Source organism: Pantoea sp. SORGH_AS_0659, assembly GCF_031453915.1.
Taxonomy (GTDB): Bacteria; Pseudomonadota; Gammaproteobacteria; order Enterobacterales; family Enterobacteriaceae; genus Pantoea; species Pantoea leporis.
This window is the reverse complement of the sequence record NZ_JAVJAK010000001.1, coordinates 4,243,025-4,299,711: the sequence shown is the minus strand read 5'-3', so window position 1 is coordinate 4,299,711 and position 56,687 is coordinate 4,243,025. Positions and strand designations below refer to the sequence as shown.

54 protein-coding genes, 1 tRNA gene and 1 pseudogene (2 of these 56 running past the window's edge) are annotated in these 56,687 nt (G+C 55.9%); 24 read left to right on the top strand and 32 right to left on the bottom strand.

Annotated elements, in window-relative coordinates:
* From Q3H59_RS20170 to rpmH, 6 genes and pseudogenes are all read right to left on the bottom strand, one after another.
* Positions 1-520, bottom strand: the 5' portion of a protein-coding gene (locus tag Q3H59_RS20170; protein ID WP_137386827.1) for a malonic semialdehyde reductase. The gene continues 71 nt to the left of window position 1, outside the view; only the first 520 of its 591 coding nucleotides appear in the window; it begins with the start codon at positions 518-520; the stop codon falls past the left edge of the window.
* Positions 521-712: 192 nt separating this feature from the next.
* Positions 713-2,077, bottom strand: coding sequence for a tRNA uridine-5-carboxymethylaminomethyl(34) synthesis GTPase MnmE (gene mnmE, locus Q3H59_RS20165; RefSeq protein ID WP_309836560.1), 1,365 nt, complete (start codon positions 2,075-2,077; stop codon positions 713-715).
* A gap of 96 nt (positions 2,078-2,173) precedes the next feature.
* Positions 2,174-3,820 carry a membrane protein insertase YidC gene (yidC, locus tag Q3H59_RS20160; protein WP_101763898.1) on the bottom strand — a complete coding sequence of 549 codons (1,647 nt, stop codon included), beginning with the start codon at positions 3,818-3,820 and terminating at the stop codon, positions 2,174-2,176.
* A 2-nt stretch (positions 3,821-3,822) separates the two neighbouring features.
* Positions 3,823-4,080 carry a membrane protein insertion efficiency factor YidD gene (yidD, locus tag Q3H59_RS20155; protein ID WP_007893564.1) on the bottom strand — a complete coding sequence of 86 codons (258 nt, stop codon included), beginning with the start codon at positions 4,078-4,080 and terminating at the stop codon, positions 3,823-3,825.
* Positions 4,044-4,404, bottom strand: a pseudogene (rnpA, locus tag Q3H59_RS20150) (ribonuclease P protein component). The gene yidD and the pseudogene rnpA overlap by 37 nt, the downstream one beginning before the upstream one ends.
* A 14-nt stretch (positions 4,405-4,418) precedes the next feature.
* Entirely contained in the window at positions 4,419-4,559 is a 141-nt protein-coding gene (rpmH, locus tag Q3H59_RS20145; protein ID WP_003849659.1) for a 50S ribosomal protein L34, read from the bottom strand.
* A gap of 602 nt (positions 4,560-5,161) precedes the next feature.
* On the opposite strand from rpmH, the gene dnaA reads away from it, so the two are divergent.
* The 11 genes from dnaA (at position 5,162) to Q3H59_RS20090 (ending at position 18,886) form a co-directional block, all read left to right on the top strand.
* Positions 5,162-6,562, top strand: coding sequence for a chromosomal replication initiator protein DnaA (gene dnaA / locus Q3H59_RS20140; protein WP_101763897.1), 1,401 nt, complete (start codon positions 5,162-5,164; stop codon positions 6,560-6,562).
* A gap of 5 nt (positions 6,563-6,567) precedes the next feature.
* A complete protein-coding gene (gene dnaN / locus Q3H59_RS20135) occupies positions 6,568-7,668 on the top strand; it encodes a DNA polymerase III subunit beta (protein WP_008105300.1) in 1,101 nt (366 codons plus the stop codon).
* Positions 7,669-7,806: 138 nt separating this feature from the next.
* On the top strand, positions 7,807-8,892 hold the full coding sequence (gene recF / locus Q3H59_RS20130; protein WP_101763896.1) for a DNA replication/repair protein RecF: 1,086 nt from the start codon (positions 7,807-7,809) through the stop codon (positions 8,890-8,892).
* Between the two features lie 17 nt (positions 8,893-8,909).
* The gene (gyrB, locus tag Q3H59_RS20125; RefSeq protein ID WP_101763895.1) at positions 8,910-11,315 is read left to right on the top strand and encodes a DNA topoisomerase (ATP-hydrolyzing) subunit B; all 2,406 of its coding nucleotides are present in this window, start codon (positions 8,910-8,912) and stop codon (positions 11,313-11,315) included.
* A 170-nt stretch (positions 11,316-11,485) separates the two neighbouring features.
* Positions 11,486-12,295 (top strand): sugar-phosphatase, encoded by an 810-nt coding sequence (gene yidA / locus Q3H59_RS20120; RefSeq protein WP_110868242.1) that lies wholly within the window; start codon positions 11,486-11,488, stop codon positions 12,293-12,295.
* 260 nt (positions 12,296-12,555) lie between these two features.
* On the top strand, positions 12,556-13,254 hold the full coding sequence (locus Q3H59_RS20115; protein WP_101763893.1) for a FadR/GntR family transcriptional regulator: 699 nt from the start codon (positions 12,556-12,558) through the stop codon (positions 13,252-13,254).
* Positions 13,251-14,129 (top strand): 2-dehydro-3-deoxygalactonokinase, encoded by an 879-nt coding sequence (locus tag Q3H59_RS20110; protein ID WP_222235014.1) that lies wholly within the window; start codon positions 13,251-13,253, stop codon positions 14,127-14,129. Before Q3H59_RS20115 ends, Q3H59_RS20110 begins: the two co-directional genes overlap by 4 nt.
* Positions 14,113-14,730, top strand: coding sequence for a 2-dehydro-3-deoxy-6-phosphogalactonate aldolase (locus Q3H59_RS20105; RefSeq protein ID WP_061719996.1), 618 nt, complete (start codon positions 14,113-14,115; stop codon positions 14,728-14,730). The genes Q3H59_RS20110 and Q3H59_RS20105 overlap by 17 nt, the downstream gene beginning before the upstream one ends.
* On the top strand, positions 14,727-15,875 hold the full coding sequence (gene dgoD / locus Q3H59_RS20100; protein WP_007893527.1) for a galactonate dehydratase: 1,149 nt from the start codon (positions 14,727-14,729) through the stop codon (positions 15,873-15,875). Before Q3H59_RS20105 ends, dgoD begins: the two co-directional genes overlap by 4 nt.
* Positions 15,876-16,182: 307 nt before the next feature.
* Positions 16,183-17,478 carry an MFS transporter gene (locus Q3H59_RS20095; RefSeq protein ID WP_101763891.1) on the top strand — a complete coding sequence of 432 codons (1,296 nt, stop codon included), beginning with the start codon at positions 16,183-16,185 and terminating at the stop codon, positions 17,476-17,478.
* A gap of 145 nt (positions 17,479-17,623) precedes the next feature.
* Positions 17,624-18,886, top strand: a complete 1,263-nt coding sequence (locus Q3H59_RS20090) for a DUF3748 domain-containing protein (protein WP_309836546.1) — start codon at positions 17,624-17,626, stop codon at positions 18,884-18,886.
* Here Q3H59_RS20090 and Q3H59_RS20085 read toward each other — a convergent pair.
* The gene (locus Q3H59_RS20085) at positions 18,864-19,223 is read right to left on the bottom strand and encodes a YceK/YidQ family lipoprotein (RefSeq protein ID WP_309836757.1); all 360 of its coding nucleotides are present in this window, start codon (positions 19,221-19,223) and stop codon (positions 18,864-18,866) included. The genes Q3H59_RS20090 and Q3H59_RS20085 overlap by 23 nt on opposite strands.
* 286 nt (positions 19,224-19,509) lie before the next feature.
* On the opposite strand from Q3H59_RS20085, the gene ibpA reads away from it, so the two are divergent.
* Entirely contained in the window at positions 19,510-19,923 is a 414-nt protein-coding gene (ibpA, locus tag Q3H59_RS20080) for a small heat shock chaperone IbpA (protein WP_101763888.1), read from the top strand.
* A gap of 46 nt (positions 19,924-19,969) precedes the next feature.
* Here the strand turns inward: ibpA and Q3H59_RS20075 are convergent, their stop codons facing one another.
* The 6 genes from Q3H59_RS20075 to Q3H59_RS20050 are packed head-to-tail and all read right to left on the bottom strand — an operon-like array spanning position 19,970 to position 25,687.
* Positions 19,970-20,875 (bottom strand): EamA family transporter, encoded by a 906-nt coding sequence (locus Q3H59_RS20075; protein ID WP_110868246.1) that lies wholly within the window; start codon positions 20,873-20,875, stop codon positions 19,970-19,972.
* A 21-nt stretch (positions 20,876-20,896) separates the two neighbouring features.
* The gene (locus tag Q3H59_RS20070; protein ID WP_101763886.1) at positions 20,897-21,397 is read right to left on the bottom strand and encodes a YbaK/EbsC family protein; all 501 of its coding nucleotides are present in this window, start codon (positions 21,395-21,397) and stop codon (positions 20,897-20,899) included.
* A 27-nt stretch (positions 21,398-21,424) separates the two neighbouring features.
* Positions 21,425-22,225 (bottom strand): hypothetical protein, encoded by an 801-nt coding sequence (locus tag Q3H59_RS20065; protein WP_101763936.1) that lies wholly within the window; start codon positions 22,223-22,225, stop codon positions 21,425-21,427.
* Between the two features lie 5 nt (positions 22,226-22,230).
* Complete coding sequence (locus Q3H59_RS20060) at positions 22,231-22,938, bottom strand: class II glutamine amidotransferase (protein WP_110868247.1); 708 nt, start codon at positions 22,936-22,938, stop codon at positions 22,231-22,233.
* A complete protein-coding gene (locus Q3H59_RS20055) occupies positions 22,926-24,203 on the bottom strand; it encodes an acetyl-CoA carboxylase biotin carboxylase subunit family protein (protein ID WP_280172269.1) in 1,278 nt (425 codons plus the stop codon). Before Q3H59_RS20055 ends, Q3H59_RS20060 begins: the two co-directional genes overlap by 13 nt.
* Positions 24,204-24,220: 17 nt before the next feature.
* Positions 24,221-25,687: a hypothetical protein gene (locus Q3H59_RS20050; protein ID WP_192414291.1), complete on the bottom strand. Its 1,467-nt coding sequence runs from the start codon at positions 25,685-25,687 to the stop codon at positions 24,221-24,223.
* Positions 25,688-25,882: 195 nt separating this feature from the next.
* Here Q3H59_RS20050 and Q3H59_RS20045 point away from each other — a divergent pair, with 195 nt between their 5' ends.
* Positions 25,883-27,316, top strand: coding sequence for a PLP-dependent aminotransferase family protein (locus Q3H59_RS20045; protein ID WP_101763882.1), 1,434 nt, complete (start codon positions 25,883-25,885; stop codon positions 27,314-27,316).
* Positions 27,317-27,388: 72 nt separating this feature from the next.
* On the opposite strand, the gene Q3H59_RS20040 is transcribed toward Q3H59_RS20045, so the two are convergent.
* The 9 genes from Q3H59_RS20040 to Q3H59_RS20000 form a co-directional block, all read right to left on the bottom strand.
* Positions 27,389-28,636: a valine--pyruvate transaminase gene (locus Q3H59_RS20040; protein ID WP_309836540.1), complete on the bottom strand. Its 1,248-nt coding sequence runs from the start codon at positions 28,634-28,636 to the stop codon at positions 27,389-27,391.
* An 81-nt stretch (positions 28,637-28,717) separates the two neighbouring features.
* Positions 28,718-29,692: a glyoxylate/hydroxypyruvate reductase GhrB gene (gene ghrB / locus Q3H59_RS20035; protein WP_192236811.1), complete on the bottom strand. Its 975-nt coding sequence runs from the start codon at positions 29,690-29,692 to the stop codon at positions 28,718-28,720.
* Positions 29,693-29,742: 50 nt separating this feature from the next.
* Positions 29,743-31,026: an MFS transporter gene (locus tag Q3H59_RS20030; RefSeq protein WP_101763879.1), complete on the bottom strand. Its 1,284-nt coding sequence runs from the start codon at positions 31,024-31,026 to the stop codon at positions 29,743-29,745.
* A 179-nt stretch (positions 31,027-31,205) separates the two neighbouring features.
* Positions 31,206-32,150: a sugar kinase gene (locus tag Q3H59_RS20025; protein ID WP_008105274.1), complete on the bottom strand. Its 945-nt coding sequence runs from the start codon at positions 32,148-32,150 to the stop codon at positions 31,206-31,208.
* 10 nt (positions 32,151-32,160) lie between these two features.
* Entirely contained in the window at positions 32,161-32,907 is a 747-nt protein-coding gene (locus tag Q3H59_RS20020) for a sugar phosphate isomerase/epimerase (RefSeq protein WP_192236812.1), read from the bottom strand.
* Positions 32,908-33,032: 125 nt separating this feature from the next.
* Positions 33,033-34,058 (bottom strand): LacI family DNA-binding transcriptional regulator, encoded by a 1,026-nt coding sequence (locus tag Q3H59_RS20015; protein WP_137384837.1) that lies wholly within the window; start codon positions 34,056-34,058, stop codon positions 33,033-33,035.
* 58 nt (positions 34,059-34,116) lie between these two features.
* The gene (locus Q3H59_RS20010) at positions 34,117-35,121 is read right to left on the bottom strand and encodes a LacI family DNA-binding transcriptional regulator (RefSeq protein WP_277974318.1); all 1,005 of its coding nucleotides are present in this window, start codon (positions 35,119-35,121) and stop codon (positions 34,117-34,119) included.
* 159 nt (positions 35,122-35,280) lie between these two features.
* A complete protein-coding gene (locus tag Q3H59_RS20005) occupies positions 35,281-35,943 on the bottom strand; it encodes an OmpA family lipoprotein (protein ID WP_101763875.1) in 663 nt (220 codons plus the stop codon).
* Between the two features lie 109 nt (positions 35,944-36,052).
* Complete coding sequence (locus Q3H59_RS20000; protein WP_101763874.1) at positions 36,053-36,613, bottom strand: DNA-3-methyladenine glycosylase I; 561 nt, start codon at positions 36,611-36,613, stop codon at positions 36,053-36,055.
* Between the two features lie 140 nt (positions 36,614-36,753).
* On the opposite strand from Q3H59_RS20000, the gene Q3H59_RS19995 reads away from it, so the two are divergent.
* The 5 genes from Q3H59_RS19995 to Q3H59_RS19975 all read left to right on the top strand — a co-directional run bounded on the left by Q3H59_RS19995 (position 36,754) and on the right by Q3H59_RS19975 (position 40,727).
* Positions 36,754-37,449: an autotransporter gene (locus tag Q3H59_RS19995; RefSeq protein ID WP_137384840.1), complete on the top strand. Its 696-nt coding sequence runs from the start codon at positions 36,754-36,756 to the stop codon at positions 37,447-37,449.
* Between the two features lie 73 nt (positions 37,450-37,522).
* A complete protein-coding gene (locus Q3H59_RS19990) occupies positions 37,523-38,200 on the top strand; it encodes a hypothetical protein (RefSeq protein WP_192236815.1) in 678 nt (225 codons plus the stop codon).
* A gap of 111 nt (positions 38,201-38,311) precedes the next feature.
* Complete coding sequence (gene dnaT / locus Q3H59_RS19985; protein WP_101763871.1) at positions 38,312-38,848, top strand: primosomal protein DnaT; 537 nt, start codon at positions 38,312-38,314, stop codon at positions 38,846-38,848.
* A complete protein-coding gene (gene dnaC / locus Q3H59_RS19980; protein WP_110868257.1) occupies positions 38,848-39,588 on the top strand; it encodes a DNA replication protein DnaC in 741 nt (246 codons plus the stop codon). Before dnaT ends, dnaC begins: the two co-directional genes overlap by 1 nt.
* 8 nt (positions 39,589-39,596) lie before the next feature.
* Positions 39,597-40,727, top strand: coding sequence for an ROK family protein (locus tag Q3H59_RS19975; protein ID WP_210081061.1), 1,131 nt, complete (start codon positions 39,597-39,599; stop codon positions 40,725-40,727).
* Positions 40,728-40,772: 45 nt separating this feature from the next.
* Here the strand turns inward: Q3H59_RS19975 and Q3H59_RS19970 are convergent, their stop codons facing one another.
* Positions 40,773-42,236, bottom strand: coding sequence for a sugar porter family MFS transporter (locus Q3H59_RS19970; RefSeq protein ID WP_309836532.1), 1,464 nt, complete (start codon positions 42,234-42,236; stop codon positions 40,773-40,775).
* Positions 42,237-42,637: 401 nt separating this feature from the next.
* Here Q3H59_RS19970 and Q3H59_RS19965 point away from each other — a divergent pair, with 401 nt between their 5' ends.
* Entirely contained in the window at positions 42,638-43,630 is a 993-nt protein-coding gene (locus tag Q3H59_RS19965) for a LacI family DNA-binding transcriptional regulator (RefSeq protein WP_309836530.1), read from the top strand.
* Between the two features lies 1 nt (position 43,631).
* Here Q3H59_RS19965 and Q3H59_RS19960 read toward each other — a convergent pair whose 3' ends face one another.
* Complete coding sequence (locus Q3H59_RS19960; protein ID WP_101763866.1) at positions 43,632-44,072, bottom strand: acetyltransferase; 441 nt, start codon at positions 44,070-44,072, stop codon at positions 43,632-43,634.
* 132 nt (positions 44,073-44,204) lie between these two features.
* On the opposite strand from Q3H59_RS19960, the gene Q3H59_RS19955 reads away from it, so the two are divergent.
* Positions 44,205-44,669 (top strand): Rrf2 family transcriptional regulator, encoded by a 465-nt coding sequence (locus Q3H59_RS19955; protein WP_101763865.1) that lies wholly within the window; start codon positions 44,205-44,207, stop codon positions 44,667-44,669.
* A 30-nt stretch (positions 44,670-44,699) separates the two neighbouring features.
* Here the strand turns inward: Q3H59_RS19955 and Q3H59_RS19950 are convergent, their stop codons facing one another.
* Positions 44,700-45,077, bottom strand: a complete 378-nt coding sequence (locus tag Q3H59_RS19950; protein ID WP_192414310.1) for a DUF1360 domain-containing protein — start codon at positions 45,075-45,077, stop codon at positions 44,700-44,702.
* A gap of 314 nt (positions 45,078-45,391) precedes the next feature.
* Between Q3H59_RS19950 and Q3H59_RS19945 the strand changes: the two genes are divergently transcribed.
* Positions 45,392-45,790, top strand: a complete 399-nt coding sequence (locus Q3H59_RS19945) for a helix-turn-helix domain-containing protein (RefSeq protein WP_210081058.1) — start codon at positions 45,392-45,394, stop codon at positions 45,788-45,790.
* Here the strand turns inward: Q3H59_RS19945 and Q3H59_RS19940 are convergent.
* Both Q3H59_RS19940 and Q3H59_RS19935 read right to left on the bottom strand, forming a co-directional pair.
* Complete coding sequence (locus tag Q3H59_RS19940; RefSeq protein WP_110868262.1) at positions 45,747-46,595, bottom strand: AraC family transcriptional regulator; 849 nt, start codon at positions 46,593-46,595, stop codon at positions 45,747-45,749. The genes Q3H59_RS19945 and Q3H59_RS19940 overlap by 44 nt on opposite strands.
* A gap of 111 nt (positions 46,596-46,706) precedes the next feature.
* The gene (locus tag Q3H59_RS19935; protein WP_309836526.1) at positions 46,707-47,741 is read right to left on the bottom strand and encodes a RhuM family protein; all 1,035 of its coding nucleotides are present in this window, start codon (positions 47,739-47,741) and stop codon (positions 46,707-46,709) included.
* A gap of 195 nt (positions 47,742-47,936) precedes the next feature.
* On the opposite strand from Q3H59_RS19935, the gene Q3H59_RS19930 reads away from it, so the two are divergent.
* Entirely contained in the window at positions 47,937-48,596 is a 660-nt protein-coding gene (locus tag Q3H59_RS19930) for a DUF1345 domain-containing protein (protein ID WP_101763861.1), read from the top strand.
* A gap of 18 nt (positions 48,597-48,614) precedes the next feature.
* Here the strand turns inward: Q3H59_RS19930 and Q3H59_RS19925 are convergent.
* The 5 genes from Q3H59_RS19925 to xylF form a co-directional block, all read right to left on the bottom strand.
* A tRNA-Sec gene (locus Q3H59_RS19925) sits at positions 48,615-48,709 on the bottom strand.
* Between the two features lie 61 nt (positions 48,710-48,770).
* Positions 48,771-49,949, bottom strand: coding sequence for a D-xylose utilization transcriptional activator XylR (xylR, locus tag Q3H59_RS19920; RefSeq protein ID WP_061719296.1), 1,179 nt, complete (start codon positions 49,947-49,949; stop codon positions 48,771-48,773).
* Between the two features lie 93 nt (positions 49,950-50,042).
* Entirely contained in the window at positions 50,043-51,224 is a 1,182-nt protein-coding gene (xylH, locus tag Q3H59_RS19915; RefSeq protein ID WP_277974323.1) for a xylose ABC transporter permease XylH, read from the bottom strand.
* The gene (locus Q3H59_RS19910) at positions 51,217-52,737 is read right to left on the bottom strand and encodes a xylose ABC transporter ATP-binding protein (RefSeq protein WP_192236833.1); all 1,521 of its coding nucleotides are present in this window, start codon (positions 52,735-52,737) and stop codon (positions 51,217-51,219) included. Before Q3H59_RS19910 ends, xylH begins: the two co-directional genes overlap by 8 nt.
* A 28-nt stretch (positions 52,738-52,765) precedes the next feature.
* The gene (xylF, locus tag Q3H59_RS19905; protein ID WP_008105256.1) at positions 52,766-53,758 is read right to left on the bottom strand and encodes a D-xylose ABC transporter substrate-binding protein; all 993 of its coding nucleotides are present in this window, start codon (positions 53,756-53,758) and stop codon (positions 52,766-52,768) included.
* 345 nt (positions 53,759-54,103) lie between these two features.
* Here xylF and xylA point away from each other — a divergent pair, with 345 nt between their 5' ends.
* Positions 54,104-55,426, top strand: a complete 1,323-nt coding sequence (xylA, locus tag Q3H59_RS19900; protein WP_061719300.1) for a xylose isomerase — start codon at positions 54,104-54,106, stop codon at positions 55,424-55,426.
* 17 nt (positions 55,427-55,443) lie between these two features.
* Positions 55,444-56,687 carry the 5' portion of a xylulokinase gene (gene xylB / locus Q3H59_RS19895; RefSeq protein ID WP_309836521.1) on the top strand. The gene runs 199 nt beyond the window's last position, so only the first 1,244 of its 1,443 coding nucleotides appear in the window; its start codon is at positions 55,444-55,446; the stop codon falls past the right edge of the window.

The window sequence follows — 56,687 nt, the reverse complement described above, 5'->3', positions numbered from 1 at the left end:
AGCCGAGATTGATCAGTAAGTTCACCTGCCATTTGCTCTCGCTAAAGAAGGCGTCGTTCACTTTTGACGGATCGAAACCGGACATCGGGCCGGCATCCAGGCCCAGCGAACGCGCAGCCAGAATCAAATAACCTGCCTGCAAGCTGCTGTTACGGAACGCGGTCTCTTTCGCCAGATCCGGGCTGCTGGTAAACCAGCTGCGCGCATCACCATGCGGGAACAGCTTCGGCAGCGCTTCATAGAACTCAGGATCCCACGCCACGATCACCGTTACCGGAGCGGACATGGTTTTGTCGACGTTGCCGGAGGAGAGCGCGGGTTTCAGCTTCTCTTTGCCTTCCTGCGAGGTCACAAACACAAAACGGCCCGGCGAGCAGTTAGCCGAGGTTGGACCCAGCGCGGTCAGGTGATAGAGCTGCTCCAGCACCTCCCGAGAAACCGGTTTGTCCTGCCAATAGCTGTGGGTGCGGGCTTCGATGAACAGCGTGTTCAGCGCCACGCTGTCGAGCGTTGTACTCATGTTTCTCTCCTGTTCAGGCAGCAACTTGCGCCCAATATTTAGCATGAATAATGAATGTACCCAGCAGGACCTGTTCGCCGGGCAATGATCGTTATACTGCAAAGGCGTGGGAGAGCCAAATAACAAAGACGCATGTCAACCGGGCGCCAGATGCGCGTGAATGCGCACCCGACATGAGAACGCCGCAGGCCATTACTTACCAATACAGAAACTGGAGAAGATTCTGCCCAGCAAATCGTCTGAGGTGAATTCACCGGTGATTTCGCTCAGCGCTTGCTGCGCTAACCGTAACTCTTCTGCCAGTAATTCGCCGGCCCACGCGCCTAACAGCTGATGCTTGCCCTGCTGCAAGTGGGTTGCGGCTAACTCCAGTGCTTGCAGATGGCGGCGACGGGCGAGGAATCCACCTTCCATATTGCCGGCAAATCCCATGCTCTGTTTCAGGTGATCGCGCAGCGCTTCCACACCTTCCCCGGTGCGCGCCGAGAGACGAATCAGTGAGTGACCGTTCACTTCAGTGAGGCCCAGCTCTTCGCCGGTCATATCCGCTTTGTTACGCACCACGGTAATTGGCAGCGCTTCCGGCAAACGGGCAACAAAATCTGGCCAGATGGCGGCGGCTTCAGTCGCGTCGGTGGTGGTGCCATCGACCATAAACAGCACGCGGTTGGCCTGCTCGATCTCCTGCCACGCGCGTTCAATACCAATGCGCTCGACCTCGTCGCTGGCTTCACGTAAACCGGCAGTATCGATGATGTGCAGCGGCATGCCGTCAATATGGATGTGCTCGCGCAGGACGTCGCGCGTGGTGCCAGCGATATCAGTCACAATCGCCGCTTCGCGTCCGGCTAAGGCATTCAGCAGGCTCGATTTTCCGGCATTGGGACGACCGGCAATCACCACTTTCATCCCTTCACGTAGCAGGCTGCCCTGACGCGCTTCGGCACGCACGCCGTTGAGGTCGCCGATCACCACATTGAGCTGTGCTTCAATTTTGCCGTCGGAAAGGAAATCGATCTCCTCATCCGGGAAGTCGATGGCCGCTTCCACATAGATGCGCAGGTGAGTAAGTGCTTCCACAAGTGCGTTGATGCGCAGGGAAAACGCGCCCTGCAGCGAGTTTACCGCCGAGCGGGCGGCTTGCTCTGAGCTGGCATCGATCAGATCGGCAATCGCTTCGGCTTGCGCCAAATCGAGCTTGTCGTTAAGGAAGGCGCGTTCGGAGAATTCACCAGGTTGTGCAATGCGTAAGCCGGGCAGCGCCACGATGCGCTTGAGCAGCAGGTCGAGAATCACCGGGCCGCCGTGGCCTTGCAGCTCCAGCACATCTTCACCGGTGAAGGAGTTCGGGCCAGGAAACCACAGCGCAATGCCCTGATCCAGCACGCTGCCATCGGCGTCGGTAAAGGGCAGATAGTCGGCATAGCGCGGCTTTGGCAGCTTGCCGAGCACGGCTTGCGCTACCTCAGCGGCTTTGGCGCCGGAGATACGCAGAATGCCAACGCCGCCACGGCCGGGAGGCGTCGCCTGGGCAACGATAGTGTCGCTGTGGCTCATGATTCCACCTTAAACTTTTAGGGTATTAATAAATAAAAATAGGGCGACATAAATGTCGCCCTTTGATTATACGCTGCTGCTGGTCGCAGTCAGGCGTTACGCTTTCTTCTTGTCGCGGCTATGCAGACCACGTTTTTCCAGGCCGCGATAAATTAGCTGCTGCTGGAGAATGGTCACCAGGTTGCTGACGATGTAGTACAGCACCAGACCTGATGGGAACCACAGGAAGAACACGGTGAAGATTACCGGCATGTAGGTCATGATCTTCTGCTGCATCGGATCGGTCACGGTGGTCGGTGACATCTTCTGAATGAAGAACATGGTGATACCCATGATGATCGGCAGAATGTAGTACGGATCCTGCGCTGACAGGTCATGAATCCACAGAATAAACGGCGCATGACGCAGTTCAACCGAGCCTGACAGCATGTAGTACAAGGCCAGGAAGATTGGCATCTGGATAACCAGTGGCAGACAGCCGCCCAGCGGGTTCACTTTCTCCGCCTTATACAGCGCCATCATTTCCTGGCTCTGCTTCTGCTTATCATCGCCCAGACGTTCACGCATCGCCTGAATCTTCGGCTGCAGCATACGCATCTTCGCCATCGAGGTGTACTGCGCTTTAGTCAGCGGGTACATGATGCCACGTACGATGAAGGTGATAACGATAATGGAGAAGCCCCAGTTACCGATAAAGCTGTGGATGAACTTCAGCAGTTTAAACAGCGGCTGCGAGATGAACCACAACCAGCCGTAATCCACGGTCAGATCCAGGTGAGGCGCGATGGCTGCCATCTGGTCCTGAATTTCCGGGCCTACCCACAGCGTTGCGCCGAGATCTTGCTGTGCGCCTGCGCCAACGGTCACAGGAGCAGATTTGTAGCCAATTGCCGCTACGCCATTGCCGAGGTTAGTGGTGTACAGCGTGTTATTACCCTGCGTGCGCGGCACCCAGGCGGTAGCAAAGTACTGCTGCAGCATCGCCACCCAACCATTGCTGGTGGTGGTGTTCAGGTTCTCGTTATCCGCGATGGTGTCGAATTTATATTTTTCGTATTTCGCATCGCTGGTTGAGTACGCTGCGCCACGGAAGGTGTGCAGAGCAAAGTTGTTGCTGCCGGTATCGCGGTGCTTAGGCACCTCGATGGTCTGCTTCAGCTGACCAAACATCGATACTTCCAGCGGCTGCTGAGTGGTGTTGTTGATGTTGTAGTCAACGTTTACCGCATACTCACCGCGCTTGAAGACGAACGTCTTGGTGTAAACCACGCCGTTTTCACCGGTCCAGGTCAACGGTACGCGCAGTTCGCTCTGGCCATCTGCCATCACGAAGCTATCTTGCGAAGTGGTATACAGCGGACGTGCGCCATTGTTCGGGTTATCCGGGCCGTTGCGGCCAGTTAAGCCACTCTGCGCCTGATAAACGAAGGCCGGTGTAGTTTCAAGCAGCTGGAACGGTGCATCTGAACCCAGTTTGTCCGGGTAAGTCAGCAGCTGAGCCTGCTCAATATCGCCACCACGCGTATTGATGTTGAGTGACAGGACATCTGTCTTAACGGTGATCGTTTTGCCCTGTCCGCTAGCCGGCACGCCGGAAGTGGCGGCATCACCCGCTGCGCTGTTTGTGTTTTGCGTGGTCTGGGTTTGCTGTGGCTGCGGAGCGTGGTCCGTCTGCCAGGCTTGCCAGATCATAAAAGACACGAACAGAAAAGCGATGAGAAAGAGATTGCGTTGCGAATCCATCGTTAATGTTCTCTGGTATCAAAGGTTTTTGGCGGCACAGGATCGTCACCACCCGGGTTCAAAGGGTGGCATTTTAATACGCGTTTTATCGTCAACCAACTGCCTTTTACAACGCCAAAGCGGCGCAAGGCCTCAATCCCATACTGCGAACAGGTGGGATGGAACCGGCAATGAGGTCCCAGCAGTGGGCTGATGGCGCGTTGATAAACGCGTATCAGGGCAATCAGGAGCCGCGAGCCAGGCGACAGTGACGACGCCATAGTTTCTCCAACGCTTCCGTCAGCGCACGGTTATCCAGGTCAGCAATCCCTTTTTTTAGCCACGATCACAAAATCCATTGCAGGGAGCTCATGTTGACGCAGACGAAAGCTTTCGCGGGTCAATCGCTTGATCCGGTTGCGTTCATGGGCGCGTTTTACATGTTTTTTTGCGACGGTGAGACCGATGCGGGGATGCCCCAGCGCGTTAAGTCGGCCGAGTATGGTGATTTGCGGCGTACCGGCTCGTTGTGGCTGCTGGAAGACGAAAGTGAAATGAGTGGGAGTTAACAAACGTAACTCCCTGGGAAATGCGAGCTTAACCACGAGGGTTAGCTTTATTACTTAGAAACGGTCAGACGAGAACGGCCTTTAGCACGACGACGTGCCAGAACCTGACGACCATTTTTTGTTGCCATACGAGCACGGAAACCGTGTGAACGGTTGCGCTTCAGTACGGACGGTTGAAAAGTGCGTTTCATGGCGATTTCTACCTAAACTTGAAAATTTTCACTGGGTGACGCGTTTTCGGGCCAGTAAATCGACCAACGCCTCAATGTGTCTTTAATAAAGAGGCGGGATTGTAATAATTGTACAGTCCAGAGTCAATTCACTTCGCTGGTCGCGGCACCTGGAAACCCAGATACAGCCCGCTGATTCCGGGCATCAAGGCTTCACGCAATAATGCCGGGTGGGGAATTATACGGGCTGTGGGTTAAAGCGCAAGGATCGCGCAGGATCTTCTTGCGATCAGTTTGCAGATTTGCTGCACGGAAACGAGAGCTTGCCAGAAAAATTAACGCTTTCAGCCACATTAACGCTGGCTTTTTTCGCAGAAAGCGTAAACTCATTATCACTTCAGTAGCCTGTGGATAAATTGGATCAAAACTGTGTAGAAAGGGAAGATCTCTGTGCAGCTTTACGTTATGATCCGCCCTTCCGCTGACGATCCTCGCTGCGATCGCCGGGGAAGACTACCGCGAATAGCGGTCGCAGGCGCTTTCCAACCGTCTGTGTCTAAAAATTACGTTTCTATTTATTAGCGCCTAAAATTCTTATCGATTTTGTACGAGTGGAGTCCGCCGTGTCACTTACGCTTTGGCAACAGTGTCTTGCCCGTTTGCAGGATGAGCTTCCTGCCACCGAATTCAGCATGTGGATTCGTCCGCTGCAAGCTGAATTGAACGACAATACGCTGACCTTGTATGCACCAAATCGGTTTGTACTCGACTGGGTTAGAGATAAATATCTCAATAGTATCAATGGGCTGCTGAATGAATTCTGCGGTGCAAATGTGCCGTTACTGCGTTTCGAAGTCGGTACGCGCCCTGCAGCGCAGGTCACCACTAACCAACCGGCGATGGCCAGTTACAATGCGCCCGCGCCGATCGAAAATCGTCCGGCACCCGCGCAAATTTTGCGTCCAAGTTGGGATTCCGTTCCCGCACCGGCCGATGTGACTTACCGCTCCAATGTGAATAACCGTCATAACTTCGACAACTTCGTTGAAGGTAAATCGAACCAGCTGGCGCGCGCGGCGGCACGTCAGGTGGCGGATAATCCTGGCGGCGCTTATAATCCATTGTTCCTTTATGGCGGCACCGGCTTGGGTAAAACTCACCTGTTGCACGCGGTGGGTAACGGCATTATTGCGCGCAAGCCCAATGCCAAAGTGGTGTACATGCACTCTGAGCGTTTTGTGCAGGACATGGTTAAAGCCTTGCAGAACAACGCCATTGAAGAGTTTAAGCGTTACTACCGCTCGGTTGATGCGCTGCTAATTGATGACATTCAATTCTTTGCCAATAAAGAGCGTTCGCAGGAAGAGTTCTTCCATACCTTCAACGCGCTGCTGGAAGGCAATCAACAGATCATCCTGACCTCGGATCGCTATCCAAAAGAGATCAACGGCGTCGAAGATCGCCTGAAATCACGTTTTGGTTGGGGATTAACCGTGGCGATCGAGCCGCCTGAACTGGAAACGCGCGTCGCGATTCTGATGAAGAAAGCCGATGAAAACGATATTCGCCTGCCGGGTGAAGTCGCCTTCTTTATTGCTAAGCGTTTGCGTTCCAATGTCCGCGAGCTGGAAGGCGCGCTGAACCGCGTGATTGCCAACGCGAACTTTACCGGTCGCGCGATTACCATCGATTTCGTGCGCGAAGCGCTGCGCGATCTGCTGGCGCTGCAGGAAAAGCTGGTCACCATCGATAATATTCAGAAAACGGTGGCCGAGTATTACAAAATTAAAGTGGCGGATTTGCTGTCGAAACGCCGTTCGCGTTCGGTAGCGCGTCCGCGCCAGATGGCGATGGCGATGGCGAAAGAGCTCACCAACCACAGCTTGCCGGAGATTGGCGATGCGTTTGGTGGCCGCGACCATACCACCGTGCTTCACGCTTGCCGTAAAATCGAGCAACTGCGTGAAGAGAGCCACGACATCAAAGAAGATTTCTCTAACCTCATTCGAACACTATCTTCCTGACGCATATGAAATTTATTGTAGAACGTGAGCAGTTACTGAAGCCACTGCAACAGGTTAGCGGTCCACTTGGCGGACGCCCGACGCTGCCGATCCTCGGAAATTTACTGCTGCAGGTTAGCGAAGGCTCGCTGCGCTTGACCGGCACCGATCTGGAAATGGAAATGGTAGCCCGTGTTGCGCTGACGCAGCCGCACGAGCCGGGCGCCACCACGGTTCCTGCGCGTAAATTCCTCGATATTTGCCGCGGTTTGCCGGAAGGCGCTGAAATCAGCCTGACGCTGGAAGGCGACAGAATGCTGGTGCGTTCTGGCCGCAGCCGTTTCTCGCTGTCAACGCTGCCCGCCAGCGACTTCCCGAATCTGGATGACTGGCAGAGCGAGGTGGAATTCACCTTGCCGCAGGCGACGCTAAAACGCCTGATTGAAGCCACGCAGTTCTCAATGGCGCATCAGGATGTGCGTTATTACCTCAACGGTATGCTGTTCGAAACCGAAGGCGAAGAGTTGCGTACCGTCGCCACCGATGGTCACCGCCTTGCAGTGTGCTCCATGCCGATTGGTCAGGCGCTGCCGAACCATTCGGTGATCGTGCCGCGTAAAGGGGTGATTGAGTTGATGCGTTTGCTCGACGGTGGCGAAACGCCGCTGCAGGTGCAAATCGGCAGCAGCAACATCCGCGCACACGTTGGCGACTTTATCTTTACGTCGAAGCTGGTTGACGGCCGTTTCCCGGATTATCGCCGCGTATTGCCGAAGAATCCCGACAAAGCGCTGGAAGCCGGCTGTGATATTTTAAAACAGGCGTTTGCGCGTGCGGCTATTCTCTCGAATGAGAAATTCCGCGGTGTTCGCATCTACATCACCGAAAATCAGCTCAAGATCACGGCGAATAACCCAGAGCAGGAAGAAGCGGAAGAGATGCTGGATGTCTCTTACAACGGCACCGATCTGGAGATTGGCTTCAACGTCAGTTACGTGCTGGATGTGTTGAATGCGCTCAAGTGCGAGAACGTGCGTTTGCTGCTGACCGATGGCGTATCGAGCGTGCAGATTGAGGATGTGGCCAGTCCGGCTGCAGCCTACGTCGTGATGCCAATGCGCTTGTGATCACGCAATTCCCCCTCCCACTTGTGGGAGGGGGCTAGGGGGAGGGACAGCGAGCAGATAACCTATTTCGCTGTCTTTCCCCCACCCAGCCTCCCCCGCAAGCGGGGGAGGTGAAAACCACTTCGACCCGGACTTTTCATGGCTTTAACCCGCCTCCTGATTAAAGATTTTCGCAATATCGAGCAGGCCGATCTGGCTTTGGCGCCGGGGTTTAATTTCCTTGTCGGTGCCAACGGCAGCGGTAAAACCAGCGTGCTGGAGGCGATTTACACGCTGGGGCACGGTCGCGCATTTCGCAGTTTGCAAGCGGGCCGCGTGATTCGTCACGATCAGGACGCCTTTGTGTTGCACGGCCGCATTGAAGGCAGCGAACGTGAAATGTCGGTCGGTCTGACCAAGAATCGCGCTGGCGACAGCAAAGTGCGTATTGATGGCAGCGATGGTCACAAAGTCGCCGAGTTGGCGCAGCTGCTACCGATGCAGCTGATTACGCCGGAAGGATTTACCCTGCTCAATGGCGGTCCAAAATATCGTCGAGCCTACATCGATTGGGGCTGCTTTCACGCCTCGCCTGGTTTTTTCCATGCCTGGAGCAATTTGCGTCGCCTGCTGAAACAGCGCAATGCGGCGCTGCGTCAGGTTTCGCGCTACAGCCAGATTCGTCCTTGGGATCAGGAACTGGTGCCGCTGGCCGAACAGATCAGCGCCTGGCGCGCCGAATACAGCGCGGCGATTTCCCGCGAGATCATCGCCACCTGCGGTCAGTTTTTACCGGAGTTTGCGTTAACGTTCTCTTTCCAGCGCGGCTGGGATAAAGAGAGCGACTACGCCGAACTGCTGGAACGCAATTTCGAGCGCGACCGCGCGCTCACGTATACCGCCAGCGGCCCGCATAAAGCCGATTTTCGCATTCGTGCTGAGGGCACGCCGGTGGAAGATTTACTCTCACGCGGCCAGTTAAAACTGCTGATGTGCGCGCTGCGCTTAGCGCAGGGCGAATACCTTACGCGCAGCAGCGGACAACGCTGTTTGTATTTGATTGATGACTTTGCCTCAGAGCTGGATGACACCCGTCGTCGGCTGTTAGCTGAACGCCTAAAAGCCACGCAGGCTCAAGTATTTGTCAGCGCCATTGGTGTCGAGCATGTAATCGACATGAGTGATGAAAAGGGCAAGATGTTCCGCGTGGAACAGGGTAAAATAGTGGTTCAACCTGAAGATTAAATGAGCGAGAAACGTTGATGTCGAATTCTTATGACTCCTCAAGTATCAAAGTCCTGAAAGGGCTTGATGCGGTACGCAAACGCCCGGGTATGTACATCGGCGATACGGATGACGGCACCGGTCTGCATCACATGGTATTCGAAGTCGTGGATAACGCAATCGACGAAGCGCTCGCCGGTCACTGTAGTGATATTACCGTTACTATTCATGCAGATAACTCTGTCTCGGTGCAAGATGATGGTCGTGGTATTCCTACCGGCATTCACCCGGAAGAGGGCGTCTCTGCTGCTGAAGTGATCATGACCGTCCTGCACGCAGGCGGTAAATTTGATGATAACTCATATAAAGTTTCCGGTGGTCTACATGGCGTTGGCGTTTCAGTCGTAAACGCCCTGTCACAGAAGCTGGAGCTGACCATTCGCCGTGAAGGCAAAGTGCATCAGCAGGTTTATCAGCACGGCGTGCCGCAGGCACCGCTGGCGGTGTCCGGTGATACCGATGCAACCGGTACTCGCGTGCGTTTCTGGCCGAGCTACGAAACCTTCACCAATGTGATTGAGTTTGAGTACGAAATCCTGGCGAAACGCCTGCGTGAACTGTCGTTCCTGAACTCTGGCGTTTCGATTCGTCTGGAAGACAAACGCGACGGCAAGAACGATCACTTCCACTACGAAGGCGGCATCAAGGCGTTCGTTGAGTATCTCAACAAGAACAAAACCCCGATTCACCCAACGGTGTTCTACTTCTCGACGGAGAAAGATGGCATTGGCGTGGAAGTGGCGCTGCAGTGGAACGATGGTTTCCAGGAAAACATCTACTGCTTCACCAACAACATTCCACAGCGCGACGGCGGTACGCACCTGGCGGGCTTCCGTGCGGCAATGACGCGTACGCTGAATGCCTACATGGATAAAGAAGGCTACAGCAAAAAAGCCAAAGTCAGTGCGACCGGTGACGATGCGCGTGAAGGCCTGATTGCAGTGGTTTCCGTGAAAGTGCCGGATCCGAAATTCTCTTCTCAGACCAAAGATAAGCTGGTCTCTTCTGAAGTGAAATCGGCGGTTGAGCAGCAGATGAACGAACTGCTGGCGGAATACCTGCTGGAAAATCCGTCTGACGCGAAAATCGTGGTCGGCAAAATTATCGATGCAGCGCGTGCGCGTGAAGCTGCCCGTCGTGCTCGTGAGATGACTCGCCGCAAAGGCGCGCTGGACTTGGCCGGTCTGCCGGGCAAACTGGCCGACTGTCAGGAGCGCGATCCGGCGCTGTCTGAAATCTACCTGGTGGAGGGTGACTCTGCAGGCGGATCCGCTAAACAGGGTCGTAACCGTAAGAATCAGGCGATTCTGCCGCTGAAGGGTAAAATCCTGAACGTGGAGAAAGCGCGTTTCGACAAGATGCTCGCTTCGCAGGAAGTTGCCACGCTGATCACCGCGCTGGGCTGTGGTATCGGCCGTGACGAATACAATCCGGACAAACTGCGTTATCACAGCATCATCATCATGACCGATGCGGACGTCGACGGCTCGCACATTCGTACGCTGCTGTTGACCTTCTTCTACCGTCAGATGCCAGAAATCGTCGAACGTGGTCACGTCTATATTGCGCAGCCGCCACTGTACAAAGTGAAGAAAGGCAAGCAAGAACAGTATATTAAAGACGACGAAGCGATGGATCAGTATCAGATTTCCATCGCCCTCGACGGCGCAACGCTGCACACCAACGCCAGCGCACCGGCGTTAGGCGGCCAGCCGCTGGAAACGCTGGTGGCGGATTTCAACGGCACGCAGCGCATGATCAAACGTATGGAGCGCCGTTTCCCTACGGCTCTGCTGCGCGGGCTGATCTACCATCCAACCTTGAGCGACCTCAGCGATGAAGCCGCTGTGAAAGGCTGGATCGACGGTTTAGTGGCGTATCTGACTGAGCGTGAAGCGCACGGCAGCAGCTATCTGGCCCATGTCCGCGCCAACCATGAGCAGAAGTTTGAACCGGTGCTGCGTGTGCGCACGCACGGCGTTGATACCGATTATCCGCTGGATAGCGAATTCATCGATGGACCGGAATACCGCAAAATCTGTGCGCTGGGCGAGCAGCTGCGCGGCCTGATCGAAGAAGATGCCTATATCGAACGTGGCGAACGTCGTCAGCCGGTCACCAGCTTCGAGCAGGCGATTGAGTGGCTGGTGAAAGAGTCGCGTCGCGGTCTGTCAGTCCAGCGTTATAAAGGTTTGGGTGAGATGAATCCAGAGCAGCTGTGGGAAACCACCATGGATCCCGATAGCCGCCGCATGTTGCGCGTGACCATCAAGGATGCGATTGCTGCCGATCAGCTGTTCACCACCTTGATGGGCGATGCGGTAGAACCGCGCCGCGCCTTCATCGAAGAGAATGCGCTGAAAGCCGCCAACATCGATATCTAATCGACACGTCAACACGTAAAAACCCTTCCCTGGTGGAAGGGTTTTTTATTTTCCGCCCGGCAAAACGCGCAAAGCCCGCTGCGGTAAAAAATCTGAATGGGGCGCGAAACTGGTCAATGTGAGCTGAATCGCGCTAGCATTGATCAAAACCCTGACTCAATGAGGACGTTATGGCTATAAAACTGGTTGCAATCGATATGGACGGCACGCTGCTCAATCCGCAGCACGAGATCACGCCTGCCGTTAAATCGGCCATTGAACGCGCGCATAAAAAAGGTGTGATGGTGGTGCTCACCACCGGCCGTCCGTTTGTCGGCATTCAGCGCTATCTGATGGAGCTGAATCTGGTTGATGAAGGCCAATATTGCATCAGCTATAACGGTGCGCTGGTGCATCGCGCTAATGATGGCGAGTGCGTCGCGGAAATCACCTTGGGTTTCGACGACTATCTGTATATCGAACAGCTGGCGCGCGATCTTGGTGTCCACTTCCAGGCCTTCGATAAATCTTTCCTTTATACGCCGAACAAAGACATCAGTGAGTTCACCATCCACGAAGCGAGCCTGACCGGCATTCCGGTGCGCTATCGTTCTGTGGAAGAGATGGATCGCGCCACGCGTTTCCCTAAGCTGATGATGATCGATAAGCCCGATCTGCTGGATTCTGCCATTCAGCGCTTGCCGCAGCAGGCGCGTGACAACTACACCATCCTCAAAAGCGCACCTTATTACCTCGAAATCCTCGATGCCCGCGTGAATAAAGGGCAAGGCGTGAAAATGCTGGCTGAGAAGCTCGGCCTGGCGCGTGAAGAGGTGATGGCGATTGGCGATCAGGAAAACGATCTGGCGATGATTGAGTATGCAGGAACCGGCGTAGCAATGGGCAATGCGATTGATTCCGTGAAGAAAATCGCGCAGTTCATCACCAAAACCAACATGGAACACGGCGTAGCGCACGCCATTGAAGAGCTGGTGCTGTAAACCCTCGTTATTCCTCGTCACACTGTTTTTAGGTCGCCATCCATGGCGACACTTCAAATCTCACCAAGCCTTCATAAGGTCGCCATTTATGGCGACCTTATCGCGTTATGACACATGACTTGTCTATTTTGTGATCCACATTGTAGTACAACCTGGATTAATGGTACTACAATCGACAACGCAGGTCAGGGCGGCCGTTAGGCTTCGCCAGGCGAAAGCAGTAATCTGATGCGTACCTGCCTTTCACTGAATGGAACATCATGACGCAAGAACAACTAAGCAAAACAGAGCGCATCATCCTGACGCTGGGTGAAGAGATTGTGGCCGGCAAGTTTGTGCCGGGCGCGGCGTTACCCGCGGAAGCTGAGCTGTGTGAACGCTTCGGCACCTCGCGCAATATCATCCGCGAAGTGTTTCGCTCGCTGATGGCGAAACGCTTGATGGAGATGAAACGCTATCGTGGCGCGTTCGTCACGCCGCGCAATCACTGGAACTATCTGGATAGCGACGTATTGCAGTGGGCGCTGGCGCACGATCAGGACCCGCGTCTGATTGCCGCCATGAACGAAGTGCGTGTGCTGGTCGAGCCGCAGATTGCACGCTGGTCTGCCGAGCGCGCCACCTCAAGCGATCTGGCTGCGATTGAACTGGCGTACAACGACATGGTGGCCAACCATCTCAATCGTGATGCCTTTAATGAAGCGGATATTCGCTATCACGAAGCGGTGCTGAATTCGGTACACAATCCGGTGCTGCAGCAACTCAACGTGGCGATCAGCCAGCTGCAAAAAGCGGTGTTCGCGCAAACCTACATGGCGGACGAAGGCAACATGCCGCGTACGCTCGCCGAACATAAAGCGCTGTTTGATGCCATTCGTCATCAGGATGGCGATGCTGCCGAGCAGGCGGCGAAAGCGATGATTGCCAGCTCAACGGCACGACTCAAGGAGATTATGTGACCAGCTATATCGCGATTGATTGGGGCTCAACCAACCTGCGCGCCTGGCATTATCAAGCCGGCGTTTGCATCGATGAGCGTCGTTCGGAAGCCGGCGTCACGCGCCTGGGCGATCGCACGCCAGCCGAGGTGTTTGCCAGCGTCACCGCAGGTTGGCCAGTCGATGACGTGCCGGTGGTGATGGCGGGCATGGTAGGCAGCAATGCCGGCTGGCTGTCGGTGCCCTATCTCTCCTGTCCGGTGGCGCTGGGCGACATCGCTAGCCGCCTGACGCGCGTCGAGGATAAAGCGTGGATCGTGCCGGGATTGAGCGTCGAACGTGCCGATAATTACAACGTGATGCGCGGTGAAGAGACGCAGCTGCTTGGCGCGCTGGAACTGCAGCCTGCGCCGCTCTATGTGATGCCAGGCACGCACGCCAAATGGGTGCAGATGGAACAGGATCGCGTGCTGGATTTCCGCACCGTGATGACCGGCGAACTGCATCATCTGCTGCTCAAACAGTCGCTGGTTGGCGCAGGTTTACCCGAACAGCAAGAGAACGCGGCGGCTTTCCGCGCAGGTGTGCAAGTCGGCAGCAACGATGCCTCGATTCTGTCGCGCCTGTTTGAAGTGCGTGCTTCACACGTACTCGGCGCGCGCGATCGCCGCCATATTAGCGACTTTCTTTCAGGCTTGCTGATTGGTCACGAAGTGGCGCTGATGACGCAACAGGCCGACGCCGCAAGCCAACCGATCACCATTATTGCCGGTAGTGCGCTGGCGCAACGTTATCAGCAGGCGCTGCAGTTTATCGGCATGGATTCAGTCACGCTGGAAGGCGATCGTGCTTTCCAGCACGGAATAAGGAGTATTGCGAATGTCCTGGCAAACTAAAGTCCCGCTGATCGCCATTCTGCGCGGCATCACGCCGGATGAAGCCGAAGCGCACGTTGGTGCGCTGATTGAAGCGGGTTTCGATGCGATTGAAATCCCGCTCAACTCACCGGAGTGGGCGAAAAGCATCGGCGCGATGGTGAAAACCTTCGGTGATAAAGCGCTGATTGGCGCCGGTACGGTGCTGAATCCGGCGCAGGTCGATGAGCTGGCGACGCTGAACAGCAAATTGGTTGTCACACCGAACACCGATGCTGCGGTGATCCGCCAGGCGGTCGCCAAAGGGATGATCGTTGCCGCCGGTTGCGCTACCGCGACAGAAGCGTTCACCGCCTTACAGGCCGGTGCGCAGGCGCTGAAAATTTTCCCATCGTCAGCCTTTGGTCCGGGCTACATCAAAGCGCTTAAAGCGGTGCTGCCGCCAGAGGTGCCGGTGTTTGCCGTGGGCGGCGTGACGCCGGAAAACCTGCATGAATTTATGGCCGCAGGCTGCATTGGCGCGGGCTTAGGCAGCGATCTCTATCGCGCCGGTCAACCGCTGTCACGCACTGTGGAACAAGCTCGCGCATTTATTGCTGCATATAAGGACGCTGTACGATGAAAATTACCAAACTGACCACTTATCGCCTGCCGCCGCGCTGGATGTTCCTGAAAATCGAAACTGACGAAGGCATCGTTGGCTGGGGCGAACCGGTGATTGAAGGCCGCGCGCGCAGCGTGGAAGCGGCGGTGCATGAGCTATCGGAATACCTGATTGGTCAGGATCCAGCGCGCATTAACGACTTATGGCAGGTGATGTATCGCGGCGGCTTCTATCGTGGCGGCCCGATTCTGATGAGCGCCATCGCCGGTATCGATCAGGCTTTGTGGGATATCAAAGGCAAAGCGCTCGGCGTGCCGGTTTATCAACTGCTTGGCGGATTAGTGCGTGACAGCATCAAAGCCTACAGCTGGGTGGGCGGCGATCGTCCAGCCGATGTGATTGATGGCATCAAGAAACTGCGCACCATCGGTTTTGATACCTTCAAACTCAACGGCTGCGAAGAAATGGGCATTATCGATAACGCGCGCAAAGTCGATGACGCGGTGAATACCGTAGCGCAAATTCGTGAAGCCTTCGGTAAAGAGATTGAATTTGGCCTCGATTTCCACGGCCGCGTCAGCGCGCCAATGGCAAAAGTGCTGATCAAAGAGCTGGAGCCGTATCGCCCGCTGTTTATCGAAGAGCCGGTGCTGGCGGAGCAGGCGGAATATTATCCGCGTCTGGCGGCGCAGACTCATATTCCGATCGCCGCTGGCGAACGCATGTTCTCGCGCTTCGAGTTCAAACGCGTGCTGGAAGCGGGTGGACTGGCGATTCTGCAACCGGATTTGTCACACGCGGGCGGTATCACCGAGTGCTACAAAATTGCCGCGATGGCCGAATCTTACGATGTGGCGCTGGCGCCTCACTGTCCGCTCGGCCCAATTGCGCTGGCTGCGTGCCTGCACGTTGACTTCGTGTCACGCAATGCGGTGTTCCAGGAGCAAAGCATGGGGATTCACTATAATCAGGGCGCCGAACTGCTCGATTACGTGATCAATAAAGACGATTTTAAAATGGATGATGGTCATTTCTATCCGTTAAATAAACCGGGCCTCGGCGTGGAAATTAACGAAGAGCTGGTGATCGAGCGCAGTAAAAATGCCCCTGACTGGCGTAATCCATTATGGCGATTCCCGGACGGTTCAGTCGCTGAATGGTAAATACCCGTCATAATTCAAGCTGCAGATGCGTTGGCTGCGCTCATTCACCCCAGTCACTTACTAGTGTAAGCTCCGGGGGATTCATTCGCTTGCCGCCTTTCTGCAACTCGAATTCTTTAGGGTATTAAATTTTATTAAATCTCGATAATTATATGCCGGTGAAATAAGGCATAGGGCTGCGTTCAGCCTGTTTCCCGGCACAGCTTATTTACCGCTGACGCGGTTTTACCTTTGATATCGCTACCCTACATTTGCCGGGGCGTGCTCTGTCGCGCCCAAACGGCAAAACCGATTACGGAGAAACACCATGGATCTCTCTGCTGTTCACGCCAAACCGACGCGCCGTCGTTATATCACGCTGCTGATGATATTTATTACGGTGGTCATTTGTTATGTCGATCGCGCTAATTTAGCCGTCGCTTCCGCGCATATTCAGGAAGAGTTCGGTATTACTAAAGCGCAAATGGGTTATGTATTTTCGGCCTTCGCCTGGTTATATACGTTATGCCAGATTCCCGGCGGCTGGTTCCTCGATCGCGTGGGTTCACGCTTAACCTATTTTATTGCCATCTTTGGCTGGTCGGTTGCGACGTTATTGCAGGGTTTTGCCACCGGCTTATTATCATTAATTGGTCTGCGTGCGATTACCGGCATATTTGAAGCGCCGGCTTTCCCGACCAATAACCGGCTGGTGACCAGCTGGTTCCCGGAGCAAGAGCGCGCTTCCGCCGTCGGCTTCTACACGTCCGGTCAGTTTGTTGGTCTGGCGTTCCTCACGCCCTTGCTGATCTGGATTCAGGAACTGCTGAGCTGGCATTGGGTCTTCATTATTACCGGCGGCATCGGCATCATCTGGTCGTTCATCTGGATTAAGTTCTATCAGGCACCCAGCCAAAGCAAAGGCATCAATAAAGCCGAGCTGGATTACATCCGTGAAGGTGGCGCGATGGTGGATGGTGATGCGCCGAGCGAAAAGAAAGCCCGCACCAAACTTACCGCCGCCGACTGGAAACTGGTGTTCCACCGCAAGTTGTGCGGCGTCTATCTTGGCCAGTTCGCCGTCACATCCACGCTGTGGTTCTTCCTGACCTGGTTCCCGAACTATCTGACGCAGGAAAAACACATCGCGGCGCTCACCGCGGGCTTCATGACCACCGTGCCCTTCCTCGCGGCATTCGTTGGCGTGATTCTCTCGGGTATCGTCGCCGATCGTCTGGTGCGCAGTGGCCGTTCGCTGGGCTTTGCGCGCAAAACGCCGATCATCTGCGGTCTGCTGATCTCCACCTGCATCATGGGCGCGAACTACACCAACGATCCAATATGGATTATGACGCTGATGGCGATCGCCTTCTTCGGCAACGGTTTCGCCTCAATTACCTGGTCGCTGGTCTCCTCGCTGGCACCGGTGCGCCTGATTGGTTTGACCGGCGGCATGTTCAACTTTGTTGGCGGCCTGGGTGGCATCACCGTGCCGCTGGTGGTGGGTTATCTGGCGCAGGACTACGGCTTTGCACCGGCGCTGGTGTATATCTCGGCGGTGGCGCTGATTGGCGCGCTCTCCTACATCCTGCTGGTCGGTGATGTAAAACGCGTAGGTGAATAAATTCGCGCGATGAATCGCGCCGCTACAAATACGGGCACAATCCGTAGCGGCGCCGTTCATTGCGCAATCAACCGCGGCGAAATTGCTGCTTCTCACTGCAGAATCACGTAATTTATCCGGCAACTGTTAGATGGAAGGTTGCCTCATGTCAGAAAAACAAATCACCTTTGCCGCGCGTCATCATCAACTTACCAACATCAACGTCTGGACCGGCGACAGCCAGTGGCTGGCATTTGATGTGCGACCTTCCGGCGCCTCTTTTACCAGCCTGACTATCGAGCGCGTCAACGTGGCGAGCGGTGCCGTTGAAGTGTTGTATCAGGCTCGCGATGGTGCGCACGTTGGCGTGGTCACCGTCAGTCCGGATCTGCCGCCGCGTTACGTTTGCATTCATGGTCCGGAACATCCGGATGCGCACTGGCGCTACGATTTTCATCACCGACGCGGCGTGATCGTGCAGCAAGGCATCGCCGAGAACCTTGATGCCTGCGATATCACCGCGCCTTACACGCCTGGCGCGCTGCGCGGTGGCTCGCATGTCCACGTCTTCAGCCCGGATGGTTCGCGCCTGAGCTTTACCTACAACGATCATGTGATGCATGAAAAGGATGCCGGCGAAGACCTGCGTAACGTCGGCGTGGCCGTGCCGCTGCATCCGGTGTGTCCGCCCAAACAGCATCCGCGTGAATATGAGGGCAGTCATTATTGCGTGCTGGTCAGCCAGACGCAGCGCGATCCTCAGCCGGGCAGCGACCAGATTGACCGCGCCTATGAAGAGTGCTGGATCGGGAATCAAGGCTATCAGAAAGCGGATGGCAGCTGGCAGCGCTGGGCTATCGCCTTTATCGGCGATACGCGCGCCGCCAACGGCGACAAAGTGCCGGAAGTGTTTGTGGTGGATCTGCCCGCCGCGTTAGCCGATTACGCCAAAGCGGGTGCTTCGCCCTTACAGGGCACGGCGGATAAATTGCCTGCGCCGCCAGCTGGCGTGCAGCAGCGACGCATCACGCACACCCATGGCCTGGCACTGCAACCGCGCCACTGGCTGCGCGCCTCCGCGGATGGCAGTGCCATCGCCTTTTTGCTGGCGGACGAACAGGGCGTGATTCAGCTGTGGACGGTTTCACCGAATGGCGGCCTGCCACGCCAGGTGACGCAGCTGGCGAGTAGCATTCAGTCGGCCTTTAGCTGGCATCCACAAGGCGGCGCGATATGCTTTATCTGTGATAACAGTGTGATGCGCTGTGAAATGGCGACGGGAGCCTGTACGCGCTTAACGCCACGCAGCGATCATGCGCCATCCGGTGATGCAGTGGTCTGGTCGCCGGATGGAGAAAAGATCGCTTATATGCGGGAAGTGGACGGCTGGCGGCAGCTGTTTTGCGTCAGTGCGGCTGCGCGGGCATAGACGCGGCGGTCGCCAGGCTGGCTTGCGTGCCGGCCATTTTTTCGCTCTGCATCACGCGCTCGTGAATCGAATCCTTACTTTTATCGTCGCCAGAACGGAAGTAATCCCACGGCAGCAGCACGGTGTCCATCACCGCTGAGAACGGGAGATCGATCAGCGCCAGCGGCTTGATCGCCCAGCTGGTGTTGTCGTCAGTGATCATCTCTGCGCTGGCGCGCGTGCCGGGATAGTAGCCCTGACTGGCGCCAGTGTGAGACATAACGCTGGAGCAACCTGAAGTAACAAAGGTACTGCAAACCAGCACAGCTGTGAGCGGAAAGCGTTTCATCATATTCATCATCATCATCCCTTCAGTCATGGCATGGCCCTGGCTGGAGTGTGTCACCTGACGTTAAGCAAAGCTCTGTGGCTGCGTCTTGGATCTCAGGCGATTGGTCCCCTGAGTGTATGTCATATCGTCAGATTTGCTGTAAAAAAATACGCATCAGCCCTTGAAAGCGACCAGGCTGCACCCACTTTTAAGGAACGGTCTTGTTGCTGTTGCCGGAAGGGACAGCAACGGACTGCACAACCTGTCCATGGTGGAAGGTTGCCTAAACTTGCTGAATATCAGGAGTCTTATTATGCGTAACTTTGATCTCACCCCACTTTATCGTTCTGCCATTGGTTTCGATCGCCTGTTTAACCTGCTTGAGTCCAACCAAAACCAGGCCAATGGTGGCTATCCTCCGTATAACGTTGAGCTGGTGGATGAGAATTTCTACCGTATCACCATTGCCGTGGCGGGCTTTGCCCAGAGCGAGTTAGATATCACCTCGCATGACAACGTGCTGGTGGTGCGCGGCGCACATCCTGAAGAGCAGCCGGAGCGTAAATACCTGTATCAGGGTATCGCCGAGCGCAACTTCGAGCGCAAATTCCAGCTGGCCGATCACATCACGGTGCGCGATGCGCGTCTGGAAAATGGTCTGCTGAGCATCGATCTGATTCGCATTGTCCCGGAAGAGGCGAAACCGCGTCGTATCGAAATTCTGTAATCAGGATGTGAGTTAAAAAAACGCCGCTGAAAAGCGGCGTTTTTGTTTAGGTGCGCACCAATAATCGCTGACTGACCATGCCGCCAAACACATTCACCAGCAGGCCGAGGATGATCACTGAAACGCCGATCATCTGCTGAATCGACAAGGTTTCACCGAGGATCAGCGCCGCGCTGAGAATCCCCACCACCGGCACCAGCAGCGACAGCGGTGCCACGCGCCAGGTTTCATAGCGGCTCAGCAAATTACCCCATATCGCGTAGCCGACAATGGTGGCGATAAAGGCGAGATAGATCAGCGCCAACACCGTTTGCAGTGAAATGTGCAGCAGGCTGGTGATAATCGCCGCTTCGCCATCGAACAGCCATGAGCAGGCAAAGAACGGCACGATCGGCACCAGCGCACTCCACACCACCAGCGACATCACCGGCACTTTGCGGTTACGCAAAATGATTTTGTTGGTGATATTGCCGAGGCCCCACGACAGCGCCGCAGCCAGCGTCAGCATCATGGTAGTGAGCGTAATGCCCGCTGTGGTTTGGCCTGCCATGCCTGCGGTTGCCAGCATAAACATGCCGAGTGTCGCCACCAAAATGCCGACGATATGATTCCAGCGTAACTTCTCCGCCAGGAACAGCGCCCCCAACAGCAGCGTGAAGAAGGCCTGCGCCTGTAACACCAGCGACGCCAATCCTGCCGGCATGCCCAGCTTGATCGCGAGGAACAGAAAGGCGAACTGGCCAAAGCTGATGGTCATGCCGTAGACGATCAGCCAGCGCAGCGGAATCGCCGGACGCTTCACAAACAAGATTGCCGGAAACGCCACCAGGCTAAACCGCAATCCCGCCAGTAAAAAAGGCGGCATATCCTGCAGGCCCAGCTTAATCACCACAAAATTCACGCCCCACGCCACCACAACCAGCAGGGCTAACAACATATCTTTCACTGACATACACAGTCCTTACTGCCGCGATCAGGCGGTTGCCGTCACCGGTGTTGCGATCTCGGCACAACATTCATCACCGACAACCTTAAAGAAGTCATCCACCTGTAAAGCCACGGAGCGATCCAGTGCCCCGGCGTTAAACCACAGCGTGCCGACATCGCGCAGGCGCACATCGACGCGCAGCGCTAGCCGGTCATCAAAACTAAACGGCGGCACCGCGCCCATCACGCACTGGGTTAACTCCTGCGCTTTCTCTGGCGCCGCAAAGCTCGACTTCTTGCCGCCAATGGCGCGTGCGGCGCTTTTGAAGTTGATCTTGCAGTCGCCCGGCACAATCGCCAGCAGATAGCGCGCATCCGCGCCATCCGGCATCGTCACTTCCAGCACCATCGCTTTGGCCGCCTGATTGAGATCGTTACCGCGAATCTCGCTAATCAGGTCGGTCTGGCCGATGGCTTCATGCTCCACCACGCGATAACGCGCCTGATGATGATCCAGCAGGGCCGCTACTTTTTCATAGGTATTCATGTTCGTCTCCTCGTCGAAAACCTGGCGTTAACTCCAGGCGATGGCGTGTTTCATTTTTTTGTCGGTCAGGCCAAAGAAGAAGCCCATGGTGATGCGCGTGTCGCCTTCCACGCGATCAATTTCGTGATAAAACGCCGGATTAAACAGATAGATATCGCCACTGCGCGGTGAGAACTCGCATACCTCGCTGTGTTCGATGACGCCGGTTTGATAACCCAGTTCGCCCGGCGTTTTGTACCATTCATCTACCGGCTGCCACTTCTTATTGAAGATGCGCAGCGCGCCGCCGGCGTTGCACTCCTGCAAACAAACCACGCAACTCAGCTGGTGCAAGATGCGGGTCACCGCCAATCCGCTGCCGGCGGCATCGCGCACGATGTTGTCGTTATGCAGGGGATTGGCGACGCCGTCAGCGTGGAAGCGCACAATCGAACCGGCGTAATCGCCCAGCTCGGGTTCATTAGCGGTTTGCAGGCTTTCCAGGCGCAGCGCGTGCTGCACCCAGTTGTAGATCTGATCGCGCAGGCAGTGCAGCGACGACGGCAGCGCCGCCTGAATATCGCGCAGCTCGGTGAAGTAGTTTTCCGGCGCGGCGGTGTGCTTCGCCAGATAAGGGCCGAGCGTGGTCAGCGCGCCGTTTGGATAGTGCGATACCCGCACCTGTTCGCGGCACTGCTGCAAATCCTCCACCACCGCTGCGCGCACGTCCGGCTTGAGGAAGTTACGTAACACCAGCAGCGGCACGCGCGCCGTCACGATGTCATCCAGCCAGGTGCTCTCCACAAACATGTTTGGATGAATAACGCGGATCTGATTGAAAATCGCCATGTTGATCACTCCCCAATTGGAAATTCATGAAGTTCATGGTTGTTCATACGACGCCATTCAGACGCCGTGCCCAGTGCTGAAATAGGTTCAGAAGAGATGAAAGTGGTGTCGTTTTTCTGTAAGCGGTGCAGCGTGAAATAGTTGGGATAGGGCGTGTCGTCGGGATGCCATTGCCACGCCCAGGCTTTATCGCGGGTGACAAAAATGGCGTTGGCCGAACTGCCGCCCGGCGCGACCTGCGCCATCTTGTCGCGCAGATAATCGCGGGTGAAATCGGCGGGCGTGGCGCGATCCACCATATATTCGAGATACTCCGCGGAATCAAAGCGCGACTCCGCCATGCCCAATTGCTGATAAACGGTGGGCAAAAAACCGTTATGCATCATGTACCACTGCGTGTCGCCGCTGGTGCGCCACAGCGGATGAGAAAATTCGATACCGTGATTTTTGCTCAGCGTGGCGTGGCGCACATGCACCGCCAGAAAGCGGCCGCGCAGGCGATCAACATCAATGGTCGGCAGCGCATCGGCGAACGTGCCGGTGCCGTGCAGCGTGCGAATGTGCCCTTGCTCCAGCCATAAACAGCCCCAACCGTTAGGATGCTGTTTAATCGGACCTTCGTGCGTGGCGGTTTCGCCGCAGCTCATGGCACGCGCGGCGTCCAGCACTGCGGCGGCATCAAATTGGCCGTGCGCCACAATCATTCTGCACATAGTAAATCTCTCCGAGTGGTGAGCGATGGGGCCTCAAGGATCTGACGGAACACCGCCAGAATGTCGTCGCGGCTGGTCGCTGCGAGGCGCAAGGTGGCGAGAATGCCGGCGTGGCGGGTTAAATCGGCATACAGCGAAGAGCGTGGCGAAACTGCTAGCGCGGGCAGATTGAGCGGCGGCAACAGCTGACCGCGCTGGTGCTGTGCGATCCAGCGCTCAGCCGCGTCATACTGCAGGCGCTGACGCAAACGCACGCGGCCCACCGCCTGCGGCTGCGCCGGAAAATGCAGCGGCGGCATGCCGTGACCGGCTTCGATGTGGAACGCCACTTCCGCCCAGTTGATGCCGGTGACTTCCTGCACCAGATTCACCACGCCCATGCCGGAAAGGCGGAAGCCCATTTCGAGGAAATGCGGTTCGCCGTTGACCAAAATGAAGTCGATGTGAAATGCACCCTGACGATAGCCGAAGGTTTCACAGCAGAAGCTCATCAGGCTGCTAAAGCTGGCGGGCAGTTGCTGCGCGGCGACCGCCACATGGCCGGATTCGTAAAAACTGACGCAGCCGTCGGCATCGCTATGGTGTTCGATCACCTTTTGGCAGCAGGTCAGCGCCACCGCATGGCCGTTCGCCACCACGCCTTGCAGCGAATACTCATCGCCCGCCAGCCAGCTCTCGACGATAAAACCGCTGAAGCCGCGCCCGCCGTAATTCATGGTGTCGACCAGCTTGCCGATCACCGCATCAAGCTGGCTGGCCTGTTTCACCAGCCAGACGCCAAGACCGCCGCCGCCGTCAACCGGCTTGATCACGCAGGGATAGAGCAACGCGTCTCGCGCATCCCGAATGCTGAGCGGCGAGGCAAAAAAGCGAAACTCCGGCTGCGGAAAGCGCTGCCAGGCTTTGCGCAACGCCATACGCTGCGCGTACTTATCCGGCGGAATAAAGCTGGCACCGGCGTCGGGCCCCGCCAGCAGTTCGCGTACGCGACCGGCGCTGGCGTTGTAAGCTTCAAAGCCCGCCAGCACCACGTGAGGATGCTCCATCAACCCGGCATGCAAACAGGCTTGCAGTACATCCCACGGATTTTCCGGGCGATCGAGCCGCACAATCAGATCGAACGGCAACGGGATGCTCAGCGATTGGTAATCGACGAAATCGCCCATCTCCGCCAGCACGGTAAAGTAGCCGTCGCGTTTGGCCACCGCGCAGTAAGGATTTTGTCCGTCGCGGGTGGCACCAATCTGCAGGAAAATCTTTCTCATCGCGTTGCCTTACCGGGTTAACGCCCGGAGATCACTTCAGTGACGACGTCGTGCATGACCCCGTTATTCACCTGAATCACTGCTTTGTGCGGGTCAAAACGCAGCACGCGCGAAAGCGCATCGCCGCGCTGTTCGTCCAGCAGTGAACTCACCTGCTTGCTACGCCAGCAGTGACGCATCTGCGCCACGGTCAAACCAGAGTGTTGCTCCAGCTGCTGCGCCAGCACCAGGTCGTCGCTTTCGCCGCGCAGCAAGGCGCGCACCGCCGCTTCGTCCGGCGCATCGACCAACTGCTGCAACCAGCTTTTCAGCTGATTGCCTTCGGCGATAAACGGCGAATAGATCATGCAAACCAGTTGGGTTTCATTGAGGCCAAATGCCTGTTCGGCGAACTGCGCGGCGCGCTGGCGGGCGCGCTTAATCGCCTCATCGTCCTGATAACGTGCCGCCATCTCATCAATCAGCTGCGGCGGGAAATCTTTTTTCACCATCAGCCCGAGCGCAAAGCGCACATATTCGCGAATGCCTTCGGCGTAGCTGCGCTGCAACAGCGTCTCCGCACGCAGACCGCGAATATGTGCCATTAACGTCGGGTTACCGCAGTCCGATTCGGAAAAGCTGAACATCAGTTCATCAAAGCGGAAATGCATAAATTCAGTCAGCAGCGCCCAGTGCGCGCCCGCTTCATAGGCGGTGTCCTGATAGATATTGAAGAACAGCGGATCGCGTTCCAGCTGCCAGGTAATGCGGTGCGCGGGCGTCACCTGATCGGCACCGTAGATATCGGCGAAATAGCGCTCGGCCACGCCATCCAGCGTTTGCAGGAAGCCGCTAAAGCCGCGCGACTTATCCGCCACCGGCGCAGCAAACAGCCGCGAAAGATGGCGCGCCCACGCCAGATAAGCGGTTTGTTCCTGCGGCGAATCGCCGGTGATGATCACATCAACGCCGCCGTCGTAATGCGCCGCCAGGCCAAACGAGTTCACCATGCTGAGATTACAGGCGTTACAAAACGTCGAGCGCGCATCGGCGCGGAAGCGATGGCCATTCATCAGCACATCGTTGCGATTCTGCTGGCGCACGCTGTCTGGCATCGGTAAATGGCGATCGAAGTGGCGGATTTGCAGGCCGTCAGTCACCAGACATTCGGTAAAGTCATCATCGTGGATGTGCAACGCGCGATACACGCGATCGATATTGTCCATTACGCTGTCGTTCATTGCCGCATGGCGGTTGGTGCTAATGCGCAGCTGAAAGGTGCTGCCATGTTGCTGCCAGATCAGCCCCTGAATGTAGCGCACGTACGCCACCATATAGCTGCTGTCTTTGCCGCCGCCGTAGGCCAGCAGCACGCGGTTATTCTCCGGGTGAGTGGCATCCGGGAGCGCGGCGAGTAAACGGCGTGAACAGTGTTGCGCGGAATCAATAATCGTGGGGGTGAGATATCCACTAATCTCTCGCATCAGGGTGGACAGATTATTCATTTTCACTTCATCCTTTGGCTAAAAAGTCGCTGCTGCCGTGCTGGCGGCATCAGACGGGAAATGGGCCACGAAGGTGCTACGGAATGAATGCCTTAAAGACGATTGCGCGGGTTATCAATTAACTAATGCAGCCTAAAGTACTTTGAATGTAATCTGGTGAAAACGCACAGATCCGGACGAAATAGGGTGGAACAGATGGCGGGTGAAACGGAACAGGGCAGTCGTTACCGTCAAATCGCAGAGCAGATAAAACAAGCCATTCACAGCGGCTCGCTGCCGCCCGACAGCCGTTTACCGTCGGTGCGCACGTTGGCGACGCAGTACAGCGTCAGCATGACCACCGCGCTGAAAACATTACGCACGCTTGAGGATGAGCACTACGCAGTGGCGCGTCCCAAGTCCGGTTTTTTTGTCGCACCGCGGCCTGTTAATAAAACCTTTCCCACGCTCATTAACGAGCAAGCGCGCGAAGTGGCGCCGCTCGACGAGCAGACCGAGCTGCATCTGGCGATGCTCGGTTCAGACTGCCGCGTGCGGCTGGATCTGGCCAACGGCGACCTCTCACTCTATCCGGTGAAGAAGATTGGTTTGCTGATGCGCCAGATGGGTTACAGCAAACCGGCGCTGCTGGGGAATACCGTAAAAGGCACCGGCTACGCGCCGCTGAAAAATGAAATTGCACGCCGCGCGGTGGATTATGGCTGCAATATCAATGCGGATGACATCCTGATCACCAACGGCTGCATCGAAGCGATTTCGCTGGCGCTACGCGCCACCACGCGGCCAGGCGATATCGTCGCGGTGGAATCGCCGTGCTATTTCGTGTTGCTGCAGATGCTGCATAACCTCAATCTGCGGGTGATTGAGGTGGAAGCGGGGCCGGAAGGTTACGTTAATGTGGAGAAACTTACTTCACTGTTCCAGCGCAAAGCGGTGCAGGCGTATCTCACCATCAACAACATCAATAATCCGCTCGGCAAAAGCATTCCCAACGAGCAGAAAGCCTATATCGCACGTCAGGCCGACGAGAACGATGTGGTGATCATTGAGGATGATATCTTCGGTGATACCGCATTCGGTGAGCGCCGTCCGTTTCCAATGCGTGCCTTCAGCCCGAACGCTATTTTGTGCAGCGGCTTCTCGAAAACGGTTGCGCCGGGCATTCGCATTGGCTGGGTGCACAGCAGCAACTACATGCGCAAAATCGCCTCGCTGAAATACACCACCAGCATGGGCACGTCGGTGTTGTCTCAAGCAGCGATTGCCGAACTGCTGCGCAGCGGCGGCTATGATGCGCATCTGCGTAAGCTACGGCGCGAGTTGAAGAATCAAATCCAGCATATGCGTCAGGCGGTGCTGCGCTACTTCCCGCCGGGCACGCGGGTGTCTGATCCTGAAGGCGGCTATGTGTTATGGGTGGAAATGCCGATCGGTGCGCTGAATGTGCGCGCGCTGTTTCTCAAGGCGCGCAACGCGGGTATCGGTATCGCGCCGGGCCACATTTTCGCTACCGATCACCGCTACGATCACTGTTTTCGACTCAATGCCGGTTTTGGCTGGAATGCCGAAGTGGAGCAGGCGATTCAGCAGCTGGCGCAGTGGTGCCAGCTATCTATAACGCAGGGATAGCGCAATAGATTGCGCCGCTACGGAATGTGTACACAATCGTAGCGGCGCGATTCATCGCGCGACGTTGAAGCTTTAATTCTTAAACGCGGCTTCCAGCTCTTCCGCCAATATCTGCACCGCGCGCTCAATCTTCTCTGCATCCGGCACATAGTTCATGCGCATGCATTGATGGGTGTGCGGCCATTCGTGCTCCAAACCGGGGAAGAAGAAGTGGCCGGGCACCATCAGCACGACACGCGCTTTCAGGCGCTGATACAGCGTTTCGGTGCTGATCGGCAGATCGCGGAACCACAGCCAGAGGAAAATCGCGCCTTCGGGTTTATGAATCAGGCAGCGATCTTCCGGCAAATAGCGGCGCAGAATCGCAATCGTCTCGCTGACTTTGGCCTGATAGAACGGCTTAATCACCTCTTGCGACAGCCGCAGCAAATCCCCGCGTACGATCATCTCATTAGCAATCGCTGGGCCGATGCTGCCCGGCGCCAGGCTAATAATGCCGTTCATGTTGCCAATGGCGGTGATAGTGCTCTCATCGGCGACGATAATGCCGCAACGTGCGCCGGGGAGGCCAAGTTTCGACAGGCTCATGCACAGAATGGTATTGGGATTCCACAGCGGGCGCGCTTCGCTAAAAATGATGCCGGGGAACGGCACGCCGTACGCGTTATCAATCAGCAGCGGTACGCCGTGCTGCTGCGCCAGCGCATCCAGCTGCAGCAGTTCATCATCAGTGATCACGTTGCCGGTTGGGTTGGTCGGGCGCGAAACGCAGATTAGGCCGACATCGTCATTCAGCGGCAAATGGTCGAAATCAACGTGATATTTGAACTGGCCTTCCGGCAGCAGCTCAATGTTTGGCTTGGCGGAGACAAACAGATCCTCTTCCAGGCCGGCATCGGCGTAGCCGAGATATTCCGGTGCCAGCGGGAACAGCACGCGCTTTTTGCTGCCGTCGGCGCGACGTCCGGCGAACAAGTTGAAGAGATAGAAAAACGCACTCTGGCTGCCGTTGGTCAGCGCGATGTTTTGCGCGGTTAATGGCCAGCCAAGTTCCTCACGCAGCATCTTCGCCAGCGCATCCAGCAGCAGCGCTTTGCCGCGCGGACCATCGTAGTTGCACAGCGCTTCGCTCAGCTGGCCGTCCTGATGCATCTGCATCAGCAACTGGTTGAAATAGTCATTCATCGCCGGGATCTGCGCCGGATTACCGCCACCAAGCATGATGGTGCCGGGCGTGCGCAGGCCTTCACCCATGTCTTCCATCAGACGTGAGATGCCGGAGTGTTGAGTAAATTTGTCGCCGAACTGAGAAAAGGACATAGGAAGTTAAAACGTTGTGAAATCGAATGGGGAACCACCATAGCGCCCGCCGCTGGCAGGCGCAATGGGTAAAAGGCAAGCTTAGCCTTGGATCTGCGGGTTAACGCAGTTTTTCTCGACTTTGCCGCTCAGGGCGGCGATCAGGTTATCTACCGCGTCGCGCGCCATGCCGTAACGGGTTTCATGGGTGGCGGAACCGATGTGCGGCAGCGCGACCACGTTCGGCAGCGTCAAAATTTCGGCATCGGCAGGCACCGGTTCAACTTCGAACACATCCAGACCGGCGGCGTGGATAGTGCCGTCTTTCAGCGCCGCCGTCAGCGCCTGCTCATCCACCACCGGACCGCGACCGGCGTTGATCAGAATTGCGCTTGGCTTCATCAACTTGAGCTGCGCCGCGCCAATCATATGGTGCGTCTGTTCGGTCAGCGGCAGGCTGATGCAGACAAAATCACTCTCTTTCAGCAAGGTTTCCAGATCGCAGGCACGCGCACCAAAGCGGGTTTCCGCCTCTTCATGCTGACGACGCGCGTTATAGAGAATGTTCATGCCGAAGCCAAAGTGCGCACGCTGCGCCAGCGCGAGGCCGATGCGGCCCATGCCGAGAATGCCGAGGGTTTTGTGATGCACATCAATGCCGAAATGATCCGGTCCGATGCTCTTTTTCCACTCGCCGTTTTTGACCCACTTATCCAGCTCGGTCACGCGCCGCGCGGTGCTCAGAACCAGCGCCATCATGGTGTCGGCGACGGTTTCGGTCAGCACGGTTGGTGTGTGCATCAGCAGCACTTTGCGTTGATTCAGCGCATCAACGTTGAAGTTATCGTAACCCACCGACACGGTGGAGCAGGCGCGCAGCGCGGGCATTTTTGCCAGCAGCTCGCCATCCACTTTGCCGCCAGAGCCGAGCAAACCTTGCGCCTGTTCGAACTGCGCCGCGTGTTTTTCGATAGTTTCCGGGGAAATGTCGTGCACTTCAGTGACGGTGAAATGGGCATCCAGTTTGGTGCGCAGGTCATCTGGCAGGCTCTTATAAAGAATCACAGCAGGTTTCATCTTTTGCTCCCTTTAAAATGTAGGGGAGGCTTTAATGCCTCCCGAATCGATTACGCGTGCTTCGCCCCGTGAACGGGCGGCGGCGTTTTGTTCTGGGCTGGTTTGACGATCAACGTCAGCCAAACCGAAGCCAGCAGCGCAGCACCCATGAAAATGTAGGAGGCGGCAGGCGAACCGGTCGCGCCATTAAGATAGCCTACAATCCACGATCCGACGAAGGAACCCAGTGCGCCCATGCTGTTGATTAATGCCATCGCACCACCGGCGACGTTGCGCGGCAACATCTCCGGAATGATGGCGAAGAACGGACCATAAGGCGCATACATCGCCCCACCGGCAATCACCAGCAGCGTATACGACAGCCAGAAGTTGCTGGAGCCCACCAGGTACGAACCGAGGAACGCCAGCGCGCCAATCAGCAGCAGCGGCCAGACAAACAGTTTACGATTCTGGGTTTTATCTGACGCCCACGACACCACGATCATCGCAATGGTCGCCACCAGATACGGCACCGCAGACAGCCAACCGGCTTCCACCATGCCCATCTGCGAACCGTTACGCAGAATGGACGGCAGCCACAGCACGAAACCGTAAACGCCGATGCTCCAGGCAAAATATTGCAGGCACAGCAGGATCACGTTGCGATTACGGAACGCTTCACCGTAGTTACGTACCGCTTTAATCCCTTCCTGCTCTTTTTGCAGCTGCGCCTGCAGCGCGGCTTTCTCGCTTTCGCTCATCCATTTGGCCTGGGCAGGTTTGTCCTGCACCAGGAACCACCAAGCCACCGCCCAGATCACTGCCGGGATGCCTTCAATGATAAACATCTCGCGCCAGCCAAAGGACTCAATCAGATAGCCGGAAACCACCGACATCCACAGCACCGTCACCGGATTACCGAGGATCAGGAAGGTATTGGCGCGCGAACGTTCGGATTTGGTAAACCAGTTGCTGATATAGATCAGCATCGCCGGCATCACCGCCGCTTCCACCACGCCGAGCACAAAGCGGATCGCCGCCAGCATCGGAATGTTGCTGACCACGCCGGTCAGCGAGGCGCAGCCGCCCCATAAAATCAGGCACCAGAAAATCAGCTTCTTCACGCTGCGACGTTCGGCGTACAGCGCGCCGGGGATCTGGAAGAAGAAGTAGCCGAGGAAGAACAGGGCGCCCAGCAGCGATGACATGCCTTTGGTGATGCCGAGATCGTCATTTATCCCTGCGGCAGAGGCGAAGCTGAAGTTCGCCCGGTCCAGATACGCCAGACTGTAGGTGATAAACACGATGGGCATGATAAACCACCAGCGTTTTGGCGCGATTGTCTGCGATTTCATGGGTGACTCCTCTGGTTGAGGTGGACGCATTCAGTGGATGCGCCTCGCGATATTGTTGTAGTGGGTACAGCTATTGGGTTTCGTACGGACCCGTAGCGGCGCAATTTATTGCGCTTCTGGCAGCGAAGCCGCTGCGAAAAGCGCGCGATGCATCGCGCCGCTACGGGATTGTGCTGTTATCAGTAATCGCCCAATGCCGCGCGCGTCGGCAGGCCTTCGCTGTCGCCAGCGACCTGAATCGCCAGCGAACCGATCTTATTACCGCGCAGAATCGCCTGCGGCAGGGATTTTCCTTCCAGCAAAGCGCTGATCAGCCCAACCGCAAAGCCGTCGCCGGCACCCACGGTATCGACCACATTCTCGACGCGAATCGGTGCGACCTGGCCTTGCTGGCCGTCGGCGGTTTTGTACCAGGCGCCGTCGCCACCGGTTTTGATCACCACCGCTTTCACCCCTTTATCGAGGTAGAAATCGGCGATGGCTTCCGGCTGGCGGTAGCCGGTGAGAATCAAACCCTCTTTCTCGCCCGGCAGCACCCAATCGGCGTATTCCGCCAGATGATTGAGTTGCTTGCGCATCTCCTCTTCGCTGCGCCATAACACCGGACGCAAATTGGGATCGAAGGAGATGGTTTTGCCTCGCGCGCGCATCTCTTTTGCCGCGTGTTGCGCCAGGGCAAGCGAGCTGTCAGAGATTGCCGCCGCCACGCCGCTTAAATGCAGATGGCGCGCGCTGCCAAAGTAGTCGTCGTTGAAATCGTCGGGCGACAGATGGCTGGCGGCGGAGCCTTTGCGGAAATATTCGACTTCCGGATCGGAGCCGTCATCGACGCGGGATTTGAGCTGGAAGCCGGTGCGATAGCGCGCGTCCGTGGTGACGCAGCGGTGATCGACGCCCTCTTTTTCCAGCTGTTGCAGTGTGAAGCGACCAAAACTGTCGTCGCCGACGCGGCTCACCCAACCGACCTGCAAACCGAGGCGCGCCAGGCCAATCGCCACGTTGAGTTCGGCCCCAGCAATGCGTTTGACGAAGCCTTCTGCTGCGGCGAGATCGCCGGTTTGCTGGGCGATAAACATCGCCATCGCTTCACCAATCGTCACCACATCCAGCGTTTTTTGCGTCATCATCGGCTCCTTACGCTGCACGCAGCAGGTCAACGTAATGGCGAGTGACCGCCAGCAAATCCGCGCCTTCCAGCGGGAATTCGATGCCGCGCGGTGCGTCGGTTGGCAGCGCGTTCAGCAGCGTGCGCCAGCTATCGTCGGCCTGATCCAGCGCGATCGCGCGGAAAGTAGCGCCGTGTGGCACCGCCGCTTTAACGTGGATGTAGCTAACGTAGCGACTGAGTTGCGCGGCGGCCTGCAAACCGTCTTCGCCGGTCCACTGCCAGTTGCCCATATCGAAGGTCATATCCAGCGGCAATGCGGCATCGCAAGCCTGATGGAAGAAGCGCAGCATCGGCGCCAGTTTGCTGTCTGGCGTTTGATCGTTCTCAACCACCAGCGTCACCGTTGATGCTTTAAGTACATCGAGCAGCGCGCGCGCATCAAGTTCAACGAAATGGCCAAGCGCCACTTTCAGGCGCTGAGCGCCGATTTGTTCGGCTTCCTGCAGGAACTGCGCCAGACGGGGATTCAGCGCACCATCATCTAGCCACAACGCTTCCGGCACGGAATAACTGGCGCTCAGCTGATGCTGGGAAATCGCATTGCCCAGCGCATGCAGCAGGCAGAGTTCATTTTCGTTGAACAGCTCGCGACGAATTTCGACGCCATCTGCGCCGGCCTGTTTGATCAGCGGCAACAGCGCGGCCTGGCCACCCAATTCCGCTACTTTCTGCGCGCCGTATGCGGCAGTTACAACAATAATTTCTGGTTTCATCACGTTTCTCCGGGCATGACCACATCCCATTCGTTATAAAAAACCTAAATGGAACCGGTTCCAAAGGAAAGGCGCAGACCGTGAAATTATGATCATGCTCACGAAGTGAGCCATAAAAGGCCGGCTTAGCGCAGCGGCTGGCTGGAGCCGCGTACGATCAGTTCGCCGGAGAAGAGCTGTTCGCTGACCGGTTGCTCGCTGCCCTCAATGCGCGCGATAACCTGCTCCAGCGCGGCGTAACCAATCTGCCAGGTGGGTTGCTTTAAGGTGGTGATGCCGACACCCGCCAGCGCCGCCCATTCCAGTTCGTCAAAGCCCAGCAGGCCAATCGCTTCGCCCCAGCGCAGCGCAAGGCGCTGCAGCGCGCGCGCCACTTGCAAGGTCAGCGCGCCGTTGGCGGCGATCACCGCACAGCGTTTGTCGGGATGGCGCTGGTGGAATTCCCGCAGCTGTTTTTCCAGCGCGTCGGGCTGATGCAGCGCTACCTCGGCATTCTCTGCCGCAATCTCTGGCGCGTTTTTTACCGTGTCGTAGAAGGCGCGCAGACGTTCACGGCGCGTATTAACGCTGCCGAGCGGCTCGCTAAGGAAGAGCAGGGCTTGATAGCCGTTATCCAGCAAATGTTGGGTCGCAACCGTGGAGGCTTCAACGTTGTTGAGCCCCACCATATCGCAGGCGAAATCGGGGATTTTCCGGTCAATCAATACCATCGGCAGCATCGACTGTTGCAGGCGATTGAGCACTTCTTCATGCATGCCCACGGCATTAACCACAATGCCTTCCACCTGATAGCTGCTGAGCAGTTGCAGGTAATGCTGTTCGAGATCGACTTCATTGTTGGTGTTACACATCAGCAGGGTAAAGCCCTGCGCACGACACGCCGCTTCGATGCCGCTCAGCACGTCAACCGAGTAAGGATTGGTGATGTCGGCAATGATCAGGCCAATCAAACGCGTGCGGCCGCGTTTCAGTCCGCGCGCCATCTGGCTGGGACGATAGTTGAGTTCGGCGATGGCCTGTTCGATACGGGCTTTGAGATCGGGCGAGAGCAGATTCACTTCGCCATTCAGATAGCGGGAAACGCTGGTTTTACCGGTTTTTGCCGTACGGGCAACGTCACTGATTGTGGCTCGTGGCGGCCTGGTTTTCATTGCTTACACCTGCTGAAAAGAAACAGGCGAAGACTAACACAGCTCGCGCCAGGCGCAATCATTGCGCGTCAGAAGTGAGTCGCAGCACCGGCTGCCAGAGCGTTTGCAGATCGCCTGGCGGCACATCATCGAGCAGTTGCAGCACCATTTCGGCGATGCGCTCGCCAATGTGCTGCTGCGATGATTGCAGAATGGTGTTCACCGGCTGATCGACAATCGAATCGGGCGGCAATCCATCATACACATACAGCGGAATCGCCTGCGCGCCCTTCAGGCGGGCCGCCTGCTGCAGCGCAATCGCGGCACCTTCACCCAGCGTGCTGCAATCGGTGATGATCGCCTGCGGCGCGTCGCCTTGCGCCAGCCAGGCATTGGTTTGCTGATAGCCGGAGCGGCGTGTGGCGGGTAGTGCGGCCATCAGGGATTGATCGACCGGCGCCTGATGCCGAATCAGCGCATCAATAAATCCCTGGCGGCGATCGAGGATGTACGTTGCCGTTTCGTTACTGCCGAGATAGGCCAGACGCGGCCAACCTTGTTGCAGGCAGTGTTCTGCCGCCAGAAAGGTACCGGCGTGATTATCGTAATCAATCCATGCGTATGGCAGCGGCAGCTCGCTGCGGCCGAGCGTCAGGAAGCGGAAACCCTTCTGCTGCAAGCGTTGCAGTCGCGCATCCTGCGGCAGGGTGTGGGTTAAAATCAGCGCATCGATGGCGCCGCTGCGCAGCATGCGGATCAGCTTACGCTGTTGCCCTTGCGGTTTGTCAGGCAGCAACAGCAAATCAATATCGTGCTGGGCGAGGCGTTGATCCAGCATCAGCAGCATTTGGCTGTAATAGCTGTCATTGAGCGAGGCGTGGCTGATGGGAAAGAGTAGACCGACCGCATTGGCGCGCCCGGTTTTCAGGCGGCGGGCAGCGTCGTTGGGGCGATAGCCGCGCGCATTCGCTTCGTCTTCAATGCGTTTACGCGTGACGGCCGCTACATCGTCATAGCCATTTAGCGCCCGGCTCACGGTAGTAACAGAGAGGCCAAGGGTAGCGGCGATGGCTTTGAGTGACATGATAGCGTCCCACTGATCAATTTTTGATCACGCTAGCATAAAGGAAAAGGCGGCTCTATCGGTTACGAATTTTTTAGCTTTTTCTAACAAAGATGGCGTCAAAAGAGGCGGAAAAATGTGACAAAAGCCGATCTGTTCGTGCAGATCGGCTCTTTACTTTTAGCCCAGTGGGCTGAGGGTGATCTCAACGCGACGGTTCTGTGCTTTACCGTCTTCGGTGCTGTTGCTGGCAACCGGATTATCCGGGCCTAAACCCTGGGTGCGCAGACGGTTTTGCGCCACGCCTTGCAGAATCAGACCGCTGGCCACGCTGTCGGCGCGCTGCTGTGACAGGCGCATATTCAGCGCGCGCGTGCCGGTACTGTCGGTGTAGCCCACCACATTCACGGCGGTTTTTGGATACTCTTTCAGCACCATCGCCACGCCGGTCAGGGTGTTGGCGCCCGCCGGTTTCAGGTTGCTGCTGTTGGAATCAAAGGTGACGTTATTTGGCATGTTGAGCACGATGTTGTCGCCCTGACGCGTCACGCTGACGCCGGTGCCGCGCATTTTGTCGCGCAGTTTCGCTTCCTGCACATCCATGTAATAACCCGCGCCGCCGCCCAGTGCGGCACCGGACGCCGCGCCAATCAGTGCACCTTTACCGCGATCTTTCTTCGACGACGACAGCACGCCCACGCCCGCACCCAGCACCGCGCCCAAACCGGCACCGATACCCGATTTGCCCGCCTGCGATTCGCCGGTATAGGGATTGGTGGTACAACCCGACAGCGCGAGGCTGCCGCTCAGTAACAAGGTCAGCGCCAAAATACGCTTATTCATGAAAAACCCCTCACAGATTTAAACGGGGAAAAGCCCCAAAACGGCACTATTATGCCGTTCAATTATGGGGAAATGCGTGAGGGTCAGTCTTAATTTGTAAACTTTTGCTTTAAAGATTATCAGGATGGCAAAAACAGCTGGTTTGATGATCGTTAATTAAGCCGCAGGCCTGTAGAAATGAGTGGCAGGTTGTGGGGCCGACGAATTTAAAACCACGCTTCTTAAGTGCTTTCGACAGCGCAATCGCGGGCTCGGAGGTCGTTGGCGCGTCTTTGTAATTCGCGTAACGGTGCAAAATCGGCGTATGGTCGACAAAAGACCAGATAAAGCGTGAAAACTCCTCTCCGGTGGCTTCCAGCGCTAGCAAGGCACGCGCATTGTTGATGATCGCTTCCAGCTTGCCGCGATGGCGAATCAGTCCCGCATTTTGCATCAACCGTGCCATGTCGCTTTCATCCATCAACGCCACGGCTGCGGGATCAAATTCATGGAACGCGCGGCGGTAGTTTTCGCGTTTTTTCAGTACCGTAATCCATGAAAGTCCGGCCTGTTGGCCTTCAAGACAGACCATTTCAAATAAGACTCGCTTATCGGTTTGCGGCACGCCCCACTCTTTATCGTGGTACGCCAGATACAGTGGATCCTCAGTTACCCAGCCACAACGTTGCATTGCATCACTCCCTTAGCCTATGAAATAGCGGTAGTTCCCTTGACGAATGGCAAAAGCGATTAATAGTTATACAAGGGGCGCCGATATAGATCTTATAAAACCTAAACGCCCATCTCTTCCCGGCTCGTCAGGAGTCCTTCATGTTGCAGAAAAGTCAGCGGACAGGCCAGCATATAATCGCGCTGGCTTTTGGCAGTGTATGGCTATTTTTTCTGGCCGGGAATACCTATGCCTTTGATCAATCGAGCCAGAATAGCGCACCCGATTACAACGCCATACTTGCTGAAAAAATTTCCAGTAATCACCTGATGTTGACAGAAAACCCCGATGCCAACCTGTTTGACGCCGCGCTTAACTCGCCGAATGACTACGCGCTGGTGATGCACAGTGAAACCGCCAGCGTCGGCGCTACGCCTTTTGTTAATCGCTACTCTGCCGGCTGGTCGATGCCGATGAGTAAAGCGGTGAGCACCGGGCCGGTGGCGCAGTTTGCGGTAGATGATTCGACTTTGAGCTGTCCGAAGTGCGCAGGAGTGGATAGCAACAACGCCGAGCACATTGCCTCCGTTGGCTGGCGCGTGGATTCTAGCTTTAGTGGGATATCGCCGTGGGCGCAGGTAAGTTACAGCCATCTGGTAAATGAAGAGTTGCCATCGCCCACCCGCGAACGAGCCGAGGATATCAACGGACGGGAAAATAATTGGGTGGATGTCAGCGTCGGCGCAAATATGCCGCTGGGGCAAAATATGGCGGCCTTTGCTTCTTTTGCGCAAACCGGCGCAGTGACCAGCGGTGAGCAGTTTATTTATAGCCTGGGCGTCAGCGCCAGCTTCTAATCGGCATAAAAAGAGAAGTGACAAAACCTGAGGTCCATATACTAAGCGCGCTAATCATTACTTTGGTCACAATATGCGCAACAATATTATTCTTATTAGCCGTGAAGTTACGGCCTTTCTCATCAGTGGATTGGTGCTCGTTTTCTGTATGGCGATGGTCTACATCGACGTCAACTGGATGAACGATGCCCTGCACGAAACCTCCTTCACCGAAATCACCCAGGAGCTGATGCTCTTGCTCATCGCCACCTTCTATTTCCTCTCGGCCTGGCAGCGGCCATCACAACGCAGCGTGCTGATCCTGGTCGGCGGTTTTTACAGCTGCATGCTGATTCGTGAGATGGACTTCCTGTTCGATTTCATCAGGCACGGCGCATGGCTGTGGTTTGCGCTGGCGACGACGGCGGCCTGTCTGGCGATGGCCTTCCGCCAGCCGCGCCAGATCCTGCCCGGCCTGGCGTCGCTGGTTCAGCATCGCAGCTGGCAGATGATGGCCGCAGGTTTACTGGCTATTTTGGTGTTTTCGCGCCTGTTTGGCATGCATCAGCTGTGGGAACATCTGATGCTCGATGGTTATAACCGCGTGGTAAAAAACATGGCGGAAGAGGGCAGCGAGATGTTTGGCTACAGCCTGTGCCTGATCGCATCGGCTCGCTATCTTTGGCAAACCCGGCCGCAGCCTGTCGCGGTTCGGGTGCCGCACGCGTCACGCCATGTGGATCGCGCCGAACCGCTGACGATGCCACGCTAATCGCTGCGACCTTTTTGACGATCACTTGTCCTAAAACAGGTACACTTACCGCATAACGCCGGGCTGAATTTGCCGCCCGGCGCACCATGCTGGTTAACGTCAGGTTTCTTCATGTCAGTCAAAATCTTATCTTCAACGTTGGTGGGGCTGGATGGCTTCTGCCATGACCCGCTCGCCGTGCTGCAGCAGGCCGATAACGGCACGCTGGCGGTGCTGCATAACAATACGCCGGCGTTTTATGCGCTCACGCCGCAGCGTCTGGCGCAGCTGCTGGCGCTGGAAGCCGCCGCGCAGCAGCCCAATGATGTCACGCTGGATGAGAGTCTGTTTCAGACCGAAAGCGCGCCCATCGCCACGCCGGTGGGCAAGTTCGCGATGTATGAAGGCTGGCAGCCCGATAGCGATTTTCAGCGTCAGGCCGCCATCTGGGGCGTTGCGTTGAGTGAACCGGTTACCGCCGCCGAGCTGGCCACGTTTGTGGCGTACTGGCAGGCGGAAGGCCGTTTGTTCCATCATGTGCAGTGGCAGCAGAAGCTAGCGCGCAGCGTGCAGATGAATCGCGCCGCCAATGGCGGACAGCCAAAGCGCGATCTCACGCAAATCAGCAATACTGATTACGATATTCCCGATGGATTCCGAGGTGAGTAATGAAAACGCCGAACGATCTTTTTAGTCGCCTGAAAAAGATGATGCCGTCCGAAGTGCAGCCGAAATTCAAAAGCGGCGCGGAGCTGCTGGCCTGGAACCAGGAACAGGGCCGCTTGCGCTCGGAAGCGATTGTGCGAGAAAACCGCGCGATGAAAATGCAGCGCATCATGGGGCGCTCGGGCATCCGCGAGCTGCACATGAACTGCTCGTTCGACAACTATCGCGTGGAAAATGATGGGCAGCGCAAAGCGCTGGCCATGGCGCGCGAATACGCCGCCGGATTTGAAAACAGCATCTCCAGTTTTGTTTTTTCCGGTCGTCCCGGCACCGGTAAAAACCACCTTGCCGCGGCGATTGGTAACGATCTGATTATTCGCGGTAAAAGCGTGCTGATTGTGACCGTGGCCGACTTGATGTCGAGCATGAAAGGCACTTTCAGCGGCGGCAGCGATTTAACTGAAGAGCGCCTGCTGCACGATCTCAGCCATGTGGATCTGCTGGTGATCGATGAGATCGGCATGCAGAGTGAATCGCGCTATGAAAAAGTGATCATCAATCAGATTGTTGATCGCCGCTCATCGTCGAAACGCCCAACGGGCATGTTATCGAACCTCGATCCCGCCGGCATGAATTCGCTGCTGGGTGAACGCGTGATGGACCGTATGCGCCTCGGCAACAGCTTGTGGGTGCGCTTTGACTGGGAAAGTTATCGCAGCCGTGTGCGCGGTGATGAGTATTGAGGAGTGCTATGAAAGCAGCCGGTAAAGGTCCAGCACTACTTCGCCTGAACAACCTGAAGCGGGTGATGATGCAACTGCGCACCACCCGCATCACCTCCCGCCAGGATCTGGCATTAGCGCTCGAGCTGAGCAAAAACACCGTTTCACTGATTGTCGATGATTTGCTGGAAGCCGGGCTGATCAATGAGCTCGGCCCGGTTAGCGTGGCGTCAGCGGGCCGGCCGAAAATCGAAATCTCGCTGCGCGCCGAAAAGCTGAAAAGCGCGGGCATCATGGTGGAGCGCCAGGCGATTCACTGGCGCGTGTGCGACTATTTCTCGCAGGTGATTGCCGAGCAAACCTGGCGCACCGAAACCAGCGATCCCGAGCAGTTGCTGCATGAGCTGGTGGAAGTGTGCCAGACCTTGCACGCGGCGCATCCCGAGCTGCTCGGCGTGGCGATTGGTTTCCCTGGCATCATCGATCCGCATCGCGGCTGGGTGCATTTTTCCGCGCATTTGGGCTGGCAGGATGTGGATGTGATGACCATCCTCAGCCACGAGATGCCGCTGCCGCTGCGCATCATGAATAACGTCAAAGCTGCGGCGCTGCTTTCGGTGCAGCAACTCGAACTGAATAAGTCGCAAAGCCATTTCTATCTGCGAATTTCTGAAGGATTAGGTGGCGCGCTGGTGGAACACGGCGAAGTGTTTACCGGCAGCAGCTGGACGGCGGGCGAGATCGGCCATCTTATCGTGCAACCCAACGGCGAACGCTGTAGCTGCGGCCGCTTAGGTTGTCTGGAAACGCTGGTGAGCAAACCGGCCATTCAGCAGCAACTGGCAAAACGTAAACCGGGCCTGCGCTGGCAGAATGGCGATAGCGAACCGGAAATCCTGAAAGAGGTGATGACGCAGGCGGGCACCCACTTGGGCAACGCGTTGAGTCAGGTGATGCAGCTGGTGAATCCGGCCAGCATCATTATTGATGGGCCGTGGAATGCGCAGCCAGCGTTTGTGCAGGCGGTGCAGCAGGCGGCGCAGGCCGGTGCGCTGGCCTTTACCTTCGCCCATACCGCGCTGCATTTCCTGCCGCTGCGTATCGATCCGGCCAACGGTTTAGCGCTGGCGGTGATTGAGCAGTATGAACGCCTGAGTTAACAAGGGCGCCATAAAGGGCGCCCTGCAGATCCGTATCCTTACCGATTAATGCCGTGGAATATCAAATGATTCGCTCGCCTTCACGGTAGACGTCGTCTCCGGCAACTCTGCTTCGACGTTAAATTTACACAGCACCAGCGCATGAATCTTCTCAAGCGACACGCCAGCCGTTTCTGGCAGATAGCGGAAGGTGAAGAAGTACATACCCAGCGAGAAGATCGCGAACAGCAACAGCGGGAAGCCACCGTGGAACATATCCAGCAGCATCGGGCTGCTGTTCATGATCGGGAAGGTGCTGCTGATAACAAAGTTGGCCATCGACATCGCGCAGATGGAAATCCCCACGCAAATCGAACGAATCTCGGTTGGAAACACTTCGCCCAGCACCGTCCAGACGATCTGGCCCCACGTCATACCGAAGAAAATCATGTAAGCGAACAGGCCAATAACCGCCAGCATACCCGGCAAGTGGTAATAGAAGGCGATGAAGGAGTAGGTCAGGCACACGCAAGAGGTGATCGCGCCCAGCAGCAGCAGCTTACGACGACCGACTTTATCGATCAGCATCATCCCCGCCAGCACGCCAATAAACTGACAAATCGACAGCCAGAAGGTTTGCAGCAGCGCTGAGTCAGTGCTGCCCGCGACGTTTTTCAGCAAGGTTGGCCCAAAGTACTGAATGACGTTGATACCGCTGATCTGGTTACCCACCGCCAAACCGATGCCGACAATCAGCAATGGAATGGTGGTTTTATCCAGACGCAGACGCGATTTGTGCTGCTGCGCGGTTTTATCAGAAAACGAATGTTTGATTTCGTTGAACACGCTCTCGGCATGTTCGCGGTTAGAGATTTTGGTCAGCGTATCCAGCGCTTCATCGTACTTGCCTTTCAGCACGTTCCAGCGCGGTGATTCCGGGATAAAGGCGATGAACAAAATAAACAGCGCGCACGGCACCAGCGCGGTGGCGAGGATGTAGCGCCAGCCCATGTTGATCATCACATCCGGCAAGGTGGATTTGGTGATGAAGTAGTTAGTCAGCAACACCACCGATTGTCCGCCGACGCAGCACACCGCATAGAGCGCGGTGGTACGGCCACGAAACTTCGAAGGTGACAGCTCGGCCAGATAGATAGGCGAAATCACCGACGCCAGGCCAATCGCTAATCCGCCAATCATGCGGAAGATGACAAACACGGTGAAGTTATGCGCCAACGCCGTGCCGATTACCGAAACGGTAAACAGCAGGGCGGTGATGGCGAGGGATTTTTTACGTCCCAGCTTGTCACTGAGGCGCGGTGCCATAAAGCAGCCGATCAAACTGCCGAGCAGGATATTGGAAACGGCCCAGCCGGTTTCAGCGGGCGTTAACTGGAAATATTCACTTAAGGGTTCGATTGCACCGGAGATAATGGAAGAGTCATATCCCATCAGCAGACCGCCGAATGCCGCGACAGTACAGCAGAGAATGACATACTTCATGTTGTAGCGTTTTTGCCTGGTATCCATTGTTATAGCCCCTTGTCTCTACGGCCTGAACGTTACTTGTCCAGAAAGAGGATGGTGTAGGTTTCGATGTTCAACTTTTATTCACGCGAGGTCTTCGTGTTGGAATATATGTTCTAAATGATGGTATTTGGATCATTTTTTCCGAAAAGTGTGAAGGGGGTGGCGAAAATTGCCGAATAAGTCGCCAGGAGTATGCTTATAGCCCAATGAAATGATAGGTTTTTCATCAATTCACTCTGTAAGGGCATTGCAAAATTTGCTTTTTATTGGAATTTTCATTCTGTTGAATACGCGGGTTTGCCGGGTTTATTTCACCCGACGGAGCGCACGGGTGCGTTTCATTTTTTAACAGGCAACGGGCATAATACGTTGATTATCAGCCCCTCTTTGCGGACGCCGTAATGAAAACGCAGCGCATCACTCTGGACGATATTGCTACCCTGGCGGGCGTCACCAAAATGACGGTAAGTCGCTATCTGCGCACGCCGGAAAAGGTCAAAACGGAAACGGCGGAGAAAATCGCCAGCGTGATTGCCGAAATTGGCTACGTCGCGGATAGCGAAAATGTCTCGTCGACCAAACAGAACCCACCGCGCATCGGCGTTTTAATTCCTTCTTTTAATAATCAAATCTTTGCCGACTTGCTGGCGGGCATTGAATCGGTGACCAGCGCGCACGGTTATCAAACGCTGGTGGTCAATTACGACTACAACGCCCAGCGTGAAGAGGAGCAGATCGCCACGGTGCTGGCCTTTAACATCAAAGGGCTGATCCTGACCGAATCCGTGCACACCGTGCGCGCAGAAAAATACCTAAACGCCGCCAACATTCCGGTGGCGGAAGTGATGGGGCTGACCGAGGCGCGTGGACGCATCAATGTGGGTTTCGACAACTATCGCGCCGGCTACGACATGACGGCGATGCTGCTGGCCAGCGGCAAACAGCGCGTTATCTATTTTGGTTCGATGTCCGATCGTCGTGATGAGCAACGCTACGCCGGTTATCGCGATGCGGTTGAAGCGGCCGGGTTGCCTGCGGGCCGGATTGTGCCGAACAAAGTCTCTTCGGTATCGATTGGTACCGGCATGATGACGCTGGCGCGCCAGCTCTATCCGGAGATGGATGCGATTCTTTGTACCAATGACGATCTGGCGGTTGGCGTGCTGCAGGAGTGTCAGGCGGCGCGCATTGCCGTGCCACAAGCGATGGCGATTGCCGGTTTTCACGGGCTGGAAATTGGTCAGGCAACCACGCCACGCTTAGCTAGCGTGATCACGCCGCGCTTTGAGATGGGAAAAGTGGCGACGGAGATCATCCTGAAAAAGGTCAACCAGCAGCCCACCATCGAGCAGGTCGACCTGCATTATCGCCTTTCAATGGGCGCGACCATTTAAATCACGGCGCATAGCGCAGATGAAGCAGCGGAAAAGGATTTCCCTGACCATCCAGCGGCGAGCGGCCGGTGATAACAAATCCCTGATGCTGATAGAAACCTAGCGCCTGCGGATTCTGCTCGTTCACATCCAGTTCGGTGACATTCATTTGTTCGATGGCGAAGCGCAGTAGCTGTTTGCCTATGCCGAGACCAAACACTTGCGGCGCGACAAACAGCATCTCCAGCCGATTATCCGCCACGCCGAGAAAACCGACGATGTTCTGTTGTTCATCGCGATAAACACGCAGCTCAACCATCGGCAAATATTGCTCGCGCACCAACGGGCGCAGAGCGCGTATATCCGCATCTTGCAGGAAATGATGCGTCGCCCGCACCGAGGCTTCCCATACCGTGGTTATCGCCTCGAAATCGCTCCTCTGAGCGGGGTAAATTCCTTTCATGGTGTTCTCCTTGATATTTTCGTGTCATATCCGTAAACGCTGATGATTAAGCTTTTGACTCGATGATAGCGCGATAAATTGTTGCCACTTCACTCCTTTGTTAGAGTGTGGTGAATTTTAGAGGAATGATTTATGCCGCGCGATAATCGCTTGTCCCGCTCGTTGCACGCACTGATACATCTGGATCGGCACGTTAAACGCGCCACTTCAGAAACGATGGCTAAAATGTTGGGCACTAATGCGGTGGTGGTGCGCAGGATGATGTCCGGCCTGCGTGATAAAGGGTATGTGGTGTCAGAAAAAGGGCACGGTGGTGGATGGGAGCTGCGTGTGGCGTTAACGGAAATATCCCTGCTGGATGTTTATCAGGCAATCGGCGCACCAGCGCTGTTTAGCATTGGTCCGGCTGCGGAGCCCTCGCCTTGTCTGGTTGAGCATGCCGTTGATGCGCAACTCGATCAAACCCTTAGCGAAGCGGAAGCGCTGTTGTTGAAGCGCTTTAGCCAAATTACTGTTGCCGATATTAGCGACGATTATCTGAGTAAAATGGCTAAACTTGGCCTCCCGTCCAATACCTTCCCTAAATGCAGTGAATAACCGATTTTTCCCGGTTATTCATCACATCGGTTAATCCTGTTTTTGTAAGGTGATTTGTGCTTCATGCTTCATGACGTGCGTAGTAATGGCCGCCTGGAAAACCTTAAACATCAAACCATTAATAAAGGTTGTTAGTGTGAGGGTGATAAATGCTGTCATCAGCCAGTCAGCAATTGCCATTCCGCTATGTAATAAATCAGGGTGATAAACCACCATGCCGAAAAATACCACCCAGTGGCTCATGCAATAGAAGCAATGAAACAAGTGACCCAATAATGCGTTCTTTTTAGCGGTCCATGCGCGTAATCCCGCGAATAGCTCAGTTTGGGTAATTGTCATGGAAATACTGGCCGATGCCAGTGCGATCGCCAGGCATATTGACAGGTTCGATATTATTAAGCTGCTCATACATTCTCCTTTTCATCTCAAAGTATCATTTCATGTAACTAACAATATTACATGATGCATTTGGCTACAAGATGCCGAAGAGTCCTAGCTGTAGGAACAGCCATAAATTGGCGAGTTATCGTTATTTATTGGCTTTTGACCATCACATAGCCAGCTAACGTCTTCTTATAATGCTTGTCAGTTAATCGCTGAAACCGAAATTTCAGAGCGCACTGATCGTAGCGGCGCAATTCATTGCGCGATAAATCGCGCCGCTACGGGATGTGCGACGATTTATCGGTATCACGGTATTCATTTCGACATCAGGAGGAAAAATGGATATGCACGCCGCTTTTATGCAGCAACTGATGCTCTGGATTGAGGACAATATTGAGCAGAAACTCATTCTGGAAACCGTGGCGCGCCGCGCGGGATATTCGCAGTGGCATCTGCAGCGACTGTTTCGCAGTTACACCGGCGTTGCGCTGGGCACCTACATTCGCGAACGCAAGTTAACGGCTTCGGTGATTGCGCTGTTGAACAGCAATACGCCGCTGATGGATATCGCCATCAAATATGGCTTCGACTCGCAGCAAACTTACTGCCGCACTTTCCGCCGCATGTGCGATCTGCCGCCCGGCGCGTTCCGACGCAAATATCAGCACAGTTTGCCGGACATTGATGGGCCTGCTAGTTTGCTGTTTTTGCATCCGCAGAGTCGGCTGGCGGCGTAAAGTATTTGCCGGGCGTTGAGCCAAACGCGCTGCGAAAAGCGCTGATATAGCTGCTAACGCTGTCGAATCCGACCTGCCACGCCACTTGCTGCACACTTTTGCCCGCCGCCAATCCTTCCAGTGATTTGAGTAAACGTGAAACCTGGCGATAGCGCGTCAAGCTCATGCCGACCGCGCTGGCCCAATGACGGCTCAGGCTGCGCGGGCTGAGTCCCGCCCAGCGCGCCAGTTCGGGCCCGGTACGCGTATCGGCGGGGTCGTCCATTAACAGGCGTGCAATCTGCAGCAAGCGCGGTTCCGCCGGCAGCGGTAACGTCAGCGGATGTTCGGTTGATTCATATAACTCATCCAGGAACACCTCGCACAGGCGATGGTAGCGCGCGCTGCCCCAGTGATCGGGCGATAAGGTTGCCAGTCTTTCCGCCAGCGGCTCCAGCACCGACGGGCAGGAAAGCAGGACGGGATGATCCGGCAAGGGCGTGGCCAGCGCATCGTCCACCAATACTGTCCAGCCAAGCACCGGGCCCGGCCCGATGATCGCATGTTCAAAGTAGGGCGGAATCCAGCCCACCAGTCGCGGCGGATTGGCGAAAATACCCGACGGCGTTTTCACCGTCATCAATCCCTGCTTCAAACAGAAGAGCTGCCCGGCGGCGTGGCGATGGGTGAAGGTTTCACGGTCCAGCTGCTTCGCTAACGCAGCGGCAATCACTTTCGGCGCATCCGGCTGCAGCAGGCGCTGACGCAGCTCAGCCTGACGCGGATTGCCGGAAAAAGTCAGAGTATCAGTTGGATGGATTAGCATGCCTGGCTCCACAATGCGATGAAGGAGCAAAGTGGCGGAGATAGGTGGGGAAGTAAAGCGTGGGTGTGTATAAGTTGAGGAGTGAAAGGGCGGGATGCGGCCCAGCGGCGATCATTTCGATTTCTTAGGGATTGTCTGCCACTGCAGCAGACCGGCAATGTTGTTTTCACCTTCTGCCTCTTTTAAACGACGCTGTTGCTCGGCGAATTGACCGTATTCAGCCTGCGCTTTTTCATCGGCCATTTTCTTACTGATTGAACCTGCACCTTGCAGCACATCGCGATCGTTAAACTGCAAAAATTGATCGAGTTTGCTCTGCCAATCGCGAAGAAAAACATGCTGGCGGCGGCGCGCTTGATCTTCTGCGAAATCCAGCCACATCGTGACCACGCGATTAAGCTCGCTCACTTCGTCCTGAACCAGATAATTTTTAGCCACGGTGACATCGCTTCTGCGCACCTCTTCACCTTTGAAACTGGTCAAACCCATATGAGGTTGGCTGGCGTTGGCGCGCAAATGAATCAGCTCGGCAGCGGTATAACCGGTACAGGCAAAGTGCAATTTGTTCTGAATGGTTTGAAAAAACTGCGTGGTCTCTTTGAGGGAAGGTTGATAGTCAGCCGCTAAGGCAAAAATCTCGCGAACGCGTAAATACATCCGACGCTCACTGGCGCGAATGTCGCGAATACGCTCCAGCATCTCATCGAAATAGTCAGGTACTGCGGATGAACCAACCGGCGGATTTCTCAGCCGCTCGTCGTCCATCACGAAGCCCTTGACCAAATATTCTTGCAGGGTTTGCGTTGCCCATTGGCGGAACTGAGTACCGCGTGCAGAGCGGACGCGATAACCTATGGCGAGAATCATTGGCAGGCTAAAGTATTGAACCTGATAATTTTTTCCATCGCTGGCAGTTGTTCGGTAAAACCGAACAACTGAATTTTCCAGCAATTCACCCTCTTCGAAGATGTTTTTGATATGCCCACTGATGGTCGCTTTCGCTTTATCAAACAGCTCACATATCATGGCCTGAGAAAGCCACAGAGTTTCGTTTTCAAAGCGACATTCAACCCGCACTTTCCCATCGCCGCTCGCAAACATGACAAATTCGCCTGCTGGTGATGGTGTGGATTGCTCCTCTGACATGTCGCCTCCGCTCTTATAGGATCTGGTGCACAGTATGCCAGAGAGACGCAATGAAGCTCATTAGTCGATTGGCGATTATTTTATCAACTGCAGCGCAGCAGATTTGGTAAACGGTTGGGGTGCTCCGCAATTACAACCTCTTTATCAGCGTCTACAGTTAACCTATCCACCTTCCTTCACTAAGCCTCTGACACCATGAGCCTTTCTCTGATGCATTATCTTCGTGCGCGCCTGCGTTTGTTGATTTCGATTGTCGCTGGCGTGGCCTGTTATTTCTTCCTGCCTGCGCATCTGGGCATGTTGCAGCGTCTGCTGATTGGCTGGAACGTGCTGGCATGGCTCTATCTCGCATTTCTGTGGCTGCGCATGTTAGGCACCGAGGCCAAAGATATTCCGCATATTGCTAAAATCGAGGATGAAAGCGCGACGCTGGTGTTGAGTATGGTAACGCTCACCTGCCTGGTCAGCATTCTGGCGATTCTGATGGAACTCACCACGCTGAAGAGCCTGACGGGAACGCCGCGCGTGCTGCATCTGCTGCTGACCGCGGCAACCTTGGTGGTTTCCTGGGCGCTGCTTCCGACGTCATTCGCCATGCATTACGCGCACCATCACTATCTGCGGCGCAGCAAGGATGTCACGCCGATGATCTTTCCTGAAAAGCCCGAGCAGCCGGGATACTGGGATTTTCTCTACTTCTCTTTCACCATCGCGGTAGCATCGCAAACCGCCGATGTGGCAACGGGCACCACGGATATGCGGCAAATCGCTCTGTTACAGTCGGTGATTTCGTTTGTATTCAATCTGGCGATTTTGGGATTGTCGGTGAATGTGGGGGCGGGGTTGTTGAGTTAGCTGAATGAAACAAAAAAGTGGCGGAAGATCACAGGAGTCGAACCTGCCCAGGACCGCTGGCGGCCCCAACCGGATTTGAAATCCGGCCGCCTCACCGGAGACGACGATCTTCCTTTGAAGATGCCGCAGGAGTATAGCGACAATCGCGGCGGAATTCTTGATCTCAGCCGTGCGTCACAGCACGTTTTCACCGTGAAGCTGCCGATACTCCTTTGGCGTATTGGCGTAACTCTTTTTAAACACCGAATAGAAATATTGCAGCGACGGGTAACCACACATTTGTGAGATCTCATTGATGCTCAGCGAAGAACACGCCAGCAGCTCGCGCGCTTTCTCCAGTTTTTCGCGGTGAATCATGGCGTGAATGGTGTCGCCGGTTTCATCGCGGAAGCGTTTTTCCAGATTCGATCGCGAGATGCCGATGGCATCCAGCACTTGTTCAACCTTAATGCCTTTGCAGGCGTTGAAGCGGATGTAATGCATCGCCTGAATCACTGCGGGATCGTGCAAGGAGCGGAAATCGGTGGAGCGGCGCGCAATCACTTTTACCGGTGGCACCAGAATTCGTTGCAGTTGCAGAGGCTGATTATCCAGCAGGCGATGCAGCAGTTTTGCCGCCTGATAACCCATCTGGCGTGAACCCTGCGCCACGGACGAGAGCGCCACGCGCGACAGATAACGCGTCAGTTCCTCGTTATCAATCCCGATCACCGTGAGCTTTTCCGGCACCGGAATTTTGAGGTATTCACAGGCCTGCAGCAGATGGCGCGCACGGGCATCGGTGACGGCAATAATACCGGTTTGCTGCGGCAAGGTTTGCAGCCAGTCAGCCAGACGGTTTTGAGCGTGCTGCCAATTTTCCGGCGCGGTTTCCATGCCCTGATAAACCACGCCTTGATAACGCTCGCGCGCCACAAGCTGGCGAAACGCATGTTCACGCTCTTGCGCCCAGCGTTTGCCGCTGGCTGCGGGCAAGCCATAGAATGCAAAGCGGTTCACGCCTTTCTCTTTCAAATGCAAAAAGGCGCTCTCGACCAGCGCGGCGTTGTCGGTGGCGATGTAATGCACCGGCGGATAGTCCTGCGGCTGATGGTACGATCCGCCAACGCCAACTATCGGCACCGACACGTTCGCCAGCAGTTTTTCAATCGAGGGATCGTCGTAATCCGCGATAACCCCGTCGCCCAGCCATTCACGGATATTGTCGATGCGGCAACGAAAATCCTCTTCAATGAAAATGTCCCAATCCGTTTGTGATGCCTGTAAATACTCACCGACGCCCTCAACCACCTGGCGGTCATAGACCTTATTGGCGTTGAACAGCAACGTAATGCGAAAGCGTTTCTCATGCATCGTGGCGCACTCTCCTAAATCGACAGCACCTTGCATAGCATGGCACGACGGACAGCAGAAAGAATTTGCGCCACATTGTGATCCCCCACGCGATTACACCCGGCGGCGCGTCGCGGTATCCATCCACACTGCCAGCAGCAGGATGGCGCCCTTGACGATGTACTGCCAAAAGGTCGGGACATCCATCATGCTCATGCCGTTATCCAGCGACGCCATGATAAATGCGCCGATGACCGCGCCCGCCACCGAACCAACGCCGCCCGCCAGGCTGGTGCCGCCAATCACGCAGGCGGCGATAGCATCCAGCTCGGCAATGTTGCCTGCCGAAGGCGAACCCGCGCCAAGGCGTGAGCTCAGGATCAGGCCCGCAATCGCCACCATCACGCCATTGATGGCGAAAACCGCCAGCTTGGTGCGGGCCACATTAATGCCGGAAAGGCGCGCGGCATCCAGGTTGCCACCGATGGCATAAATCCGGCGACCAAAGGCTGTGCGCGTCGCCATAAACATACCGCCGAGCAGCAGCAGCGCCAGCAGCAAGACCGGCGTTGGCACGCCGCGATAATCGTTGAGCAGCCAGATCGCGCCCAGTACCAGAATGGCGGTGACGACCTGCCGCACCAGCGCACCGCTGACGGAAGTTTGCGCCAGACCAAGCTGTTGGCGACGCAGGCGCAAGCGCCATTGCCAGAGGATAAACAGCGCCAAACCAGCAAAGCCGAAGCCAAATCCGATCCCGCCAGGCAGATAGCTTTGCCCAATCTGCGACATCGCCGAGCTGGTGGGCGCTACCGTGGTGCCATCGGTGATGCCGACCAGAATGCCGCGGAACGCCAGCATCCCCGCCAGCGTGACAATAAACGACGGAACTTTGCGATAGGCCACCCACCAGCCGTTCCAGGTGCCGAGCAGCAAGCCCATCACCAGGGTTACGACGATGGTGAGCGGCAGCGGCCAACCAAGCCAGACGTCAAAGATAGCTGCAGCACCGCCGAGCAACCCCATCATCGAACCCACCGAGAGATCGATCTCCGCAGAGATAATGACGAACACCATGCCGACCGCAAGAATGCCGGTGATGGCGGTCTGGCGCAGCAGGTTGGAAACATTACGTGCGCTGAGCCAGGCACCGTCGGTGGTCCAGGTGAAGAACAGGGCGATCAGCACAATCGCACCCAGCATCACCAGCACCTGCAGATTTGGCAGCGAGAATTTACCTGGCGCACCTTTACCCGGCGTAGTGAGGCCGCGTTGCGTACTTTCGGTCTTAAACATAGTGTTCACTCCGCAGGGCGGCTTCCATCACCTGCTCCTGAGTCAGGTTATCGTTAATCAGATCGGCTTTGATTTTGCCTTCATGCATCACCAAAACCCGATCGCTCAGGCCCAGCACTTCGGGCAGCTCAGACGAAATGACAATCACGGCAATCCCTTGCTGCACTAGCGAATTGATCAGCAGATAGATTTCCTGGCGCGCGCCCACATCAATGCCGCGTGTAGGCTCATCAAGAATTAAGATTTTTGGATTGAGCAGCAGGCATTTAGCGAGGATCGCTTTCTGTTGATTGCCGCCGCTCAGGCGACCAATCGGCAGTTCCGCCGACGAGGTTTTCACCCGCAATCGCGTAATGGCCTGATTAATTGCCTGTTGTTCCTGCGCGTCATCCAGCAGCGAAAGCCGGGGGCTAAATTGGTCCAGCGCGGCCAGCGTAATGTTTTTGCCCACGCCCATTAGCGGCACGATGCCATCCTTTTTGCGATCTTCCGGCACCATCGCGATGCCGTGCGCGATGGCGGCGCGGCAGTCCTTGATACGGACTTTCTTGCCGTTGATATGAATATCGCCCTGCCAGCGTCCCGGCCAAACGCCAAACAGACACTGCACGGTTTCGGTTCGCCCGGCACCAACCAGCCCGGCAATGCCAAGAATTTCGCCGCGCTTCAGGCTAAAAGAGACGTTATCCACCCGGCGGATATGGCGGTTGATGGGATGCCACGCCGTGAGGTTCTCTACCTGCAACAGGGTTTCGCCAATCTCGTGTGGGCTATGCGGATAGAGCGCCGTCAGCTCGCGCCCGACCATCATGGTGATGATGTCATCCTCACTCAGCCCGGCGGCTGCGCGGGTCGCGATATGCTGACCGTCGCGGATCACGCAGACGGTGTCCGAAATCGCTTTTACCTCGTTGAGTTTGTGCGAAATGTAGATGCAGGCGATGCCATGTTCGCGCAGGTTTTTGATGATGCTAAGCAGCACCTCCGTTTCCTGTTCGGTGAGCGAAGAGGTCGGTTCGTCGAGGATCAGCAGGCGCACCTGTTTATTCAAGGCGCGTGCAATCTCCACCAGCTGTTGCTGGCCTAATCCCAGTTCGCCGACGCGCGTATCCGGCGATACCTGCAGCTTGACCCGCTCCAGCAGCTGCTGGCAACGCAACGTCATGGTTTCGTCATCCACCATGCCGAAACGTCCCAGCTCTGCGCCGAGGAAAATGTTCTCCATCACCGTCAGCTGCCGCACCAGCGCCAGCTCTTGATGGATGATCACGATCCCTTTGCGTTCGGTATCACGAATGGTCTGCGCCTGAATCTCGTCGCCCGCAAAATGGATACTGCCTTCAAAGTCACCGTGCGGATACAGCCCGCACAGGATCTTCATCAGGGTCGATTTCCCCGAGCCGTTTTCGCCGCACAGCGACATCACTTCACCGGCTTCCAGCTGCAGGCTCACGTCATCCAGGGCTTTCACCGCGCCGAAACGCTTGGTGATATGGTTCATTTCCAGCAACATCGGCCTCTCTCCTTTACGGGCTCGCGCCTCAGAGTTCGCTCTGCTTGTGGAAGCCGTCTTTGACTACCGTGCTTTCAATGTTGTCTTTGTTCACCGGAATAGGATTCAGCAGGCGCGATGGCACATCTTTCAGGCCATTATTCAGCTTGCTGTTGCTGGCGGGTTGTTTGTCGTCACCGAGTTCCACCGCGATTTTGGCTGCTTCAGTCGCCAGTTCGGTGATGGGTTTGTAAACCGTCATGGTTTGCGTGCCGTTCATAATGCGTTTGATGGCGGCGAGATCGGCATCCTGGCCGGAGATCGCGACTTTGCCGGAAAGTCCCTGCGCGCTTAATGCCTGAATCGCACCGCCTGCGGTGGCATCATTCGACGCCACAACGGCATCAATGTGGTTGCTGTTTGCGGTTAAGGCGTTCTCCATTATTTTCAGCGCATTTTCCGGCAGCCACGCATCAACCCACTGATCGCCGACCACTTTAATGCTGCCATTATCAATATAAGGTTTTAACACTTTCATCTGACCGGCACGGAACAGGCGCGCGTTATTATCCACCGGCGAGCCACCCATCAGGAAGTAATTACCTTTTGGTACTTGCTTCACAATACTTTCGGCCTGTAATTCGCCCACTTTCTCATTATCGAATGAGATATAAAAATCAATATCGGCGTTATTTATCATGCGGTCATACGCCAACACTTTAATGCCTTCACGTTTCGCTTCCGCCACCACGTTACTTAAAACCTGGCCGTTATAAGGAATGATGACCAATACATCGACGCCGCGATTAATCATATTTTCAATTTGCGACATCTGCGTTTCTTCGTTGCCGTTGGCCGATTGCACAAACACTTTGGCGCCCAGTGATTCGGCTTGTTTAACAAAGATATCGCGATCTTTTTGCCAGCGTTCCAGACGTAAATCATCAATAGCCATACCGATTTTGACTTCTTTAGCGCTACCCGCGTGACTAAACAGGGCCAGAGCCGCGCAGGCGGCCAACAGTGATTGTTTCATGTTCATGGTATTAATCCTGTAGGTTGAGGCTGTTGTCGTTGTAAGGCTGATAACCAGGCCGATGAATTGTTGCCCTGAGTTTCAGATGACATCAATTACTGATTTTTATCCGGCTATTACGTTTTTTGGTTTATTTGCGATTTTATGAGCGCGATCGATATTTCAACGCTTTCAGAAAAAACGACGTGAGAGAGGCTGAATGAAAATAACGACATTATTTTGCGAGCTGGCGCACAAATAATAATTATCTTACGTTGAGTGTTAAATATCGTAATTGAGCAACAGTAAATTACATCATCACAATAACCGCTCAAAGCTGACCATTCGGGTCCTCATGCTAAGGAGCTAACTATGCACGCCTATTTCGACCAGCTTGATCGCGTTCGTTATGAAGGGAGTAATACCCGCAATCCTCTGGCGTTTCGTCATTACAACCCGGACGAGGTGATTCTCGGTAAAACCATGGCGGAGCATCTGCGCTTTGCAGCCTGTTACTGGCATACCTTCTGCTGGAACGGCGCGGATATGTTTGGCGTTGGCGCGTTTGATCGTCCGTGGCAGAAGCCGGGTGATGCGCTTGAGCTGGCGAAGCAAAAGGCCGATGTCGCCTTTGAGTTCTTCCATAAACTGAATGTGCCTTATTACTGCTTCCACGATGTGGATGTCTCACCGGAAGGCGATTCGCTGAAAAGCTATCGTGAAAACTTCGCGGTGATGACCGATAAATTACTGGAAAAACAGCAGGAAACCGGCGTGAAACTGCTGTGGGGAACCGCCAACTGCTTTACCCATCCGCGTTACGGTGCGGGTGCGGCGACCAATCCGGATCCGGAAATTTTTGCCTGGGCCGCCAGCCAGGTGTGCAGCGCCATGCAGGCCACGCAAACTCTGGGCGGCGAGAACTATGTGCTGTGGGGCGGGCGTGAAGGGTATGAAACCCTGCTGAATACCGACCTGCGTCAGGAGCGCGAGCAGATTGGCCGCTTTATGCAGATGGTGGTGGAGCACAAACATAAGATCGGTTTCCACGGCATGTTGCTGATTGAACCCAAGCCACAGGAGCCGACGAAACATCAGTATGACTATGATGTCGCGACAGTTTATGGCTTCCTGAAGCAGTTCGGGCTGGAGAAAGAGATCAAAGTGAATGTGGAAGCCAACCATGCGACGCTGGCGGGGCACTCATTCCATCATGAGATCGCAACGGCCATTGCGCTGGGCATTTTTGGCTCGGTGGATGCTAACCGTGGCGACATGCAGTGTGGCTGGGATACCGACCAGTTCCCGGTCAGCGTGGAAGAGAATGCGCTGGTGCTGTACGAAATCATCAAAGCGGGCGGATTCACCACCGGCGGCTTAAACTTTGATGCCAAAGTCCGCCGCCAGAGCACCGATAAATATGACCTGTTCTACGGCCATATCGGCGCGATGGATACCATGGCGCTGGCGTTAAAAGTCGCGGCCCGTATGGTGGCGGATGGCGAGCTGGATAAGCGTGTGGCGCAGCGCTACAGCGGCTGGAACGGCGAGTTCGGACAGCAGATCCTGAAGGGGGAATTTTCCCTTGCCGCGCTGGCGGAACAGGCGCAGCAACAGCAATTTAATCCACAGCATCGCAGTGGACGCCAGGAACAGCTGGAGAATCTGGTGAATCACTACTTGTTTGATTTTTAACTTTTCAGGAGCGCAGCATGGTTATCGGCATCGATTTAGGCACCTCCGGCGTGAAAGTGGCATTGCTGGATGCGCACGGCAAAGTGATTGCAGTGGAGAGTGCGCCGCTGGAGGTGTCGCGGCCGCAGCCGTTATGGAGCGAGCAAGATGCCGAAAGCTGGTGGCGGGCTACCGATCGTGCCATGCAGGCGCTGGCGCAGCAGCACGATCTCAGCAGCGTGAAGGCGATTGGCCTGAGCGGGCAGATGCACGGTGCCACCTTGCTGGATAGCGAGAATCGGGTGCTGCGTCCGGCGATTTTGTGGAATGACGGGCGCAGCGGCGAGCAGTGTCAGGAACTGGAGAAGCGCGTGCCGGATTCGCGTCGCATCACCGGCAATCTGATGATGCCCGGCTTTACCGCACCTAAGCTGCTGTGGGTAAAACAGCATGAGCCGCAGGTTTTTGCTCAGGTGGCTAAAGTGCTGCTGCCAAAGGATTATCTGCGCTTGCGCATGAGCGGTGAGTTCGCCAGCGACATGTCGGACGCGGCGGGAACGATGTGGCTGGATGTGGCGCAGCGCGACTGGAGCGATGAGATGCTCAACGCCTGCGATTTGCAACGCAGCCAGATGCCGCAACTGTTTGAAGGCAATCAGATCACCGGCACCTTGTTGCCAGATGTCGCCGCGCGTTGGGGCATGCAAAGTGTGCCGCTGGTGGCGGGCGGTGGCGATAACGCGGCGGGCGCGGTGGGTGTCGGCATGGTTGAGCCGGGACAAGGCATGCTGTCGCTCGGCACGTCGGGCGTCTATTTCCTGGTGAGCGACGGCTATCTCAGCAATCCACAGCGTGCGGTGCACAGCTTTTGCCACGCGCTGCCGCAGCGCTGGCATCTGATGTCGGTGATTCTCAGCGCGGCTTCCTGCCTCGATTGGGCGGCGGCGCTAACCGGTTGTGCGGATGTGCCGCAACTGCTGAGTGAGGCGGAAAAAGCGCGCAGCGATGTGCCGCCAGTGTGGTTCCTGCCCTATCTTTCTGGTGAGCGCACGCCGCATAACAATCCGCAGGCGCAGGGCGCGTTCTTTGGTTTAACGCATCAGCATGGCCGGCCAGAACTGGCGCGCGCGGTGCTGGAAGGTGTGGGCTTCGCGCTGGCCGAAGGCATGGATGCGGTGCATGAGTGCGGCGTGCAGCCGAAAACCGTGATGCTGATTGGCGGCGGCGCACGAAGTGCGTACTGGCGTCAGATGCTGGCGGATATCAGCGGGCAAACGCTGGA

Excerpts from the sequence above, each read along its gene's own strand:
- Q3H59_RS20090 (WP_309836546.1), top strand. The coding sequence starts at position 17,624 with ATGTCAGAAAAACAAATCACCTTTGCCGCGCGTCATCATCAACTTACC.
- Q3H59_RS19965 (WP_309836530.1), top strand. The coding sequence starts at position 42,638 with ATGAAAACGCAGCGCATCACTCTGGACGATATTGCTACCCTGGCGGGC.
- Q3H59_RS19955 (WP_101763865.1), top strand. The coding sequence starts at position 44,205 with ATGCCGCGCGATAATCGCTTGTCCCGCTCGTTGCACGCACTGATACAT.
- xylR (WP_061719296.1), bottom strand. The coding sequence starts at position 49,949 with ATGCATGAGAAACGCTTTCGCATTACGTTGCTGTTCAACGCCAATAAG.
- dnaT (WP_101763871.1), top strand. The coding sequence starts at position 38,312 with ATGTCAGTCAAAATCTTATCTTCAACGTTGGTGGGGCTGGATGGCTTC.
- Q3H59_RS20050 (WP_192414291.1), bottom strand. The coding sequence starts at position 25,687 with ATGAATAATCTGTCCACCCTGATGCGAGAGATTAGTGGATATCTCACC.
- Q3H59_RS19930 (WP_101763861.1), top strand. The coding sequence starts at position 47,937 with ATGAGCCTTTCTCTGATGCATTATCTTCGTGCGCGCCTGCGTTTGTTG.
- Q3H59_RS20040 (WP_309836540.1), bottom strand. The coding sequence starts at position 28,636 with ATGTCCTTTTCTCAGTTCGGCGACAAATTTACTCAACACTCCGGCATC.
- xylF (WP_008105256.1), bottom strand. The coding sequence starts at position 53,758 with ATGAACATGAAACAATCACTGTTGGCCGCCTGCGCGGCTCTGGCCCTG.
- Q3H59_RS19990 (WP_192236815.1), top strand. The coding sequence starts at position 37,523 with ATGCGCAACAATATTATTCTTATTAGCCGTGAAGTTACGGCCTTTCTC.
- dnaN (WP_008105300.1), top strand. The coding sequence starts at position 6,568 with ATGAAATTTATTGTAGAACGTGAGCAGTTACTGAAGCCACTGCAACAG.
- Q3H59_RS19975 (WP_210081061.1), top strand. The coding sequence starts at position 39,597 with ATGAAAGCAGCCGGTAAAGGTCCAGCACTACTTCGCCTGAACAACCTG.
- dgoD (WP_007893527.1), top strand. The coding sequence starts at position 14,727 with ATGAAAATTACCAAACTGACCACTTATCGCCTGCCGCCGCGCTGGATG.
- Q3H59_RS20045 (WP_101763882.1), top strand. The coding sequence starts at position 25,883 with ATGGCGGGTGAAACGGAACAGGGCAGTCGTTACCGTCAAATCGCAGAG.
- yidC (WP_101763898.1), bottom strand. The coding sequence starts at position 3,820 with ATGGATTCGCAACGCAATCTCTTTCTCATCGCTTTTCTGTTCGTGTCT.
- Q3H59_RS20055 (WP_280172269.1), bottom strand. The coding sequence starts at position 24,203 with ATGAGAAAGATTTTCCTGCAGATTGGTGCCACCCGCGACGGACAAAAT.
- rpmH (WP_003849659.1), bottom strand. The coding sequence starts at position 4,559 with ATGAAACGCACTTTTCAACCGTCCGTACTGAAGCGCAACCGTTCACAC.
- Q3H59_RS20025 (WP_008105274.1), bottom strand. The coding sequence starts at position 32,150 with ATGACGCAAAAAACGCTGGATGTGGTGACGATTGGTGAAGCGATGGCG.
- Q3H59_RS19910 (WP_192236833.1), bottom strand. The coding sequence starts at position 52,737 with ATGTTGCTGGAAATGAACCATATCACCAAGCGTTTCGGCGCGGTGAAA.
- yidA (WP_110868242.1), top strand. The coding sequence starts at position 11,486 with ATGGCTATAAAACTGGTTGCAATCGATATGGACGGCACGCTGCTCAAT.
- Q3H59_RS20005 (WP_101763875.1), bottom strand. The coding sequence starts at position 35,943 with ATGAATAAGCGTATTTTGGCGCTGACCTTGTTACTGAGCGGCAGCCTC.
- Q3H59_RS19995 (WP_137384840.1), top strand. The coding sequence starts at position 36,754 with ATGTTGCAGAAAAGTCAGCGGACAGGCCAGCATATAATCGCGCTGGCT.
- dnaC (WP_110868257.1), top strand. The coding sequence starts at position 38,848 with ATGAAAACGCCGAACGATCTTTTTAGTCGCCTGAAAAAGATGATGCCG.
- ibpA (WP_101763888.1), top strand. The coding sequence starts at position 19,510 with ATGCGTAACTTTGATCTCACCCCACTTTATCGTTCTGCCATTGGTTTC.
- Q3H59_RS19960 (WP_101763866.1), bottom strand. The coding sequence starts at position 44,072 with ATGAAAGGAATTTACCCCGCTCAGAGGAGCGATTTCGAGGCGATAACC.
- Q3H59_RS20020 (WP_192236812.1), bottom strand. The coding sequence starts at position 32,907 with ATGAAACCAGAAATTATTGTTGTAACTGCCGCATACGGCGCGCAGAAA.
- yidD (WP_007893564.1), bottom strand. The coding sequence starts at position 4,080 with ATGGCGTCGTCACTGTCGCCTGGCTCGCGGCTCCTGATTGCCCTGATA.
- ghrB (WP_192236811.1), bottom strand. The coding sequence starts at position 29,692 with ATGAAACCTGCTGTGATTCTTTATAAGAGCCTGCCAGATGACCTGCGC.
- Q3H59_RS20015 (WP_137384837.1), bottom strand. The coding sequence starts at position 34,058 with ATGAAAACCAGGCCGCCACGAGCCACAATCAGTGACGTTGCCCGTACG.
- Q3H59_RS19935 (WP_309836526.1), bottom strand. The coding sequence starts at position 47,741 with ATGTCAGAGGAGCAATCCACACCATCACCAGCAGGCGAATTTGTCATG.
- Q3H59_RS20030 (WP_101763879.1), bottom strand. The coding sequence starts at position 31,026 with ATGAAATCGCAGACAATCGCGCCAAAACGCTGGTGGTTTATCATGCCC.
- gyrB (WP_101763895.1), top strand. The coding sequence starts at position 8,910 with ATGTCGAATTCTTATGACTCCTCAAGTATCAAAGTCCTGAAAGGGCTT.
- Q3H59_RS20085 (WP_309836757.1), bottom strand. The coding sequence starts at position 19,223 with ATGAATATGATGAAACGCTTTCCGCTCACAGCTGTGCTGGTTTGCAGT.
- Q3H59_RS20060 (WP_110868247.1), bottom strand. The coding sequence starts at position 22,938 with ATGTGCAGAATGATTGTGGCGCACGGCCAATTTGATGCCGCCGCAGTG.
- Q3H59_RS20070 (WP_101763886.1), bottom strand. The coding sequence starts at position 21,397 with ATGAATACCTATGAAAAAGTAGCGGCCCTGCTGGATCATCATCAGGCG.
- xylH (WP_277974323.1), bottom strand. The coding sequence starts at position 51,224 with ATGTTTAAGACCGAAAGTACGCAACGCGGCCTCACTACGCCGGGTAAA.
- Q3H59_RS19950 (WP_192414310.1), bottom strand. The coding sequence starts at position 45,077 with ATGAGCAGCTTAATAATATCGAACCTGTCAATATGCCTGGCGATCGCA.
- Q3H59_RS20115 (WP_101763893.1), top strand. The coding sequence starts at position 12,556 with ATGACGCAAGAACAACTAAGCAAAACAGAGCGCATCATCCTGACGCTG.
- Q3H59_RS19945 (WP_210081058.1), top strand. The coding sequence starts at position 45,392 with ATGGATATGCACGCCGCTTTTATGCAGCAACTGATGCTCTGGATTGAG.
- recF (WP_101763896.1), top strand. The coding sequence starts at position 7,807 with ATGGCTTTAACCCGCCTCCTGATTAAAGATTTTCGCAATATCGAGCAG.
- Q3H59_RS20075 (WP_110868246.1), bottom strand. The coding sequence starts at position 20,875 with ATGTCAGTGAAAGATATGTTGTTAGCCCTGCTGGTTGTGGTGGCGTGG.
- Q3H59_RS19970 (WP_309836532.1), bottom strand. The coding sequence starts at position 42,236 with ATGGATACCAGGCAAAAACGCTACAACATGAAGTATGTCATTCTCTGC.
- xylA (WP_061719300.1), top strand. The coding sequence starts at position 54,104 with ATGCACGCCTATTTCGACCAGCTTGATCGCGTTCGTTATGAAGGGAGT.
- mnmE (WP_309836560.1), bottom strand. The coding sequence starts at position 2,077 with ATGAGCCACAGCGACACTATCGTTGCCCAGGCGACGCCTCCCGGCCGT.
- Q3H59_RS20010 (WP_277974318.1), bottom strand. The coding sequence starts at position 35,121 with ATGTCACTCAAAGCCATCGCCGCTACCCTTGGCCTCTCTGTTACTACC.
- Q3H59_RS19940 (WP_110868262.1), bottom strand. The coding sequence starts at position 46,595 with ATGCTAATCCATCCAACTGATACTCTGACTTTTTCCGGCAATCCGCGT.
- Q3H59_RS20105 (WP_061719996.1), top strand. The coding sequence starts at position 14,113 with ATGTCCTGGCAAACTAAAGTCCCGCTGATCGCCATTCTGCGCGGCATC.
- Q3H59_RS20000 (WP_101763874.1), bottom strand. The coding sequence starts at position 36,613 with ATGCAACGTTGTGGCTGGGTAACTGAGGATCCACTGTATCTGGCGTAC.
- Q3H59_RS20065 (WP_101763936.1), bottom strand. The coding sequence starts at position 22,225 with ATGGCGATTTTCAATCAGATCCGCGTTATTCATCCAAACATGTTTGTG.
- Q3H59_RS20095 (WP_101763891.1), top strand. The coding sequence starts at position 16,183 with ATGGATCTCTCTGCTGTTCACGCCAAACCGACGCGCCGTCGTTATATC.